This is a genomic window from Campylobacter sp. FOBRC14, assembly GCF_000287855.1.
Lineage (GTDB): Bacteria > Campylobacterota > Campylobacteria > Campylobacterales > Campylobacteraceae > Campylobacter_A > Campylobacter_A curvus.
Genome location: NZ_ALJJ01000006.1, coordinates 1 through 47,583 on the forward strand (window position 1 = coordinate 1; position 47,583 = coordinate 47,583).

The 47,583-nt window shown below is 44.4% G+C and carries 49 protein-coding genes, 1 tRNA gene and 2 pseudogenes; 25 read left to right on the forward strand and 27 right to left on the reverse strand.

The window, feature by feature from the left end; translation table 11 throughout:
• The 3 genes from HMPREF1139_RS00545 to HMPREF1139_RS00555 all read left to right on the forward strand — a co-directional run.
• Positions 1 to 1,967, forward strand: a 1,967-nt coding sequence (locus HMPREF1139_RS00545) for a methyl-accepting chemotaxis protein (protein WP_156795002.1), incomplete at its 5' end; no start/stop codon positions are given.
• 77 nt (positions 1,968 to 2,044) lie between these two features.
• Positions 2,045 to 2,467 (forward strand): EamA family transporter, encoded by a 423-nt coding sequence (locus HMPREF1139_RS00550; protein WP_009649396.1) that lies wholly within the window; start codon positions 2,045 to 2,047, stop codon positions 2,465 to 2,467.
• A gap of 92 nt (positions 2,468 to 2,559) precedes the next feature.
• On the forward strand, positions 2,560 to 3,315 hold the full coding sequence (locus HMPREF1139_RS00555) for a WGR domain-containing protein (protein ID WP_009649401.1): 756 nt from the start codon (positions 2,560 to 2,562) through the stop codon (positions 3,313 to 3,315).
• Positions 3,316 to 3,364: 49 nt separating this feature from the next.
• Here the strand turns inward: HMPREF1139_RS00555 and HMPREF1139_RS00560 are convergent, their stop codons facing one another.
• A complete protein-coding gene (locus HMPREF1139_RS00560) occupies positions 3,365 to 3,829 on the reverse strand; it encodes a methylated-DNA--[protein]-cysteine S-methyltransferase (RefSeq protein WP_009649421.1) in 465 nt (154 codons plus the stop codon).
• Positions 3,830 to 3,928: 99 nt separating this feature from the next.
• Between HMPREF1139_RS00560 and HMPREF1139_RS00565 the strand changes: the two genes are divergently transcribed.
• From HMPREF1139_RS00565 to HMPREF1139_RS00615, 13 genes and pseudogenes are all read left to right on the forward strand, one after another.
• Positions 3,929 to 6,691, forward strand: coding sequence for a bifunctional aconitate hydratase 2/2-methylisocitrate dehydratase (locus tag HMPREF1139_RS00565; RefSeq protein WP_009649406.1), 2,763 nt, complete (start codon positions 3,929 to 3,931; stop codon positions 6,689 to 6,691).
• Positions 6,692 to 7,459: 768 nt separating this feature from the next.
• Positions 7,460 to 8,368, forward strand: coding sequence for an alpha/beta hydrolase (locus HMPREF1139_RS00570; RefSeq protein ID WP_009649420.1), 909 nt, complete (start codon positions 7,460 to 7,462; stop codon positions 8,366 to 8,368).
• Positions 8,369 to 8,577: 209 nt separating this feature from the next.
• Positions 8,578 to 9,804 carry an ankyrin repeat domain-containing protein gene (locus tag HMPREF1139_RS00575; protein WP_009649409.1) on the forward strand — a complete coding sequence of 409 codons (1,227 nt, stop codon included), beginning with the start codon at positions 8,578 to 8,580 and terminating at the stop codon, positions 9,802 to 9,804.
• Positions 9,805 to 9,814: 10 nt separating this feature from the next.
• Positions 9,815 to 10,561: an SDR family NAD(P)-dependent oxidoreductase gene (locus HMPREF1139_RS00580; protein ID WP_009649379.1), complete on the forward strand. Its 747-nt coding sequence runs from the start codon at positions 9,815 to 9,817 to the stop codon at positions 10,559 to 10,561.
• Between the two features lie 27 nt (positions 10,562 to 10,588).
• Positions 10,589 to 12,292: a Na+/H+ antiporter NhaC family protein gene (locus HMPREF1139_RS00585; protein ID WP_009649410.1), complete on the forward strand. Its 1,704-nt coding sequence runs from the start codon at positions 10,589 to 10,591 to the stop codon at positions 12,290 to 12,292.
• The gene (trmA, locus tag HMPREF1139_RS00590) at positions 12,293 to 13,396 is read left to right on the forward strand and encodes a tRNA (uridine(54)-C5)-methyltransferase TrmA (protein ID WP_009649389.1); all 1,104 of its coding nucleotides are present in this window, start codon (positions 12,293 to 12,295) and stop codon (positions 13,394 to 13,396) included.
• A complete protein-coding gene (locus tag HMPREF1139_RS00595; RefSeq protein ID WP_009649388.1) occupies positions 13,383 to 13,787 on the forward strand; it encodes a CoA-binding protein in 405 nt (134 codons plus the stop codon). The genes trmA and HMPREF1139_RS00595 overlap by 14 nt, the downstream gene beginning before the upstream one ends.
• Complete coding sequence (ilvA, locus tag HMPREF1139_RS00600) at positions 13,771 to 14,982, forward strand: threonine ammonia-lyase (RefSeq protein ID WP_009649412.1); 1,212 nt, start codon at positions 13,771 to 13,773, stop codon at positions 14,980 to 14,982. The genes HMPREF1139_RS00595 and ilvA overlap by 17 nt, the downstream gene beginning before the upstream one ends.
• A 269-nt stretch (positions 14,983 to 15,251) precedes the next feature.
• On the forward strand, positions 15,252 to 15,524 hold the full coding sequence (locus tag HMPREF1139_RS11605) for a hypothetical protein (protein WP_009649394.1): 273 nt from the start codon (positions 15,252 to 15,254) through the stop codon (positions 15,522 to 15,524).
• 27 nt (positions 15,525 to 15,551) lie between these two features.
• Positions 15,552 to 15,668: pseudogene (locus tag HMPREF1139_RS12060) on the forward strand (hypothetical protein); the annotation flags it as partial.
• A gap of 4 nt (positions 15,669 to 15,672) precedes the next feature.
• Positions 15,673 to 15,927, forward strand: coding sequence for an Imm26 family immunity protein (locus tag HMPREF1139_RS11615; RefSeq protein WP_009649399.1), 255 nt, complete (start codon positions 15,673 to 15,675; stop codon positions 15,925 to 15,927).
• Between the two features lie 10 nt (positions 15,928 to 15,937).
• Entirely contained in the window at positions 15,938 to 16,198 is a 261-nt protein-coding gene (locus HMPREF1139_RS11620; protein WP_009649407.1) for a hypothetical protein, read from the forward strand.
• Positions 16,199 to 16,339: 141 nt separating this feature from the next.
• Positions 16,340 to 17,032, forward strand: a complete 693-nt coding sequence (locus HMPREF1139_RS00615; protein ID WP_009649384.1) for a DUF4230 domain-containing protein — start codon at positions 16,340 to 16,342, stop codon at positions 17,030 to 17,032.
• A gap of 48 nt (positions 17,033 to 17,080) precedes the next feature.
• Here the strand turns inward: HMPREF1139_RS00615 and truA are convergent, their stop codons facing one another.
• Genes truA through glmU form a run of 7 tightly spaced genes read right to left on the reverse strand, consistent with a single transcriptional unit; the run spans position 17,081 to position 23,449 of the window.
• Positions 17,081 to 17,806: a tRNA pseudouridine(38-40) synthase TruA gene (truA, locus tag HMPREF1139_RS00620; RefSeq protein ID WP_009649419.1), complete on the reverse strand. Its 726-nt coding sequence runs from the start codon at positions 17,804 to 17,806 to the stop codon at positions 17,081 to 17,083.
• Positions 17,806 to 18,834 carry an LptF/LptG family permease gene (locus tag HMPREF1139_RS00625; RefSeq protein ID WP_009649403.1) on the reverse strand — a complete coding sequence of 343 codons (1,029 nt, stop codon included), beginning with the start codon at positions 18,832 to 18,834 and terminating at the stop codon, positions 17,806 to 17,808. The genes truA and HMPREF1139_RS00625 overlap by 1 nt, the downstream gene beginning before the upstream one ends.
• Positions 18,827 to 19,624, reverse strand: a complete 798-nt coding sequence (locus tag HMPREF1139_RS00630) for a prepilin peptidase (protein ID WP_009649415.1) — start codon at positions 19,622 to 19,624, stop codon at positions 18,827 to 18,829. The genes HMPREF1139_RS00625 and HMPREF1139_RS00630 overlap by 8 nt, the downstream gene beginning before the upstream one ends.
• Complete coding sequence (gene uppS, locus HMPREF1139_RS00635) at positions 19,624 to 20,295, reverse strand: polyprenyl diphosphate synthase (RefSeq protein WP_009649386.1); 672 nt, start codon at positions 20,293 to 20,295, stop codon at positions 19,624 to 19,626. Before uppS ends, HMPREF1139_RS00630 begins: the two co-directional genes overlap by 1 nt.
• A 1-nt stretch (position 20,296) precedes the next feature.
• Complete coding sequence (locus tag HMPREF1139_RS00640) at positions 20,297 to 20,983, reverse strand: hypothetical protein (protein ID WP_009649395.1); 687 nt, start codon at positions 20,981 to 20,983, stop codon at positions 20,297 to 20,299.
• Positions 20,980 to 22,155 (reverse strand): bifunctional phosphopantothenoylcysteine decarboxylase/phosphopantothenate--cysteine ligase CoaBC, encoded by a 1,176-nt coding sequence (gene coaBC, locus HMPREF1139_RS00645; RefSeq protein ID WP_009649377.1) that lies wholly within the window; start codon positions 22,153 to 22,155, stop codon positions 20,980 to 20,982. The genes HMPREF1139_RS00640 and coaBC overlap by 4 nt, the downstream gene beginning before the upstream one ends.
• Positions 22,142 to 23,449: a bifunctional UDP-N-acetylglucosamine diphosphorylase/glucosamine-1-phosphate N-acetyltransferase GlmU gene (glmU, locus tag HMPREF1139_RS00650; RefSeq protein WP_009649402.1), complete on the reverse strand. Its 1,308-nt coding sequence runs from the start codon at positions 23,447 to 23,449 to the stop codon at positions 22,142 to 22,144. The genes coaBC and glmU overlap by 14 nt, the downstream gene beginning before the upstream one ends.
• A 132-nt stretch (positions 23,450 to 23,581) precedes the next feature.
• Between glmU and HMPREF1139_RS00655 the strand changes: the two genes are divergently transcribed.
• The 8 genes from HMPREF1139_RS00655 to HMPREF1139_RS00690 are packed head-to-tail and all read left to right on the forward strand — an operon-like array spanning position 23,582 to position 32,990.
• On the forward strand, positions 23,582 to 24,346 hold the full coding sequence (locus HMPREF1139_RS00655) for a motility protein A (protein ID WP_009649392.1): 765 nt from the start codon (positions 23,582 to 23,584) through the stop codon (positions 24,344 to 24,346).
• 8 nt (positions 24,347 to 24,354) lie between these two features.
• Entirely contained in the window at positions 24,355 to 25,143 is a 789-nt protein-coding gene (locus tag HMPREF1139_RS00660; protein WP_009649385.1) for an OmpA/MotB family protein, read from the forward strand.
• A 2-nt stretch (positions 25,144 to 25,145) separates the two neighbouring features.
• Positions 25,146 to 25,883 (forward strand): flagellar type III secretion system pore protein FliP, encoded by a 738-nt coding sequence (gene fliP, locus HMPREF1139_RS00665; RefSeq protein ID WP_034965895.1) that lies wholly within the window; start codon positions 25,146 to 25,148, stop codon positions 25,881 to 25,883.
• Positions 25,883 to 27,148, forward strand: coding sequence for a TolC family protein (locus tag HMPREF1139_RS00670; protein ID WP_009649424.1), 1,266 nt, complete (start codon positions 25,883 to 25,885; stop codon positions 27,146 to 27,148). Before fliP ends, HMPREF1139_RS00670 begins: the two co-directional genes overlap by 1 nt.
• Positions 27,145 to 27,882 (forward strand): efflux RND transporter periplasmic adaptor subunit, encoded by a 738-nt coding sequence (locus tag HMPREF1139_RS00675; protein ID WP_009649404.1) that lies wholly within the window; start codon positions 27,145 to 27,147, stop codon positions 27,880 to 27,882. The genes HMPREF1139_RS00670 and HMPREF1139_RS00675 overlap by 4 nt, the downstream gene beginning before the upstream one ends.
• Complete coding sequence (locus HMPREF1139_RS00680; protein WP_009649391.1) at positions 27,882 to 30,902, forward strand: efflux RND transporter permease subunit; 3,021 nt, start codon at positions 27,882 to 27,884, stop codon at positions 30,900 to 30,902. Before HMPREF1139_RS00675 ends, HMPREF1139_RS00680 begins: the two co-directional genes overlap by 1 nt.
• Positions 30,892 to 32,127: a TolC family protein gene (locus tag HMPREF1139_RS00685; protein ID WP_009649418.1), complete on the forward strand. Its 1,236-nt coding sequence runs from the start codon at positions 30,892 to 30,894 to the stop codon at positions 32,125 to 32,127. The genes HMPREF1139_RS00680 and HMPREF1139_RS00685 overlap by 11 nt, the downstream gene beginning before the upstream one ends.
• Positions 32,124 to 32,990 (forward strand): EamA family transporter, encoded by an 867-nt coding sequence (locus HMPREF1139_RS00690; RefSeq protein WP_009649422.1) that lies wholly within the window; start codon positions 32,124 to 32,126, stop codon positions 32,988 to 32,990. The genes HMPREF1139_RS00685 and HMPREF1139_RS00690 overlap by 4 nt, the downstream gene beginning before the upstream one ends.
• Positions 32,991 to 33,353: 363 nt before the next feature.
• On the opposite strand, the gene HMPREF1139_RS00695 is transcribed toward HMPREF1139_RS00690, so the two are convergent.
• The 15 genes from HMPREF1139_RS00695 to HMPREF1139_RS00765 all read right to left on the reverse strand — a co-directional run bounded on the left by HMPREF1139_RS00695 (position 33,354) and on the right by HMPREF1139_RS00765 (position 45,055).
• Entirely contained in the window at positions 33,354 to 34,832 is a 1,479-nt protein-coding gene (locus HMPREF1139_RS00695; protein WP_009649400.1) for an aldehyde dehydrogenase family protein, read from the reverse strand.
• 91 nt (positions 34,833 to 34,923) lie between these two features.
• Complete coding sequence (locus HMPREF1139_RS00700) at positions 34,924 to 36,090, reverse strand: sensor histidine kinase (protein ID WP_009649382.1); 1,167 nt, start codon at positions 36,088 to 36,090, stop codon at positions 34,924 to 34,926.
• On the reverse strand, positions 36,083 to 36,745 hold the full coding sequence (locus HMPREF1139_RS00705; RefSeq protein WP_009649405.1) for a response regulator transcription factor: 663 nt from the start codon (positions 36,743 to 36,745) through the stop codon (positions 36,083 to 36,085). Before HMPREF1139_RS00705 ends, HMPREF1139_RS00700 begins: the two co-directional genes overlap by 8 nt.
• Positions 36,745 to 36,960 (reverse strand): hypothetical protein, encoded by a 216-nt coding sequence (locus HMPREF1139_RS00710; protein WP_009649380.1) that lies wholly within the window; start codon positions 36,958 to 36,960, stop codon positions 36,745 to 36,747. Before HMPREF1139_RS00710 ends, HMPREF1139_RS00705 begins: the two co-directional genes overlap by 1 nt.
• A 64-nt stretch (positions 36,961 to 37,024) precedes the next feature.
• Positions 37,025 to 37,933, reverse strand: a complete 909-nt coding sequence (locus tag HMPREF1139_RS00715; protein WP_009649387.1) for an AEC family transporter — start codon at positions 37,931 to 37,933, stop codon at positions 37,025 to 37,027.
• A gap of 105 nt (positions 37,934 to 38,038) precedes the next feature.
• Positions 38,039 to 38,125, reverse strand: a tRNA-Leu gene (locus HMPREF1139_RS00720).
• Between the two features lie 75 nt (positions 38,126 to 38,200).
• A complete protein-coding gene (locus HMPREF1139_RS00725) occupies positions 38,201 to 38,503 on the reverse strand; it encodes an HU family DNA-binding protein (protein WP_018135891.1) in 303 nt (100 codons plus the stop codon).
• Between the two features lie 126 nt (positions 38,504 to 38,629).
• Positions 38,630 to 39,376 (reverse strand): YaaA family protein, encoded by a 747-nt coding sequence (locus HMPREF1139_RS00730; RefSeq protein ID WP_009649376.1) that lies wholly within the window; start codon positions 39,374 to 39,376, stop codon positions 38,630 to 38,632.
• 1,201 nt (positions 39,377 to 40,577) lie between these two features.
• Complete coding sequence (locus tag HMPREF1139_RS00735) at positions 40,578 to 41,276, reverse strand: CRISPR-associated endonuclease Cas1 (protein ID WP_009649381.1); 699 nt, start codon at positions 41,274 to 41,276, stop codon at positions 40,578 to 40,580.
• An 8-nt stretch (positions 41,277 to 41,284) separates the two neighbouring features.
• Complete coding sequence (gene cas2, locus HMPREF1139_RS00740) at positions 41,285 to 41,563, reverse strand: CRISPR-associated endonuclease Cas2 (protein ID WP_009649393.1); 279 nt, start codon at positions 41,561 to 41,563, stop codon at positions 41,285 to 41,287.
• Positions 41,563 to 42,060 (reverse strand): CRISPR-associated protein Cas4, encoded by a 498-nt coding sequence (locus HMPREF1139_RS00745; protein ID WP_009649414.1) that lies wholly within the window; start codon positions 42,058 to 42,060, stop codon positions 41,563 to 41,565. The genes cas2 and HMPREF1139_RS00745 overlap by 1 nt, the downstream gene beginning before the upstream one ends.
• Positions 42,060 to 43,265: a helicase-related protein gene (locus tag HMPREF1139_RS00750; RefSeq protein WP_232209581.1), complete on the reverse strand. Its 1,206-nt coding sequence runs from the start codon at positions 43,263 to 43,265 to the stop codon at positions 42,060 to 42,062. The genes HMPREF1139_RS00745 and HMPREF1139_RS00750 overlap by 1 nt, the downstream gene beginning before the upstream one ends.
• A gap of 207 nt (positions 43,266 to 43,472) precedes the next feature.
• Positions 43,473 to 44,345, reverse strand: coding sequence for a tyrosine-type recombinase/integrase (locus HMPREF1139_RS00755; protein WP_009649411.1), 873 nt, complete (start codon positions 44,343 to 44,345; stop codon positions 43,473 to 43,475).
• Complete coding sequence (locus tag HMPREF1139_RS00760; RefSeq protein ID WP_009649423.1) at positions 44,346 to 44,750, reverse strand: hypothetical protein; 405 nt, start codon at positions 44,748 to 44,750, stop codon at positions 44,346 to 44,348.
• Entirely contained in the window at positions 44,747 to 45,055 is a 309-nt protein-coding gene (locus tag HMPREF1139_RS00765) for a hypothetical protein (protein WP_009649390.1), read from the reverse strand. Before HMPREF1139_RS00765 ends, HMPREF1139_RS00760 begins: the two co-directional genes overlap by 4 nt.
• A gap of 250 nt (positions 45,056 to 45,305) precedes the next feature.
• On the opposite strand from HMPREF1139_RS00765, the gene HMPREF1139_RS11160 reads away from it, so the two are divergent.
• Positions 45,306 to 45,692, forward strand: a complete 387-nt coding sequence (locus tag HMPREF1139_RS11160; RefSeq protein ID WP_009649417.1) for a hypothetical protein — start codon at positions 45,306 to 45,308, stop codon at positions 45,690 to 45,692.
• 33 nt (positions 45,693 to 45,725) lie between these two features.
• Here the strand turns inward: HMPREF1139_RS11160 and HMPREF1139_RS00775 are convergent, their stop codons facing one another.
• The 4 genes and pseudogenes from HMPREF1139_RS00775 to HMPREF1139_RS00790 all read right to left on the reverse strand — a co-directional run.
• Entirely contained in the window at positions 45,726 to 46,697 is a 972-nt protein-coding gene (locus HMPREF1139_RS00775) for a phage late control D family protein (RefSeq protein WP_009649378.1), read from the reverse strand.
• Entirely contained in the window at positions 46,691 to 46,879 is a 189-nt protein-coding gene (locus HMPREF1139_RS00780; protein ID WP_009649425.1) for a tail protein X, read from the reverse strand. Before HMPREF1139_RS00780 ends, HMPREF1139_RS00775 begins: the two co-directional genes overlap by 7 nt.
• A complete protein-coding gene (locus HMPREF1139_RS00785) occupies positions 46,869 to 47,243 on the reverse strand; it encodes a phage tail protein (protein ID WP_009649413.1) in 375 nt (124 codons plus the stop codon). The genes HMPREF1139_RS00780 and HMPREF1139_RS00785 overlap by 11 nt, the downstream gene beginning before the upstream one ends.
• A 2-nt stretch (positions 47,244 to 47,245) precedes the next feature.
• A pseudogene (locus HMPREF1139_RS00790) lies at positions 47,246 to 47,583 on the reverse strand (hypothetical protein); the annotation flags it as partial.

Below are 47,583 nucleotides of genomic sequence, written 5' to 3' on the forward strand. Positions count from 1 at the left end.
TGAGATCCATAACCAATAAAATAGCACTCATGCTATTGATTGCGTTGTTTATCGCGTTTGCAGCCATATCGGCTGCTAGTTACTACACGGCTGAGAGTAAAGTCGTTGATCTTGTTGTCCAAAATCAAGATCAAATTTTAAAAGATGTTAAGGCGGTCACGGATACCTTTTTTGAGGAGTATACCGATGCATCAAAGAGGTTTGCAAAAAAGATAGAGAATACTCCTAACGACGAGCAAAGCCTTTTGGCCGAGATCAAATTTCAAAAGGGACAAACCAGTTATTTGGTAGGAGATCTTTATTTTGGTAGAGATAGTGACGGCTATTTTTTCCAATCAGACGGCACAAGTTTAAAGCCTGATGTCGATAACTTCGATCCTAGAAAGCGCTCTTGGTATATCGCTGCTAAAGAAAAGGGCGGCGCCATATACAGTGAGCCTTACATAGAGGCGGTCAATAAAAAGCTAGTCATGAGCTTTGCCGCACCGGTTTATAAAGACGGTAAATTCGCGGGAGTATCGGCTATCGATCTAAAGATAGAGGATCTTAGTAAGAAAATTCTTGATATGGGTAAAACTAAATATAGCTATGTTTATATCATGCATAAAAATGGTGTGGTTTTGATACATAGTAACCCTGAAATAATAGGCAAAGTTGTTGACTTTAGTAAAACGGTTTCAACAAAACTTAAAGATGGTGATTTTGATGAAAATGGCTTGATTTCTTACGTAAATCCTGAAGGTAAGAACGTAATGGCTAAAACTTTGCCGATAAATGATGAGGGCTGGTTGGTCGTAGCGGCAATGGGAACGGATACCTTTTCTAGCAATACTCTCCCCCTCCTAAAAGCTCAACTCGCCCTTGCCGTTATCTTCATCATCGCCCTTTCGGTATTTGTCTATTTCTTACTCAAAAAATCACTAAGCCCTATAAAGACCATACAAGAAAAGCTAAACGAAGTATTCGCCTTCATCACTCATGAAGCAAAAGCTCCTGAGAAACTAGAGATAAATACTAATGATGAATTTGCCCAAATGAGCGACAGCATCAATCAAAATATAGATAAAGTGATAGCTGGCATCAAAAAAGACAGCACCATGATAGATGAGCTAAACAATGTAGCAAATATGATGATAAGAGGAAATTTAGGAGCTAAAATTTCATCTGATCCAAACAACCCTGCATTGATGGAGCTAAAAAACCTACTAAACACATTCTTTGCCTCCATATCTGAAAACCTAAAGAGCATAGTAAGCGTCCTAAGCTCATATACCAAAAATGACTTCACTGCTAAAGTAGAGCTCAAAGAGGGTATAGAAAGCGATATCAAAGATATGATAATGGGCGTCAAGTCTATGGGTGAAGTAGTATGCGAGATGCTAAAAGGAAATTTAGAAGAAGCCCAATCTCTTGAAGAAAAGGCAAACGTATTGGCCCAGTCTATGAAAGAGCTGACAGATGGAGCGAACATACAAGCGAATTCACTCCAAGAAAGTGCAGCTGCAGTAGAGCAGATGTCTAGCTCAATGAACGCCATAAGCCAAAAAGCTCAAGATGTCACAAGACAATCTGAAGAGATCAAAAACATCATAGTGATAATTAGAGACATAGCAGATCAAACAAACCTTCTAGCACTAAATGCTGCCATAGAAGCAGCCAGAGCGGGAGAACATGGTAGAGGCTTTGCAGTAGTTGCCGATGAAGTTAGAAAACTAGCTGAGAGGACTCAAAAGAGCTTAGGAGAGATAGAAGCCAATGCAAATGTCTTAGCTCAAAGTATAAACGAGATGAGTGAATCTATAAGAGAGCAAGCAGAAGGCATAAATATGATAAATCAATCTGTATCTCAAATAGATAACCTAACTCATAAGAACATACAAATCATAGGCAAGACAAACGAAGTGACATCTGAGGTAGATGATATGGCTAAACTCATAGTCACTGATGTGAGGAAGAAGAAATTTTAGAGTAGCAATAAAAAACTAAATGATCTGACAGCTTTGCGGTGCGACAAGGCTGTCAGGTTTTAGGATAGGAGCTGATCATGCAAGAGTGGGCTTTATGGGCATTAGCTTCTGCGGTATTTGCCGCACTGACTGCTATATTTGCAAAGGTCGGCATCGAGGGCATAGACTCGAATTTCGCTACTTTCATCAGGACGCTAGTCATAGTAGTAGCATTGATCCTTTTTCTCACATACGCTAAAAAATGGCAATCCCTTGAAACCTTGAGCGCAAAAAACTGGCTATTTTTGATACTTTCGGGTCTTGCTACCGGGGCATCGTGGCTGGCGTATTTTAAAGCACTTCAAATAGGCAAGGCTTCTCAGGTCGCACCGATAGATAAATTTAGCCTCGTTTTAGTCGTCGTTTTTGCCGTGATATTTCTAGGAGAACGCCCGAATATCAAAGAGTGGCTGGGTATCGGACTCATTGCTAGTGGCGTTTTCGTGCTGGTTTTTAAGTAAATTTTTGTATCTAAATTTTGACGGCAATAGAGTGTAATAAAATTTTGTTTTATTAAAATAGCACCGAATAAAATCAAATTTCAGAGGAAAATATGCTAGAAATTTTACGTTTCACTGACGAAAAGTCGGATAAATTTTGGAAAATCGAGACGCTGGGGTGCGAATTTGTGCTAAACTGGGGCAAATTTGGCACGAGCGGCAGATATGAGATAAAGGATTTTGACAGCGAGCCAGAGTGCGAAAAGCAGGCGCAAAAGCTGCTTGCCTCCAAGCTGAAAAAGGGCTACACGCGTAGCGAGCTTCCTAGCGGACATCTTTACTTTGACACCGATGAATTCGGGCTTCATCCGCTTACAAGCCATCCAAATTTTAGGCGGTATTTTTCGGACGCGATCTATTATGACGAGTGCGACGAGGAAGCTCCTTTTGGCAGCGATGACGGCAATGACGCGTTTAAATCGCTACAAGAGGCGTTTCGCAAGGGCGATGCTAAGGCGCTTAAATTCGTGCAAGATTTGCTAGAGCGCGAGTGGGGCTTCACCTATCTGCCACCGGATAAAAATCAAAGCAACGAGGAGCTAAAAAGCCTCGCAAAGCGTGATTTTAGCGGGCTTTTAGGCGATCAGATCATGTATAGCAACGATCAAGTCATCATCGCGATTGCGTTTGGCGAGATCAAAATTTCTGGCAAGATGAGTGATAAAAATTTAGCCCTCTTGGCACTTGACTCTATGGAGCGCATAGAGCGGCTAAACCGCCTAGTTTGGGGATACGCGGGCGATGAGTCGTTTTATGCTGCGACCATGCGCCGCGACCTGATGAAATTTATGGCGGAGCAGGTAGGGTAAATTTGCATTAAATTTATCAAAATTTTTGCAAACAAGCCGTTCGTAGGGCTTATTTTGCCAAATTTGCCCTCTCATGCTCCAAAAGCCAAATTTTAGTCGCGAGCCCATAGCCGCCAGAGTATCCGCCAAGTCCGTTTGCGGCGATCACTCGGTGGCAGGGGATGATGACGGGGATTTTATTTTTGGCGTTTGCCGAGCCTGCCGCACGGTATGCCCGCTCTACGCCCGTCATCTGCGCGAGCTGGGCGTAAGTGATCGTCTCGCCGTATGGGATTTTGAGCAAATTTTCATAGACGCTTTTTTGAAATGCTGTACCGCTGATGTTTAGCTTTGTGGTGAAAATTTTAAGCTCGCCTTTAAAATATCGCTCCAGTTCGCTTAAACAAAGCTTTAAATTCGCATCCGTCACGTCTGTTTTGATAAATTCTCGCACAAAATTTAGCTCGCAAACTCCGCTCTCATCGCCACAAATCTCTAAAACCCCTATCGGCGAGTCAAAATAAGCCTTTTGCAAAATCGCTCCTTTGAAATTTGATACGCTAAATTTAGCGAAATTTGCTTTATATTTTTATGTGTTTTTGATAAAATAGACACAAAAAATAAGGGGAGAACGATGGGCTTTTCATCAGAATATGAAAAACACGTGCGTGAGCGAGAGGCGCTTGGAGTGCCGCCGTTGCCGCTTAGTGCGGAACAGACGCGTCAAGTTTGCGGGCTTTTGAGGCTTGGCGGACTAAGAGAAAGCGAGTGTCTTGGCCTGGCAAGCGGGCGCGCGCCGAGCTTTGAGCTAAACGATGAAAATTTAGGCAAGGTCTGGGAGGAGTTTAGAGAAAATGAAAAACAGCAAATTTGGCTCGTAGATCTGCTCGCAAACCGCGTCCAGCCAGGCGTCGATGATGCGGCGAAAGTGAAGGCGGAATTTTTAAACGAGATTATAAATCATGACCTTGATATAAAAGGGCTTGATAAATTTGCCGCGCTTAAAATGCTGGGGACGATGCTTGGCGGATACAACGTCATCGTGCTCATCGCCGCGCTTGATAGCCCCGACGAGGCGGTCGCTCGCGCAGCCTGTAACGAGCTAAAAAACATCATTTTCGTGCATGATTATTTTAACGACGTGCTAAATTTAAGTAAGCACAATAAATTCGCCCTCGAAGTCCTGCACTCGTGGGCTAGGGCGGAGTGGTTTTTGTCGCGCGAGAAGCTGCCAGGGCTCATCCGTGCGGTAGTTTTCAAGGTCGCTGGCGAGACCAATACTGACGATCTAAGCCCAGCCAGCGAGGCTTTCACGCGCTCTGACATCCCGCTACACGCAAACGCGATGCTCTCTAAACGCCAGCCGGGCAGCCTAGAAACGATAAAAGAGCTCAAAAAAAGCGGTCGCGAGGTCGTCTATGTGGGCGATGTGGTCGGTACTGGCAGTAGCCGAAAGAGCGGTATAAACTCGATTCAGTGGCATCTAGGGCGCGAGATAGAGGGCGTGCCGAATAAAAAGACGGGCGGCATCGTCATCGGTGGCGTGATCGCTCCGATATTTTTCAACACCGCCGAGGATAGCGGCGCACTGCCGATTGTCGCCGACGTGAGTGCACTCGAAACGGGCGATCTCATCGACATCTACCCGTATCGCGGCGAGATCGTGAGAGTAGGGCGAAATGGCAAAAGTGGCGTAAATTTGAGCGATGAGAGCGACGATAAATTTAAGCAAAGCAAAATTTATAACGATACCGCAAGCGGTTCGCACGCGCAAGCTCCCGAGCTGGTCGCTAAATTTACTCTCTCGCCAAACACCCTGCTAGATGAAATGAGAGCCGGCGGGCGCATACCGCTCATCATCGGGCGCGGACTTTGCGCGAAGGCTAGGGCGGCTCTAAATTTAGGCGCGGAGCAGATTTTCGCCAAGCCAGAGCAGCCAAAGGATGACGCCAAAGGCTACACGCTCGCGCAAAAGATAGTCGGTAGGGCGTGCGGCATGCAGGGCGTGCGAGCTGGTAGCTACGTAGAGCCGCTCACGCTCACGGTCGGCTCGCAGGATACGACCGGGCCGATGACGCGCGACGAGATAAAGGAGCTTGCCAGCCTTGGCTTTTCGTGCGACTTCGTGCTGCAAAGCTTTTGCCACACGGCGGCGTATCCGAAGGCGAGTGATGCGATACTGCATAAAAATTTGCCAAAATTTATCAACTCTCGCGGCGGCGTGAGCTTGAAACCTGGCGATGGCGTCATCCACTCGTGGCTAAATCGCATGGTGCTACCCGACACGGTCGGCACGGGCGGAGACAGCCATACGCGCTTTCCTATCGGTATCAGCTTCCCTGCAGGCAGCGGGCTGGTGGCGTTTGCTGCGGTGCTGGGCGCTATGCCGCTAAATATGCCAGAGTCCGTGCTGGTGCGCTTCACGGGGCAACTGCAAGAGGGCATCACGCTGCGAGACCTCGTCAATGCGATCCCATACTACGCGATAAAGCGCGGGCTGCTAAGCGTCGAAAAAAAGGGCAAGAAAAACGTCTTTGCGGGTAAAATTTTAGAGATCGAGGGGCTGGAAAATTTAAAGGTTGAGCAGGCTTTCGAGCTTAGCGACGCCTCAGCCGAGCGATCCGCCGCTGCGTGCGTGGTAAATTTAGACATTGAGCCGGTAAAAGAATACATCCGCTCGAATGTCGCGCTCATCGAAGCGATGATAAACGCTGGCTACGAGAGCCGCGTAACTTTGGAGCGTCGCCGCGAAAAGATGCTCGCATGGCTAGCAAACCCGAGCCTTCTAAGGGCGGACAAGGACGCGAGATACGCCGAAGTGATCGAGATAAATTTAAATGGCATCACCGAGCCGATACTGGCGTGTCCGAACGACCCCGACGATGTCGCGACGCTGGGTGAAATTTTACGCGACGAAAAACGGGCGAAAAATATCGACGAGGTTTTCGTGGGAAGCTGTATGACAAACATCGGACATTACCGCGCTTTGGGCGAGATTTTAAAGGGCGAGGGGCAGATCCCTACGCGCCTTTGGGTCGTGCCGCCGACGAAAATGGACAAAAACACTCTCACGCAGGAGGGGTATTACAGCGTATTTGGCGGGGCTGGCGCGCGCATAGAAGTGCCCGGCTGCTCGCTTTGCATGGGCAACCAAGCCCGCGTGCGAGACGGTGCGGTGGTATTCTCGACCTCGACGCGAAATTTCGACAACCGCATGGGCATGGGCGCGCAGGTGTATCTTGGCAGTGCCGAGCTGGCGGCGGTCTGCGCGATACTTGGTAGGCTGCCAAGCGTGGATGAATACATGCGAATCGTCCCGCAAAAGCTAGCCGGCAAGCAAGAGCAAATTTATCGGTATTTAAATTTTAACGAGATAGAGAATTTTGAGATCGGTTGAGGGGGTTGCGGGGTAAATTTATCGGCTAAATTTATCTCGTAGTTGGCGTTTAAATTTGGCTCTGTTACAATGTTTCATTGATTTTCAGCTCTTAAAGTAGAAGAATGCAGCATCTCAGTAAAAACCTTGTCAGCGATTATCGCCGCCGATTTTTGCTTTACGCTACGCGTTCGCAACGAGACTTCGCTACGAGGACAGGGGAGTGGTAGTTGACCGCGGTCTGCTTGCAGGGAAAACGCGAACAGCGTTTGAGTAGTGCAACGAAGCAAAAAATCGTGCTATAAGTTCGGCGCTTTGCGGAGCAAGCAGGGTTTTTCTACTTCGCGTTGCTCGTAGCCCAAGGGGACGCTTCACTTCGTTCGCAACTGCAAAGCAGAAGCGAAGCGGGTATCAATGATTTATTATAAAAGAGCCTTAAATTTTAAACCCATTAAAGCATCGCGATATAGCCGATTGAAAATTTGCGGCAGTCAGCTCCCTCGCGTCTAAAAATCATCTGTGCTCGCTACGTAATTCCCCGACTTGCTGATCGTCGCTACCGCCATCAAATCAGCTAAATTTAAGTACTCCAAAATACAAGCATTTCGCGCATAAATCAAGCATAAAATTTATGAAATTCACAGTAAAATAAGCTCAAATTTTAACCCAAAAGGAGAAAAAATGAGAGCAAAATTCACGCTCGCTTTGTTTGCCGTTTTGCTTGGCGGTGCGCTAAATGCGGCGCAGTTTCGCACGTAGGATAAGGTCGCGGAGGAATACAAGCCCTACATGCAAAGCTGGGCGGTCGATTTTTCGGACGCAAATTTAAGAGCCGCCGCGAAAAAGAGGCAAGACGAGCTAGCCGCGAGCACGACGCAGCCCACAGCCAGTCTCATCGCTCCCGCAAACGGCGATCAGCCCGCCGTGCCGCTGTATCTTTACCGTAGCAAAAACGCGCCGCAGCTTTCGCCGCTTATTTATTTCATCCACGGCGGCGGCTATCTCATGGGTAACGCAAAGTCCAAGGGTACGCGCCTCATGCAGCTTGCAAACGAGCTAAACGCCACGGTCGCGAGCGTGGAGTATCGTTTGGCGAGCGTCGCACCCTTTCCTGCCGATCTAAACGACGCTTATAGCGGGCTGAAATACCTTTTTGAAAACGCAAAAAGCCTAGGGCTAGATAAGCGCAAGGTCATCGTGATGGGCGAGAGCGCGGGCGGCGGACTGGCGGCGAGGTTAGCGCTCTATGCGCGCGACAAGGGCGAGCTTAGCCTAGCCGGGCAGGTGCTCGTCTATCCGATGCTAGATCACCGCACGGGCGGAGCGGACTCGATATATGACGATAAAAACACGGGCGAGTTCGTCTGGACGGCGGCGGCAAATGTCGCGGGCTGGACGGCTCTGCGCGGCGGACAAGCGATCAGTGAAGAACAAATGCCGTATTTCTCGCCTGCGCTCGCTAAAAATTTACAGGGCTTGCCGCAGGTTTTTATGGTCACGGGCGAGCTTGATCTTTTCGTGCACGAGGACATCGACTATGCAAATAGACTGCTCGCAAACGGCGTCAGCACCGAGCTTTTGGTGATTCCAAACGTCTTTCACAGCTTAGATAGCGTAAATGAAAACTCGCCGCAGACGAAGCTTTATTTTAGGCTACGAAACGAGGCGATAGAGCGGATGTTTAAGGCGGCAAAGTGAAATTTGGGGGCGAGCGTGCGAGATAGAGAGGGCTACTTGTGTCGCCCCAGATACTTTATAAAGCAAGATGCCAGGAGAAATTTTAACGCGGCTCGGGGTAAATTTCCGGAAAAACGATAAAAATTTTATGATTTTTGGACATAAATCCAGCCAAATAAGCGAGTTTAGCGTTTAATTTTGTTAAAATAGCGTAAATTTTAGGAGGCGGCATGAAAAGGTTGAGTATTTTTTTGCTTTTTTTATCGAGTTTGCTTGCATATGCGCAGGGGCTTAGCTGCGGAGATTTGGGCTCTAAAGAGGTATTTGCCAGCGCTCCTAAAGATTTTGTGTATATGAATGAGAAAATTTTCTCCTGCGACGGATCGGCGCTAAATTTAGCTGTCGTGAAAGATCTCTTTGACGCCGCAAAGATCGTGCGCGGCGAAAATCAAAGCTGCGTGGGAAATATCGTTTATACTGAAAATTTAAATAAATTTAGATGGCTCGTTTTAGAGGCCAGCTTCGCTCCGTCGATCTATGCAAAAACGCTTGAAAAGCCCGAGATCTCCGAGGCTCAAAAAGACGCTCAAATGGACTTTTTTAGGTACTGGGCAAATAAATCGCTATATAATTTCATCAAATACAAAGAATTTTTAAAATTTTATAACGACGCGCAGACTCCACTCGTGAAATTTTACGAAGATAAGGGTATAGACGCTGGCAGTGCGGCGTATTACGCTACTAGCTTGGTCGGAGAATTTCTCACTTTCGCCGTCGGCAAGCAAGATATAAACGCCACGAATAAGCCCGCGCTCTCTGATGAGCAGAAAATTTTGAGCGATAAGACGGCCGGATTTGACTACATCGCTTCGCTGCTTTACTCTAAAAATTTCACCCCGTTTGAGCTCACGAATATGCTAGATACCGCGCTTTTATACGAGCAAGACACCGATGTCATAAACGAAATTTTAAAACGAGGCGCACAGATAAATGCAGGCGATGAGACGCCGATATTTTTCGCTCTTAAAAATTTAAAAAACGTCGAATTCCTGATAAAAAAGGGGGCAGACGTAAATCATAAAAATTTTTTCGGAAAGAGCGCTTTGTTTTATGCCGTGCAGTTTGACGATGCGAGGCTGACGCAGCTTTTGATCGCAAACGGCGCGAACGTCAATGAAAGATACATCGATGAGAACACAAAGATCGCCATGCTAAATTTAGGCGAGGAGTCGTTTTTGGGCAACACTTGCGCGCTCGAGCACACGTCAAGGTCGGTTTTCATGCACGCAGCAGCGCACTCTGGTGCTGAAATTTTAGAGCTTTTAAGGCAAAGCGGCGCTGACATACAAGCAGTCGATGAGGCCGGCTTTAATGCGATGGACTATGCTGTAAAAAACGGCAATGACGCCGCGGTAGGATATCTAAAAACGCTAAATTTAAAGCCAAATATCGAATAAAGGAGCAAAGATGAAAGGAACGGCTTTTATCACCGGTGCGACATCGGGATTTGGAGATGCGATCGCCAGGAGACTTTCACTGGATGGCTACAAGATCATCGCGCTTGGTAGGCGCAAAGAAAGACTGGAAAAACTAGCCGGTGAGCTTGGAAATACGCATATAATAGCCGCTGACATCAGAGATAAAAAGGCCGTTTTTGATGCAGTCAAAAATTTGCCTGAAAATTTCAAAGATATCGAGGTCTTGGTAAATAACGCAGGACTCGCCCTCGGTCAGGAAAAAACGATAGACGCGAGCATCGAGGACTTTGAGACGATGGTAGATACGAACATCAAAGGGCTTTTATACTCGACAAAGGCCGTCTTGCCGATAATGACGCAACGAAAAAGCGGGTATATCTTTAACCTAGGCTCTGTCGCAGGCCACTGGCCGTATCCTGGCGGCAACGTCTATGGCGGCACGAAAGCCTTCGTAAAGCAGTTTAGCTACAACCTGCGAAACGATCTGCTAGGCACAGGCATACGCGTGACCGAGATAGCTCCGGGCCTTTGCAAGACCGAATTTAGCGAGGTTCGCTTTAAGGGAGACAAGGCCAAGGCCGACTCCATCTACGCAAATACGCAGTTCATCACAGCCGATGATATCGCGACTATGGTACTAAACTGCTTAAATCTGCCAAAGAGCGTGAACGTAAATTTGCTCGAAGTCATGGCGACGACGCAGACTTGGGCGGGATTTTATTTTGAAAGAGATTGATTTAAATTTATAAAGGGGAAGATGCGGATGAGAAAATCTTTATTTTTCATTTCGATGCTGTTTTTGCCGATGTTGGCATTTGCTGTCGATGCGGAGGTCGCGAAGAAAAATGCCGAAATTTTTGGTATTTGGACGCTCGTGCCGCCGGTAGTCGCGATCGTTTTGGCGTTTATCACCAAAGACGTCGTTTTGTCGCTATTTTTGGGCGTTTTTAGCGGAACTTTTTTAATAAATGTCGTGAGCTCGAACATTTTTATGACATTTATTAAGGGTTTTACGAGCATCGTGCAAAGGGTGGTCGGCTCGCTGGCTGACAGCTGGAATGCGGGTATCGTGTTGCAGGTGCTTTGTATCGGTGGTGTGGTCGCGCTCATCACCAAAATGGGTGGTACCAAAGCGGTCGCGCTGTGGCTAAGCAAGCGCGCAAAAACGGGCGTCTCGGCTCAAATTTCAACCTGGCTCATGGGGCTTTTTGTATTTTTTGACGACTACGCAAACGCCCTCATCGTAGGTCCTATCATGCGCCCGATAACGGATAAATTTAAGGTTAGTCGCGAGAAACTAGCTTTCATCATCGACGCTACCGCCGCACCTGTCGCGGGGCTTGCCGTGATCTCGACGTGGGTCGGGCTTGAAATCTCGCTCATCAAGCAAGGCTACGAGCTCATCGGCGTGACCGATATAAACGCATTTGGCATCTTCGTCGAGACGATCCCTTATCGTTTTTACAACCTTTTCATGCTGTTTTTTATCGTTTGTATCGCCTTTATGGGGCGTGATTTTGGTAGTATGCTAAAAGCCGAGCGCAGGGCAAAGGCCGGCGAGCTACACTCCGGCAGATCGATGATGAGCGATGTAGAGGACAAGACGCTTGAGCCAAAAGAGGGTATAAAGCTGCAAGCCTCAAATGCCGTGATCCCGCTTTTGGTACTGATTATTGGGGCATTCGTGAGCTTTTACTTCAGCGGGCTTAGTTCGCTTGAGGGCGAGGCACTGGCTGCTGCACAGGCTCATCCGCTCTCTTTTGAAACTTTCCAAGCTACGTTTGGTAAGGCCGATGCGTCTGTCGCGCTGTTTCAGTCTGCGCTTTTAGCCACTATCGTAGCGATCATTATGGCTGTTTATAGGAAAATTTTGACCGTGCGCGAGGCGATCGAGACGTGGGGCAAGGGCTGGAAAACGATGATAACCACGATCATCATCTTGCTTCTTGCGTGGTCGCTTAGCTCAGTCATCAAAGAGCTTGGCACGTCGCGCTACTTAGTCGATCTGCTCTCGCAATCGACTCCAAAGATCATACTCCCGGCGTCGATTTTCATTTTGGGCTCGTTTATCAGCTTTTCAACCGGCACGAGCTACGGCACGATGGGTATCTTGATGCCTCTTGCCATACCGCTAGCAAGCGCTGTTGGCGCAAATAGCGGGCTTACGGGCGATGTACTGCATGCTTATATGATCGTAAATATCTCGGCGGTGCTAACGGGCGCCATTTTTGGTGATCACTGCTCGCCGATCTCGGATACTACGATACTCTCATCAATGGGTGCTGGATGCAACCACATCGACCACGTCCAGACGCAGATGCCTTACGCGCTTAGCGTGTGCGCGATCAGTATCGTCGTGGGCTACCTGCCTGTTGCGCTTGGGCTAAGTATCTGGATCGCGTTGCCGCTTGGACTTTTGGCGACTGCGCTGTTTGTTAGATTTGTCGGGCAGAAGGTGGAAGCGTAGTTGCGATGCGTGCATTTTGGCGAGTGCGGCAGCTGCACGCTCGCCTTGCCCTATGAGGATCAGCTAAATTTCAAGGCGAATTTCATAGCGGATAAATTTAGAGAATTTTTTGACGGTGAGCTTGAGGTTTTTAGCTCTAAGCCGCAAAGATACCGAAGCAGGGCGGAATTTGGTATTTGGCACGAAAATGACAAGATCTACTACACGATGCACGGCTCAAGGTCAAAATTTATCAAAATTTCAGAGTGCTTGAAGGTAGATGAAAGTATAGCCGCCCTTATGCCAAGGCTACTTGAGGAGCTTGGCGCCTCAAACGAGCTGAAAAGTAAAATTTTTGGTGTGGAGTTCATATCCGCAAGCGAGCTTTGCGCTGTTGTCTTGCTCTATCACAAGAGGCTTGACGGCCTTGAGGTCGCTTTTAGCGAGCTTGCAAAAAGGCTTGGCGTAAAGATCATCGCTCGTTCGCGCGGTCAAAAGATAAGTAGCGACGAGCGCGAGCTGTGCGATAGCTTTGAGATAAACGGGCTAAGATACGCTCTAAATTTTGGCGATAGTGCATTTATCCAGCCAAACAAGGGCGTAAATGAAAAGATGATATCCTGGGCTATGAACGCCGTGCAAAACGCTGAAGATATGCTTGAGATGTATTGCGGACACGGCAATTTCACTATCCCGCTGGCGGGCAAATTTAGACGCGTGCTGGCGACTGAGATCAGCAAAAGCTCAATCACAAACGCCCTTAAAAACTGCGAGCAAAACGGCATAGGCAATATCAAATTTTTACGCATGAGTGCCGAGGAGCTGATGAGCGCGTTTGGCGGCGAGCGGGAATTTAGGCGTTTAGAGGGCGTAAATTTAGCTGATTTTGCCTTCTCGCATGTGCTGGTCGATCCGCCGCGTGCGGGACTTGAAACGAGCGTGATAAATTTCATCAAAAACTATGAAAACATCATCTATATATCCTGTAACCCGCAGACGCTTTATGAAAATTTAAAAGAGCTTAGCCTCACGCACAAGGCGACGAAATTTGCGATGTTCGATCAGTTTGCAAATACAAATCACATCGAGTGCGGAGTGGTTTTGAAAAAAGATGAGTGTAGATGAAATTTTAAAAAACGCAAAGAGCGTGGCTATCGTGGGGCTAAGTCCTGATGAGAGCAAGGCTAGCAATATGGTGGCGCGCTATCTTTTGCAAAACGGATTTAAAATTTACCCCGTTTATCCTAAAGAGGATGAAATTTTGGGGCTTAAAGTATATAGGAATTTAAGCCAGATAAGCGAACCCATCGATATCGCAGTGATGTTTAGGAAGGGCGAATTCGCGCAGATTTTGATCGACGAGGTCATACGAAAAAATGTCTTGACACTTTGGCTGCAGCTTGGCATAGTAAATGAAGCCGCAAAGCTCAAAGCCAGCCAAAACGGCGTAAATTTCGTGCAAGATAAATGTATAAAAATAGAATTTGAAAGGTTGAAAAATGGTATCACTAAATAAAATCATCCAAGCCAAGATCACGATAGGGCATTTCGTAAATAAAACCCCTTTTGCGTTTTCGGCTAGGCTTAGTAGCGTAACGGGCGCTGACATCTATCTGAAAGAGGAAAATTTACAGCGAACGGGCGCGTATAAGATCCGCGGTGCTTATAACAAGATCGCAAATTTAACGAGCGATCAGCGAAAGATGGGTGTAGTCGCCGCAAGTGCGGGAAATCACGCTCAAGGCGTCGCCATCTCAGCGCGTGAATTTGGCGTGCGGGCGGTCATCGTCATGCCAGAGTCCACTCCGCTGCTAAAGGTTTCTGGTACGAAAGATCTTGGCGCGGAAGTCATACTAAAGGGTGACAACTTCGACGAAGCGTATGAATTTGCAGTCACTTACGCCAAAGAGCAGGGGATGAATTTCATACATCCTTTTAATGATGAATTCGTCATGGCAGGGCAGGGCACGATAGGCCTTGAGATGCTTGATGATATGAGCGATCTTGATATGGTCGTAGTGCCTGTTGGCGGCGGCGGTCTGGCTAGTGGCGTGGCCAGCTGCGTAAAACAGGTAAATCCTCACATTAAAGTAGTCTGCGTGGGGGCTAAGGGCGCACCTGCAATGTGGCAGAGCTTTAACGCCAAAAAGAGTATAAATTCAAAATCAGTCCGTACGATCGCCGATGGTATCGCTGTCCGTGATGCCAGCGAGATAACTCTGGCAAATATCATTGAATGTGTCGATGAATTCGTGCAGGTAGATGACGAAGAGATCGCGACTGCGATACTGTTTTTGCTAGAGAGTCAAAAGATCGTCGTAGAGGGCGCCGGCGCAGCAGGGGTGGCGGCACTTATGCACGGTAAGATAAAGCACAAAAAGGGCGCAAAGATCGGTATCGTACTAAGTGGCGGCAATATCGACGTGCAGATGCTTTCTATCATCATCGAAAAGGGTCTTATAAAGTCTGCGCGCAAGATGACGATACAAGTTACCTTGATAGACAAGCCGGGCGCGTTGCTGGCGCTTACCGACGCGCTAAAAGATGCGAATGCAAATATCGTAAAGATAGACTACGATCGCTTTTCTACCGAGCTTGAATACGGCGATGCGAGCATCACCATCACGCTTGAGACCAAGGGCGCAGAACATCAAGAACGCATAAAAAAGGTGCTTAAAGAGCATGGATTTGAATTTACGCAGGTGTTTTGATCTGACAGATAGATAGTGTAAATTTAGGCTTTAGCGGGCTAAATTTATAAGGATCAAAAAATGAAACGAGAAATTTCATCTTTTATATTAACCAACGAAGAGCGTAAGTTCCTAGGCTTAGAGCCCTTGCCAGCGTACTGGGAGGCTGTGAGGATAGGGGAGACGGACTATTTTTTGACGGTGACGTCATACGAAAGATTATAACATCTACGAGTGAGCGATACTACGAGACGCAGCTTTGTGAGCGCACGAGCCAAAATCGCACCATCGTGCTACCAAAGACCGCGCGGGGCAAACCAAAGAAGCTAAATTTCACCGCTACGCAGTCATTTAAGGGGCTTGGCGTGTATTTTAGCTTCACCGCTCACTCCGTCATCATCGCAAATTTCACTACGCAAACGACGTTTTACTACGAGAATTTTGGAGGTGACAAAGAGGATAAAGACATCGCCGTCAAATTTAAAAACTGGCTAGACAAATGGATAGCAGATACTTCAAAAGCCGATCTGGCGGAGATCGAAGCCTTTAAAAACGCCCCGTGAGAGCACTATAAATTTAAGGAAGGCGATTTCTTTACGTTTAAATTTGGTAGGCGCAAGTGGGGCTTTGGACGCATACTGATCGATGTCGCCAAGCGTCGCAAGAGCCCTGAATTTGCTCGTCTAAGACACGCCGGACTAAATTAACCTAATGGGCAAGGCGCTCATCGTAAAGGTCTATCTCACTGCAAGCGATACTCCAAATACCGATCTAGACGCACTCGCCGCGATGCCAGCCTTACCGGCACAGGCTATAATGGATAACTGCTTTTACTACGGCAAATATAAGATCATCGGACACAGACCACTAAATTTAAGCGATCTAGACGGCGCACCGATATCGTTTAGTAAGAGCATTAGCCACGCCGATCCTGACTATCTATCTGCAATATGGGCTCATTTATAAAGAAACCTCAGTGACTAAATTTAATAAATTTATCCGCAGTGGCGAGTTTGAGTCCGATCCTTACCGAAACGAAGCTATCGGCTGGTCTTTGTTTATAGGGGACTTAAAAGAAGGTCCCGTGAAACAAGGCATCGAAATTTACGACAAAAACGATCTGCGAAACCCTGAAAATATCGAGGTAAAAAGAGAGATATTCAAATTTTTTGGCTTGGATGCGGACGCCGGATATGAGGAAAATTTGAGGCTTTTTGAAAAAGAGCCAGAGATATGAATTGGCTCGTGCGAGGGTATATCGGCGGATATAGGCTTGTTTGGATAAATTTAAAGGCATACAAAAAAGACTGAATTTGACCTGTGATTTAACAAATCTTTTATCAAGATTTGCTACAATCTGTCGCATAAAGGAGCGAAAATGACCGAATACACCAGCCTTATTTTAGCGATTTTGTTGCTCGCGTGTGTGGTAGCGATATTTAAATTTAATAAAGCCCTAAAAGAGGCGCAAAAGCCGGTCGCTACGAGCATAACGACCGATATAGAACAGATAAAATCTATCGGCGAGCTCTCTGTGTTTCAAGTCTATAGCAAAGAGATCGTTACAAAGACCGATCACGCGTTTGGAAATTTTGGCAAAGAGTATCTTAGATGGCTCGTGAGCGAGAAAAAGCTCTCGATGATATTTGAGTTTGAGATAAATTTCATCTACGATCTAACTAGCCCGAAGCTCGAGATAACGCAGATCGCAAACTCCAAATACAAGGTCAAAATGCCGCCTTGTAAGTATAAATTTTCTATCGCTAATATGAAATTTTACGACGAGAAAAATGGTAAATTTATCCCGTTTTTGTTGCCCGACTCGCTAAATGGCTTTTTTGGAAGTAGCTTTAGAGAAGAGGATAAGAACCGCCTGATAGAGGAGGCGCGAAGCGAGGTAGAAAAGATGAGCATCAGACTCATCTCGCAGCTACAAAGCAAGATACATAAGTCCGCTCGCGATACGCTAGAGGCCATCGCCAAAAGCTTTGGGGCGAATTGCGTCATTTTTGAATTTGATGACAATGAAGAGCAGATAGGCTCGCAGCTAAAGCTTGAAAATATCGCTTAGATAGCTTTTGAAAACAAGTGCTTCGCTTATATACGAGCCAAAAGAAAACTATCTATAAAACACTCGGCTTAGATATAGCCCTTGAGCTGCGGCGGGTATCCTGGTGAGCGGCTTTTTGTGATTTATGGCTAAATTTAGCAGCTCATCGCCGTCTTTTAATTTTAGAGCTTTTAGCAGACTCGCGACCATCAGCCTTACCTGCGCTCTTAAAAAGCCGTTTGCCTTAAAGACGATGACGGTTTTGTTTTTGTATTCGTAGCAGTATGCTTTGTAAATTTCGCGAATAGGGCTTTTCGTGCCGCTTCCTGTTTTCATAAACGCGCTAAAATCATGCTTCCCGATAAAAATTTTAAGTATATGATTTGCACGAGCGGTATCAAATTTAGGCGCGAAAAGGCAGTAATCCGCGCGAAAAACATCGTATCTACCGTGATCTATGATATAGCGATATAGTCTCGCCTTTGCATCGTATCTGGCCTGAAAATTTGCATTTACACGCTTTATATTTTTTATATGTATGAAAGGATGCGCGTGGCGGTTTATGAGGTTTTTAAGACGATCAAGGTCTTTAAAATGCTCCCCGCACTCCACCGCAGCGCTCTGAGCTGTCGCATGCACGCCCTTGTCGGTGCGCGAGCTTAAAACGAGCTTGCCAAAGATGCCCACATGAGCCAGTGCGCGAGCTAGAGCGTCTTGGACGCTGTTTTCATGCGGCTGGGTTTGAGAGCCTTGAAATTTTGAGCCGTCGTAGCTAAAGATGAGCTGAATTTTCATCAATACCTTCGCATGATCTTAAATTTATAAAACCAAACCCCGGCGGCAAAAAACGCGGCGAATACTCCAGGTATAGCGATGATCGGACGCGGGCTAAGCAGCATTATGAGCGTAAAATACCCAAACAATATTCCAAACGTGCCAAGATATACTGCGCCCTTTTCGTATCGGTATGTCACGATGCCAAAGCTTATGGCAAAGAGCGTCGTCGCGAGTGGGAAAAGTGCGACTAAAACATAGGTGCTAAGATCCTTTTTGCGCTTGGTGCTGGTCTTTGCCTCGAGCCAGTACTCTTTTATGCTGTCTACGTCGTTTATTTTCTCGTTTTGTGCGGTGCGGATAGTCATGGATTTAAAGTTGCTTTGATGATAGACCTTGTCTCTCATATCGTAAATTTTACCGTTGTTTAGGGATAGCTCTATGTTTGATTTGGTGTTTATCATCTTAGCGTTTTGTGCGACGATGAGGCGTTGCGAGTCTTTGATAAAGGGATTAAACATCACGATATTTTTATAGATCGTGCCGTTTTCGTCGCTTCCTTCGCTGCCTACATAGACCATCCAGTCTGAAAATTTTTGTCCAAATTGTGTCGGCTTTAAATTCAGCTTCGCGACGGTCTTTTTGTAGTCTATAAAATTTGAGTTGAGCTCCGAGGCTATCGGTATCATTACGATCGCAACGATCAGTAAAAGTGCGCTTAAAACGGCAGAAAACGCCAGGAAAAATTTAGCGATGGAATTTGGCGAGCTTCCTAATGTGAAAATGACGATGCTTTCGTTTTCTTTGGATAGGCGAAAGAGCGTCATCGCAAGCGCTACGAAAAATGCGATAGGAACGACAAAGAGCAAGACACGCGGCAGCATGAACATATAAAGCTTCAAAAGCTCGCCAAACGTTATCTCGATATACGACGTCACGCGGGCGATCTGGATGAAAAAGACTATCGACATTATCAAAAAAAGCGTGCTAAAGAGCGACGCGAACGTGCCTAGAAAGTTGTATAGAAGATATTTGTTGACCCTACTCATAAAGCATCTTTATAAAATTTAAAATTTCTGTATCGAAGACATAGGTCGTGACCAGCCCCGCACTCAAAAACGGCACGAATGCCAACTCGTAGCCGCTCTTTCGCACCAGCGCATACACCGGCAGTGTCAAGATCGCAGCAAGATAGACGGCAAAAAGAGCGAGCTTTAGTGGCAGGACCGCACCGATGATAGCGGCTATAAAGATGTCTGCGCTGCCCATCGCCTCCTTTTTCATAGCCGCGCTCACGATGAGCCTAAGCAGCCAAAATCCAAACGCGAAGCCAAAGGCGTTTATAAACGCCGAAAAATCGCCAAACCATAAAATTTCACGCGCTGCATAAATAAGCGCGAAGCCAAGTGCGGTAAAGAGCAAAACGTCCGGCACGGCTTTAAATTTTATGTCTATGAGGCTAAGAGCCAGTAGCATGATAAAGCAAAGCCCCAGGAAAACGGCGCTTATTAGTGTTTGGACATTTAGCATGTCGTTGCACTCTTTATAAAAGCAAAGCAGCATCAAAGCCCCCGAAGCCGCCTCGACTAGCGGATAGATCGGGCTGATCTTGGCTTTACAAAAGGCGCATCTACCGCGCAAAAATAGCCACGATAGAAGCGGGATGTTGTGATAAAATTTCAATGTCTTGCCGCATTTAGTGCAGTGAGATGGTGGGAAATTCACGCTCTGCGCGCGTGGCAGGCGATATATCAAAACGTTTGAAAACGAGCCTATGCAAATGCCAAATATCAGGAAAAATAGCCCCCAGATCACATATAAACCATCGTAAATATCCATCAAACTCCACCAAACCTTCTATTTTTTTGCCTGTAGTCTTTGACTATCGCTTCAAGCTCTTTTTTGCTAAATTCCGGCCAGAGCGTCTTTGTAAATGCAAGCTCGGCGTAACTAGCCTGCCAAAGCATGAAATTTGACAGCCTTTGCTCGCCACCCGTCCTGATGAGCAGGTCGATATCCTCGCTCTCATCTAGCTTGGCGCTTATACTAGCTTCGTTTATTTGCTCGCCGCTTTTTGCCAGCGCCTTAAACGCTCGCACCAGCTCGTCGCGTGCACCGTAGTTTATGGCTAAATTCAGCTTTAGCTTTTTATTGTCCTTTGTCAGCTCTTTAAGCAGCGAAATTTCAGCCTTTAGCTCCCGACTAAATGGCTCTATATCGCCGATGGTCGTAAATTTTATGCCATTATTTATAAAATTTTCTCGCTTTGAAACGAGAAATTTTTTAAGCAGATCCATTAAAAATTCAACCTCTTTTTGCGGACGTTTCCAGTTTTCGGTGCTAAATGCGTAAAGGCTGAGAATTGTAACGCCCTCGTCGATGCAAAATTCACACATCGCTTCAACGACGCTAGCCCCGACCTCGTGCCCTTTCGTGCGTAAAAAGCCGCGCCTTTTCGCCCAGCGTCCGTTGCCGTCCATGATGATACCAAGATGTTTTAACTCGTTCAAATTATCCCTTAAAATCGACTATCTTATCGTCTTTGCTCCAAAATGGCAAGACATTTTGCACGCTGATATCGCATGCAAATTCCTTTTTTAAAAGCGCCGCGACGTTTTTAAATGGCGTCATAACGTGTGAAATTTCACCTTTTTCGAGCTCAAAAACGATCGGCGCGAAATTTGAAAACACGAGATAAATCCAGCTTTTGCTTCTGTCCTTTTTTAGCTGAAGGAGGCCAAGGACGCCGTTATAGACAAAGGGGATGTGGATGATACTTTCTTGCAAGGCTGTTATCATTTTAGTGTAAATTTTAAATTCTTCTTTGTTTTGCGTGGTGCTTAAGGCCTCAAAAATATGCTCGTAAAGCCAGCTTAAATTTGGCTGCGAGATCAGATTTTCAATGAGCCAAAGCCCGTTTTCAAACGCGGGAAATTCCAAAATTTTAGGCTTTTCAAACATATTTCTTATGAGGATATTTTCGCTGGCGCTCTCTATCTCGCCCCAGTACTCGCTGCCGACATTTAGCGGCTTTAGGCTTTTTGTATTCAGGCTTTTGTCTGCAAATTTCAAAATATACCTATTAAAGCCTATCTTTTCGCTGACCTTTAGGCTTATTGGCAGCGACGTGTTCAAGGGTATGGGCGAGCTGTTTTGAGCTGCGGCTATCCTTTGAACACGTGAAATTTTTTCTATCATAGTTTGCTTGTAAGGCCTAGGATTTGCTTGGCGATCTCGCTTTTTTGCGCCATTTTTAGCTGTGTTTCGCCGTTTTTGGTTATAAATGTCACCTCGTTTACTTCGCTGCCAAAGGCGTTTTGATCGGTGATCACGTTTAGGCAAACGGCGTCAAGGCCTTTGTTTGAAAGCATTTTCTGCGCGCTTTGCTTGGCGTTTGCAGGGTCAAATTCCATCTTAAATCCGATCTTTTTGCAGCTAAATTTTGCGAGCTCGTTTAGGATGTCTAAATTTTGCACCAGCTTTAGGCTCCACTGCTTGCCAAGCTCCTCTTTTTTGAGCTTGCCGCTAAATTTCTCCTCGCTCACGTAATCGCTCACTGCAGCGCACATCACGAGCAAGTCGGCATTTTTGCACTCGTCTTGGCAAATTTTCAAAAGCTCGCCGCTTGAGCGAAATTTCACGACCTTATACGGCAAATCTCGCGTCTTAAAGCTCGCTGCCAGCGTCACATTCGCACCTGCGAAATAAAACGCGTCTGCAAGCGCTCTTGCCATTTTGCCGCTTGAAAGGTTCGTTATCGCGCGCACATCGTCTATCTTTTCTGTCGTCGCGCCGCCAGTTACGAGGACGTTTTTGCCTTTGAAATTTTGCTCGCTAAGCTTGCGGATAGCTTCGTAGACGATAATCTCAGGCTCGCTAAGTCCTCCTTTGCCCTCATCGCCGCAGGCTAAAATTTTATTTACGGGCCCCACTATGCTAGCTCCGTTTCGTTTTAAAATTTCGAGGCTGTTTTGGGTGGCGAAGTGGTTTATCATCTTGTCGTTTGCCGCCGGTGCGATCACGAAAGGCACGGCCGAAGCGGCTATGAGCGTTTGCATGAAGACATTATCGCAAACACCGCTTACTAGCTTGTTTATGGTATTTACGGAGGCCGGTGCTATCAGCACGAGATCCATTTTTGCGTAGGCGATATGATTTACGCCAGCTTGCCAGTCCTCGCTCTGGCTACTTAAAACGCGGTGTGCGCTAAGGGCTTCAAAACCTGCGATAGAGCAAAATTTGAGCGCTCCGTCGCTTAATGCGACATACACGTCAGCGCCTTGCTTTTTTAATAGTGACAAGATTTCATAAGCCTTGTAAAACGCGATACTGCCGCAGACCGCGAGCAAAATTTTTTTATTTTTTAGCATTGTTTTTGCCAAAAAATTTATAGAAAAATCCGGCTTTGTTTTCTTGCTTGCCTCTGCTTATGGCGAGCGCTCCGCTTGGCACGTCGTTTGTTATCGTGCTTCCTGCAGCGATGATGACGTCATCGGCGATATTCACGGGTGCTACTAGCTGCGTGTCCGAGCCGATGAAGACGTTCTTGCCGATCGTTGTTTTATATTTTGCCTTACCGTCGTAGTTGCACGTTATCGTGCCACATCCTACGTTCGTGCCGCTAGCTATCTCGCAGTCGCCAAGATAGCTTAGATGTCCGGCTTTTACGCCGTCAAGCACTCCTTTTTTGACTTCGACGAAATTTCCTATATGCGTATTTTTTATCTCGCTTTTTGGGCGTATGTGTGCGAGCGGTCCGATATCAGAGCCTTCTATCACGCTATCTTCTATGACGCTGCAGCTTTTTATTATGCTTTCTTTGATATGGCAAGCGCCCATGATGCTGACATTTTCTTCAAGCACGCATTCGCCTTCAAATTTAGCCCTGCTGTCGATGAAAATGCTTTCTGGAAGGCGCATCAAAACGCCCGCTTTCATCAAGTCTTGCTTTATCTCATCTTGCATGATCTTTTCGGCTACGCTAAGCTGAAATTTATCGTTTATACCCATGAAATTTTGTTCGCTGACATTTACAGCCACGCATTTAAAGCCGCGTTCGTTGGCGATCTTTATCGTGTCCGTGAGGTAGAATTCTTTTTGGGCGTTTTTGTTTTTTATGAGAGGTAAAATTTCTTCTAAAATTTCACGCTTGAAGCAGTAGCAGCCTGCATTTACGCTCTTTATGGCTAGCTCGGCCTCGCTGGCGTCTTTTTGCTCGACGATCGCCTCCACCTTGCCGCCTTTTATGATGACGCGTCCGTATCCAAAGGGGTTTGCAGCCTCAAAGCAGCTCATCGCTATATCAGCGTCCGCGTTTGCCAGCCTCATTAGATCAGTGGATCTTACAAGAGGCATGTCTCCGCATGTGACGATGACCTTTTTGCCACTTAATGCAGCACTTTTTAATGCGCCTGCCGTCCCGGGGAAATTTTCTACATCTTGGGTGTAGATTTTGGTCTGAGGGAAAATTTCTTTTATCTTTTGGCTGATCAGCTCTTTTTCATAGTGGAGCACGACGCCTACGTCATTTGTAATGGCATAAGCTTGCTTTAAGATATGTATGATCATAGGCTCGCCGCAAAGCTCAAACAGCACTTTTGGGCGTTTTGACTTCATTCTTGTGCCTAGGCCTGCGGCTAGGATTATTATGCTCGTATCGTTCATTTTTAAGCCTTTTTCGGGTAAAAATTTCTAAGATTGTATCAAAAAAACGCAAATAATTTTTTAAATTTAACGATTGTTTCAACAAAAACTTAATAGAATAAGCACTTATAACAAAGGAAAAAGTGAGGTAGGATGGATCTAGGAACCGTTGTCGGCTGGGTTTTGACGTTGGTTTTGTTATTTGGATCGATGGCGATCGGGGTTGGCATCGGGCCTTATATCGATGTTCCTTCGGTAATGATCGTTTTTGGCGGTACGATCGGTGTCATGATGGTCGGCTTTAAGATGGAGACGCTAAAGAGCGTGTTCAAATTTTACGGCATCGCGGTCAAGCCTACTCAGATAAATTTAGCCGCAACTATAAAAAAGATTGTGGATTATTCTACCAAAGCCCGTAAAGACGGGATATTAGCACTTGAAAACGATGTGAATAACGAAGTCAATCAATTTTTAAAAAAGGGCCTGTCTATGGCAGTGGACGGCAACGAGCCAGACGCCATACGCGCACTTTTAGAGATAGATATGGATCAATCAAGTGCAAGACATACGAACAATATCAAAATTTTCGAGCAAGTCGGCGGCTTCGCCGGTGCGATGGGTATGATAGGCACGCTGATAGGCCTTGTCGCGATGCTTTTAAACATGTCTGATCCAAGCGCGATAGGTCCGTCGATGGCAGTCGCCTTGCTAACGACGCTTTATGGTGCGATGATAGGCAACATCATTGGCGCTCCGGTCGGAAATATCCTATCCATACGCGATGCGGATGAAGCTCTTGAAAAACAAGTCGTTTTAGAGGGCATAATGTCTATACAAGCGGGCGATAATCCGCGAACTCTCGAGGCCAAGCTACTTGCGTTCTTGCCGCCAAAAGATAGAAAAAGTCAGTTCGAGTAAAATTTAAGATGCCAAAGCTGATAAACCCAAATGATTGCCCAAAGTGCATGCCCGAGTGGCTCGCGACATTTGGGGACTTGATGTCGCTTTTGCTTTGCTTTTTCGTTTTGCTGCTCTCTATGGCTACGATGGACGCTAAAAAGGTCGAAGCTGCAGTAGGCTCGCTCGCAGGCGCTCTTAGCGTGCTTGAGGGCGGCGCCAGACCGGACAATCAAGATGATCAAGAAAGCGAGCTCGAAAAACAGATAAAAAAAACCAAAGGTCAATCCACCAGCTCTCAAGGCGAATTTAGCGAGCTCTCCGCCACGATAAAAAAGATAAACGAGCTTTTAAGCGCTAGCGGAGCGCCTGAGATAAGCATCGATGAGAGCGAGGACGGCTTTATCATACGTTTGCCGTCGGCTTTGCTTTTCGAGCCCGGCAAAGCGCAGATAGAAAACGACGATGCAAGGCTATTTTTAAAAAGGATCGCGATGGTCATCGCTAAACTGACTCCTGACGTAAATATCGATATCGTGGGGCATACTGACGATCAAAGGCCCGATATGAATTCCATCTTTAAAGACAACTGGCAGCTTTCGACCGCGCGAGCGATAAGCGTAGTCGAGGAGATGGCGGCAAACGGTGTGGATGCTAGAAAACTCATAGCCTCGGGTAGGGCGTCTTACGATCCTTTCGCTAGCAATCAAACCCCTGAGGGCAGGGCGAAAAACAACCGCGTGGAGATACACTTCGTATCGCTTGATAGAAAAAACAAAGAGGCTACTAAAAAAAGTATCCTTGACGTAGGAAAATGACGATGAGAGCGCTGTTTATCCTAGCCGCTTTGTTTTGTATAAGCTTTGGAGCGCCGGCAGATCCTGTCGTGCCTACCATAAATTTAAGCCTGAGCGCGCCAAGCAGTCCGCAACAGCTCGTAAATTCTCTCAATGTCCTTATCTTTTTAACGATCCTTACTCTCGCTCCGTCGCTTGTTTTCATGATGACGAGCTTTTTACGCCTCATCATCGTATTTTCGTTTTTACGCCAAGCCATGGGAACACAGCAAGTACCGCCATCTACCGTGCTCATCTCGCTTGCGATGGTGCTGACGTTTTTCATAATGGAGCCTATCGGCAGGCAAAGCTACGACGAGGGCGTGAAGCCCTATTTGGCCGAGCAGATAGGATACGAGGAGATGTTCGAGCGTAGCGTGAAGCCGTTTAAAAATTTTATGGTCAAAAACACTCGGGAAAAGGATCTAGCGCTATTTTTTAGGATAAGAAATCTGCAAAACCCCTCAAACATAGATGATATCCCGCTTAGCATAGCGATGTCCGCGTTTATGATAAGCGAGCTCAAGACGGCGTTTGAGATAGCATTTTTGTTATATTTACCTTTTTTGGTTATAGATATGGTAGTAAGTTCGGTCCTTATGGCGATGGGTATGATGATGCTACCGCCCGTGATGATCTCGCTGCCGTTTAAGCTGCTTATATTCGTTCTCGTAGACGGATGGAATTTACTCGTAGGAAATCTAGTAAAAAGCTTTCACTGATGTTTAAAATTTTACTTTTTTTGCTTCCGATCGTATTGTCGGCGGCAAATTTAAAATTTATTATTGAAAATTCCCAAAATTCCGAGCCCGCGAGGATAAAAGCCTATGAGGCGAGTAGGGCGAAGCTAGAGCGCGAAAGCGTAGCGAGCTCCTATCTGCCGAGCCTTAGCTTGGAGGGAGGCATGCACCGCACTTACGGCGATCGCTCGATGCTCACGCCAAAAAGCTCCTCTAGCATCCTGGCAAAGGTCGAATTTTTACTATACGACGGTGGAGCGCGCGAGGCTAGAGACGAGATCCTAAGCCATTTGCAAAACAAAGCCGTCTTAGAGGACGAGGAGTTTAGAAATTATCTGGCGTATCAAAGCGCAAATCTTTACTTCAACGCCGTTGCGCTAGAAAAGATCATCGCTGCCAAGCACGCTCAAAGCCAGTATCTAAATTCAGCTCTAAAGCGCCTTGGTAAGATGCAAAGTGCGGGGCTGGCGGCCACTGACGAGCTGGAGAGCATAAGAGCTAAATATCATCTGTCTTTGAGCGAGGCGCTGGAATTTAAGCAAAAGCAAAACGAAATTCTAAGCTCCATCGAGCTCATCAGCGCCCAAGCCATCATCCCGCAAAGCGGAGACTATCTGCAAATGCCAAATTTTAGTAAGACCTCTGAAAATATAAATTTAAAAGCGCTGAACGAGCAGCTTCTAGCCAGCGAACACAGAGTCCAGGAGGTCGGCTCAAAGCAGCTGCCTCAGATATTCATCTACGACACCTACGGCTTTTACAGGAACGATTATGATTTTGCGCTGGGCGAGTTTGAGAGATATAGGCCTTACGTGAATGAATTTTTTGAGAAAAATTCGCAGAGCAATCAGCTTGGCGTAGGCTTTAAATGGAAAATTTTCGATTTTAAAGCCACTAGCAAAGAAGAACAAAGTGCGCGTATAGCCTCCTTGCAAGCGAGGCTAAATTTAGACTACAAGCGCCGAGAAAACGAGCTCAAGCTTAAAAATTTAAAAAACGATATCGAGGTCTTGACGAGTAAAATTTCAGCCCTCGAGCAATACGTGAAAGCAGCCGATGCGAGTCTTGAGGCGAGCGTCAAAAAATATGAATCGGGGCTGCTTGGCTATACGGAATTTTTAGCGGCTTTGGCGGCGAAATTTGACGCTGCGAGTGCGCTTGAGATGAGCGTAGACGAGCTTGAGATAAAAAAGGCCGAGTATTTTTATGAGAGCGGCGTAGACATCGCGCAAAAGGTGGTGCAATGAGAAAAATTTTGATGCTTTTGGCCTCGCTTTGCTTTTGCTTTGGCGAGGAGAAAATTTATGCGACATTTGAGGTTTTGGCTAAAAACAGCTCCAAGCTGGCCTTTGAGAGCTCCGGCATAGTCTCAAGCGTGAATGTCGATGTGAGCGATACTTTAAAAAAGGGCGACGTCCTTGCGAGGCTTGAAAACAGTAGCGAGCTCATAGCGCTTCAAAAGGCCAAAAATGACCTGGCTTTGGCCGTCACGGCTAAAAATTTCGCCCTAAATACCCTCAAAAAATTCGAGAAAGTAAAGGACGTGACCTCAAAGCAAAATTTTGACGAGGCGAAATTTAGCTACGACAAGGCGGCATTAGACGAGCAAAGCGCAAAGATCGCCATAAAAAATATAGAGAATATCCTCGATAAAAAACAGCTTAAAGCGCCGTTTGATGCGGTAGTGGTGCAAAAAAACGTTGAAGTAGGCGAGGGCGTGGGCGCTGTGATGCAAAGCGCTTTTATCATAAATTCTAGCGATTCAAAGCTACTTATCGCGATCGATGAAAAATTTGCAAATGCCGTGAAAGCGGGCGATAGATTTATCTTTAAGCTTGACGGCGAGGCAAACGAGCAAAGCGCTGAAATTTCGCTCGTTTATCCTATCATAGAGCCTAAAAATCGTAAATTTTACTCCGAGGCTTACGTCAAAGGCATCAAGCCGGGTCTCTTTGGCGAAGGATACGTGGTAGCAAAATAATGTATAAATTCGCGATCAACCGCCCGATAACGACGCTGATGTTTTTTGTCTCGCTCCTATTTTTCGGGATATTTTCACTACGAACGATGAGTGTGAATCTCTACCCCGAGGTCGATATCCCTATAATCATGGTCACGACCTACGCAGACGGCGACATGAGCTTTATAAAAAGCAAAGTCACTCAAAAGATCGAGGACGAGATCGCCAGCATCGAAGGCATAAAGAAAATTTACTCGAACAGCTTTGACAACCTAAGCCTGGTGACGATAGAATTTGATCTAAAAAAGAACATCGAAGCCGCTGCAAACGATGTGCGCGACCGTATGGCAAAGGCGCGTATAAACGGCAGCTACAAGATAGAAAAGCTAAGTGGCGGCGGTAGCGCGATATTTAGCCTTTTTATCAGTGCAAAAGACGGCAATGCCACAAAGCTGATGAAAAAGATAGACGATGAGGCAAAGCCCTTTTTGCAGCGTATACCAGGCGTTGGCAGGGTAAAAGAGGTCGGCTTTTTGCAGCCTCAAATAAGAATTTTCCTAGACCCGTTTTTACTCGATAAATTTTCACTCACGGCGCGCGACATCGCAAATATCATAAACGTGCAAAATTTGCGTATGCCTCTTGGCAAGATAGAAAATAATGCGACTCAGATCTCTATAAAATCGAATTTCGACGCCAGAAAGATAAGCGAGCTTGAAAATTTGCGCCTTGCAAACGGAATTTTCCTAAAGGACGTGGCAAGGGTGGAATTTTCTCACGAGGATGAGGACTCTATCGCGCTGATGAAAGATATAAAAGGCGTGATGCTGCAGCTTGAGAAAGTAAGCGGCGCAAACGCTCTAAAAACGATACAAAACGCAAAAGCCAAGCTTGATGAATTCAGGCGGCTTTTAGGCGACGGGTATAGCGTCACGGTCGCTTTTGACAAGAGCCTTACGATGATGAAAAACATACGCCAAGTGGGCTTTGACATGGTGCTTGGCGTGATGCTTACGATGGTCATCGTTTTTGTATTTTTGAGAAATTTCTCGTCCACCCTCATCTCCGTCATCGCGATACCAACCAGTATCATCGGCACGTTTTTTATAATGGACGTGCTAGGATACGATATAAATCGCCTCACTCTGATAGCTCTAACGCTTGGTATCGGTATCTTCGTAGATGACGCGATAGTAGTCATCGAAAATATCACCAAAAAGATGCAAGATATAGCCGATCCTTTGAAGGCTAGCTTTGAAGGCATAAAAGAGATCGCATTCAGCGTGCTTGGTATCTCTAGCGTGCTGCTTTGCGTGTTTATCCCGATCGCGTTCATGAGCGGCATCATCGGAAAATACTTCAACTCCTTTGCGATGAGCGTCTCGGCCGGCATCGTGGTGTCGTTTTTAGTCAGCGTAATGCTGATCCCCTCTATCGCTGCACGTTTCATAAGCGCGAATGAGAGCGCCTTTTGGCACAAAACGGAGCCGTTTTTTGAATTTATAGAAAATTCTTATGAGCGCCTTTTGGGTGTCATATTAAAATTTAAGATCACCTTTATCGTGCTCTCTTTGCTGGCTTTGTTCGCCTCCATGTCGCTTGCCAGATTTATCGGAGGCGACTTCATGCCGACTGAGGATAACAGCGAATTCGATATATTTTTCAAGGCCGATCCATCTATCACGCCAGAGGCCATGAGAGCAAAGCTGGAGGGCATAATGTCAAAAATAAACGCCGACGAGCGCGTGGAGTATGCTTATTTACTCATAGGCTACACCGACGCCAGGCAGGCATATTTGGCGCGAGGATACGTGAGGCTAAAGGAGCTTGGCAAAAGGAAAGATCGTCAAAGCGCGATAATGGAGCAGTATAGAAACGAATTTAAGCGCGAGGGGCTTAGCCTCACGGTGGCGGACCTTCCTGTCGTGGAGGGCGGAGATACGCAGCCCGTACAGCTCATCATCACAGGCAGCGATAATAAAATTTTAGACGAGCTCACTCCAAAGGTGCGTGCGATGCTGGAAAACATCGGCGGCGTGGTGGATATCAGCTCTCCGAATGAAGACAAGCGCGAGCAGATCGAGATCTCAATCGATAAGGACAAAGCAAAACGCCTACAAATCACCGAACAAGACATCGCATCTACGATCTACCGCTCTTTTAGCTCGAATTTAGTCTCGACCTTTGACGATTCGCACCAGCAGTATGACATCTATATGCGCTTTGACGATAAATTTAGAGGTGACATAAACTCTCTTAAGCGCCTAAAGATAAAAAACGCGCTAGGCGAGCAGATAGCGCTAAGCGATATAGCTAAATTTAGCGAAGTGAAGTCGCAGCCTAGCCTAGATAGGTTCAACCGTGAAAATCAGCTGAAATTTCTAGCAAATATCTATGACATAGCGCTAAATAAGGTCTCAAACGACGTTTCGGCGCATATAGGCGAGTTTTTGCCGCAAGGATACAAGTATAGGTTTCTTGGATTTATCGAGCTGATGAACGACACGAACGCCGCATTTATCTTTACGATAAGCCTTAGCGCAGTGCTTATTTATATGATCCTGGCCGCGCTTTACGAGAGCTTCATGCTGCCTTTTATCATCATGATCTCCATGCCTCTTGCCTTTGGCGGCGTCGTTTTGGGGCTGTTTTTGAGTGGGAATTCGTTCAGTCTTTTTGTGATGGTAGGAGCCATACTGCTTTTTGGAATGGTCGGCAAAAACGCGATTTTAGTAGTCGATTTTGCCAATAAATTTGCAAACGAGGGCATGAGTATCGACGAGGCCGTGATAAAGGCGGGCAAAAGGCGTTTAAGAGCGATCTTGATGACGACCTTTGCGATGATATTTGCTATGCTGCCGCTGGCATTTTCAAGGGGTGCTGGATACGAGGGCAACTCGCCGATGGCGATCTCTATCATCTCCGGGCTCGTAAGCTCGACCGTATTGACGTTGCTTATCGTGCCGGCACTCTTTGAGGTCGTTTATAAGCTTGATAAAAAACTTAGAAAATTTTACGAAAGGGCGAAATTTGAAGATTAAAATTTTGATACCGTTGTGCCTTGCCTGCGCCGTTTATGGCGGGAATTTAGCCGAGATCATAGCCTTGGCTCAAAGTGCAAAGCAAGAGAGCTTGAGCAAATTTAACAAAAACACGTCGTTTGACGAGCAGCAAAACAAACGGCTGAATATCTCTTTTGATGGGCGATATACCTTTGTGCCCGGTATAGAGGGTGGCTACATGACAAAGGCGGGCAGCATCACGGCAAAGATCGAGTATCTGCTCTTTGATGGCGGTGCGAGCGAGGCTGCAAATAAAATTTTAGCCCACTCGGATACTATCGATATCTACAAAAACGAGGATCTAGCGAATTTGACCGCTTTTCAGATCGGTAAAATTTACTTTAACGCCGTAGCGCTGGACTCGCTCATAGCGCTTGAGGAGGGATATATCGCCACGCTAGCTTCCTTGCTTGAGGAGGCGCAGTTTTTTTACGAGTATAACGAGATCGGCAAGGATGAATTCGATGCGCTGAATTTCGTCCTCGCAAAGCATAAAAGCGAGCTTGAGGAGCTAAATTTAAAACGTACCGAGCTAAGATCGCGTATAAATTTGCTCTCAAACGGCGATCTTGACTTTGTCGCGGGCTCAAAGGTGCAAATGCCTGATTTTAGCAAAGAAATTTTAAGCGCAAAGCTCGCCGCCGCACGCCAAGATCAGATCATTAAAGAACAGCAAAGTCAGCAAGAAAAGAGCAAACTCACACCAAAGGTCTATCTAAAAGACTCGCAAGGCTTTAGCAACGACAGCTTTAAAAAGGGCGATAAAAGCGGCTCGCAAATGCTAGGCAGCTACGCCGATGCGAACAGACCGATGCTTGAGTTTCAATGGAGTCTGCCGGACAGTCTGGCGGCCAGTCGTCAGAGCCAGATAAAGCGCATAGAAGAGCAAAAGGCCGCACTTGAGCTAAGCGACGAAGAGAGCATGCTGGCTGCGAGACTTGGCGGGCTGGAAAGCAAGATAAAGCGCCTGACATCGCAGGTGCAGATCGCCCAGCTAAAGCAAGACGCCTTGAAGCAAAATTTGCAAAATTTTACCCGCCGTTACCAAAGCGGAGCGATCAAATACGGAGAATTTTTGTTTTTACTCGATAAAAATTTCAGCGACAGGCTAAATTTCATACTAGACAGCGACGAGCTCGAGATCACGAAGCTTGAATATTTTTACGAGCGCGCAGAGGATGTTGCGACTAGGATAAAAGGATGAAAAAGCTCATTTTCGTGACGATACTTTGGGCGTTTAGCTTTAGTCTGATAGGCGAATTTTTAGCCGGGCGGCTGGATAGCTATTTTGCCGTTTTTGCACGTGTGGCGCTTGCTTGCGCGGTATTTTTGCCATTTACGAAATTTAGGCGCGTGCCGCTACGCCTAGCACTTGGCGTGATGGCGATCGGCGCGGTACAAATCGGCGTGATGTATCTTTTTTATTACAACTCGTTTTTGTATCTTAGCGTCGCTGAGGTCGCGCTATTTACGATATTTACGCCATTTTATGTGACGATAGTCTATGACGCGTTCGCACTTAGGTTTAGAGCGCTTTATCTGCTCAGCGTCGGCATCGCGGTCTTTGGCGCGCTCGTGATAAAATACGGCTCGATAAACGAGGGCGTTTTAAAGGGCTTTTTGCTCGTGCAGGGGGCAAATCTATGCTTTGGGGCGGGACAAAGCGCCTATAAAATTTTGCTTGAAAAATATAACGTGAGCCAAAAAAGCGTGTTTGGATATTTTCATTTCGGTGCGTTTTTCGTGACCCTGGCAGCGCTCTTGGCGTTTGGGAATTTTGAGCGGATGAACCCGAGTGCCACGCAGATTTTGGTCTTGCTTTGGCTTGGTATCGTGGCTAGCGGACTTGGGTATTATCTATGGAACAAAGGCGCTTGCGAGGTTGATAGCGGCGTGCTTGCCATCATGAACAACGCGCTCATCCCGGCCGCCATCATCGTAAATTTAGTGATCTGGCATAAAGACGCGGATCTTTTGAGGCTGCTTATTGGCGGAGCGATAATGTATGTTTCGCTGATGGTGCATAAAAAAATCGTGAAAATTTATGAGGATAGGGCGGTAGCGTAGGCTAAAATTTATGATTTTTATTGAAATTTACCGGACAGAGCAAAAGTATGGCCTTTAGTGTCAAGGGAACGTATATTGCAGGCTTCGCGGGTATGTAGTTTAAAATTCCAAACGGAATAAATTTTAATCTGATGCTCTCAACCTCTCCATTTCGTGCGAGCACGTTTCAAATTTCAACGAAATGACCTTTAATAGCGTATAAAGATAAAAATATAGGCCTATTAAAAGTCAAGGCCTATGTTTTTGCTCCTTAAATCAGCTAATGTTTAAAATATTTGACGATTAGAACAGAGCCAATACGTGTTATCAAAAGCTTAAAAAGCGCTTCGATCGTCTGAAATTTAGGGGGCGTATCCCCCTAAATCATTGTTTATAAAAGCCGCTTGGTTTGCCGGTCAGATCTATCATGATATTTTTCATCTGAGTGTAGTGCTCTAGGATGATCTTATGCGTCTCGCGGCCGATACCTGAGTTTTTATACCCGCCAAACGGGCTGCCTGCAGGGATTTGGTTGTATGTATTTATCCAAACGCGCCCGGTCTCCATCGAGCGAGCCACGCGTAGGGCTTTCGTGATATCTTGAGTGAAAATTCCGCCACCTAGGCCGTATTCGCTGTCGTTTACCATCTTTAAAAGCTCTTCTTCGTTTTTAAATTTGATGACGACGCCGACAGGGCCAAATATCTCCTCTTGCGCCACGCGCATGTCATTAGTCACGTCAGTTAGCAAGGTAGGCTTTACGAATGCGCCTTTATCGCATCCGTTTGCAGTATACGCCTCGCCGCCGACTGCGACTTTAGCGCCTTCTTTTTTACCGATCTCGACATAATTTAAAATTTGCTCGGCTTGCTTTTTATTGATCTGAGAGCCCATTTGGGTGCTAGGATCGAGCGGATCGCCGACTTTTATGTTCTCAAATTTCTTGATCGCAGCCGCCATAAATTTATCGTAAAATGCCTCTTCTACGAAAATCCTGGAGCCCGCGCAGCAAACTTGCCCTTGGTTGAATAAAATTCCAAGCTGTATGCCGTCAAGCGCCTTTTCTATGTCCGCATCGCCAAAGAAGATATTCGCACTCTTTCCGCCAAGCTCGAGCGTGGCAGGGATGATGCGCTGTGCGGCGGCTATGGCTATGTCACGGCCGATCTCTGTTGAGCCTGTAAATGCGAGCTTATCGATGCCGGGATGATTTTTCAGCCATTCACCGGCCTTGCTACCCTTGCCGGTCACGATATTTACGAGTCCTTTTGGCAAGATGTCTGCTATTAGGCGAAACAGCTCCAGCACGCTAAGGCTAGTCTCGCTTGAAGGCTTGAATACGCTCGCATCACCGGCCGCGATGACCGGAGCTAGCTTCCAAGCCGCCATCAAAAACGGAAAATTCCAAGGCACAATCTGACCGACGACGCCGATAGGCTCGCGAAGCACGATAGAAAGCTGCTTCTCATCAAGCACGTTCGCGCTACCTTCCTCGCCTGCGATCACGCCGGCAAAATACCTAAAATGCTCGGCTGCAAACGGGATATCGACGTTTAGCGTCTCGCGGATAGGTTTGCCGTTATCCATCGTCTCGACACGCGCCAGATGCTCTTTATTAGCCTCGATGGCGTCGGCTATCTTGTTTAAAAGACGGCTACGCTCGGCAACGGTCGAGTGTCTAAATTTATTAAATGCCGCACGTGCCGCTTTGACGGCGTCATTTACGTCCTCTTCGGTCGCATCGGCTATCTCTGCTAGGAATTTCCCGTTTGCGGGATCGTATGTTTTTAGAGTCGCACCGTTTTTGGCGTCGCGCCACTCGCCGTTTATGAAAAGACCGTATTTGCTTAAAAGTTCTGCCATCTTTGTCTCCTTGTTTTGAAGTGATATCCAAATTATAATACCATTAAAATTTAAGTAAAATTAAAGAGGACGGGCTTCGTTTTTTGGGATTTTAAATTTGCCACTCAAGCAAAAATGTCGTATCTTTGCCGGGCTCGCTTTGACATTTTATGGATATATCGTTGTTTTGACAGGATTGTTTGACTAGGCTTAAGCCTATGCCAAAGCCGCCCTGGTCGCTGTTAAAGCGAGTGTAGCGCTCGTAAATTTTGCTTTGCTGCTCTTTGCTGATGCCCTCGCCGCTGTTTGTGATGCTAAAGGAGTTCGGGGCTAAATTTATGGCTACGTTGCCGCCAAGGTTTGTGTATTTTGCGGCGTTGCTAAGAAGGTTGTCTAAAATTTTAGTCATCTCGTAGCGATTTGCGTTTATGCTAGAGGCGCTTAGATGCGTCGTTATTTTTAAATTTCGCTTTGCAAAAAACGGCGCGAAATAATCAAGCCTCTCTAAAAGCAGCTCGTGTAAGTCGATGAGCTCTTTTTTTGCGCTTTTACCCGAGCTAAACGTGAGATGAACGAGGTCGTCGTAGATGTTGCTTAGGATCTTTGCTGCCAGCTCGATATTATTCATGCGTTTTAGATTTCTAGGATTTAGCGAGCTTTTATCGGCCGTTTCGATACTCATCATGATGATACTAAGCGGAGTGTTTATCTCGTGTGTGGAGTCTTTGATGAAGCGATTTAGCGTGTTTATTTTTATATAAAGAGGCTTTAGAGCGAGCTTTGCCAGATAAAACGCCACAAAAAGTAGTGCTGCCAATGCAAGGATCAAATTTAGCGACGTTTTTATCTGAAGGGCTAAAATTTCACCTTGTATATCTTTGCCAAAGAGTAAAATTTTAGCCTTTGAAAGCTCGTCCGTGGTGTTGCTTTCCATATTTTGGATAGCCTCGAATATTGCTACCTTGCCGCCTTCGATCGATACGTTTTTTGGCCTAGCCTCGCTGCAGTTTTCATCGGCGTAAATTTTCTCTCCGTTTTGGGTAAATATGCAAGCTCTCACGCCCTTTTCACGTGTGAGAGCGCCGATAGAGCTCACGCCGTCCATGCGCGCTTTCATATAGATACCCATCTTTATCTCTTTTAAATTTTTGACCTCGTTTGATATGAGCGCTTCTTTTTTCATCTCGTAGTCGTTTATGAAAAAATATCCTAAAAATAGGGCGCTCGTGACTAGGTATAAGGATAGGATCTTAAATAAAATTTTGGCTTTTTCAGACATAGATGTAGCCGTCACCTCTTTTGTTTATGATGCTGTCTTTGCCTAAAATTTGGCGTAAATTTTTGATATAAACGCGAAGGCTTTGCTCGCTAGGCTCTTCATCAAAGCCCCAAACCCTTTCAAAGATGGTTTGCTTGCTTAAGAGCTTGTTTTTGTTTTGCAAAAATAGTGTCAGAAGCTCGCTCTCTTTACCAGAGATGCTTACATTTGCGTCGTCTTTGGTCAAATTTTTGCTTTGAGGGTAAAATTTATAGCCGTTACCAAGCTCGATAAATTCGCTATTTGTATGAGAGAAATTTCGCTTGAGCAGGCTTTGGATACGTATCAAAAGCTCTTTTAGCTCGTATGGCTTCTTGAGATAATCATCGCAGCCGCTAGCATAGCCCGTTTCGAGGTCGTTTAGCGTATTTAGCGAGGTGGTAAAGATGCTCGGCGTAGTAACACCGAGCTTTCTTAATGAGGAAAGGAGGGAGAAACCGTCCCCTTTGGGGATCTTGACATCAAGTATGAGCAGATCGAATGTTTGCTCGTAGGCTAGATCCGCCGCATCTTGGGCGTTCGTGCATGAGACGACCTCGTATCCGTTTTCGTTTAGATACTCGCTTATCATCTCAAGCAGCGTTTCATCGTCCTCTACGAGCAAAATTCTTACCATTACATACCTTTTTTCATATCGCCTTTCATGTCATCTTTCATATCTTTTTTCATCTCGTCCTTCATCATGCCGTCTTTTTTGCTCATGCCATCTTTCATCATTTGCTCTTTTTTCATGTCGTCTTTTTTATCCATGTTAGAGCTCATGTTGTCTGCTGCTAGAGCACCTCCGACCATAAATAAAGCACCAAGTGCAACTAAAACTAACTTTTTCATCTTTGCTCCTTTGAAAGAAATTATGAAAGAAGTATAGCCGCCAAGTGTAAAATCAGTGTGAAATTTAGATACCAAATATATAAAATAGTGCCGGAAGCGTGACGAAGCTAAATGCAACGCCGAGTGCGACCGAGGAGATGGCTAGCGAGCTGTCTAGACCGGCCTTGATGACCATCGCGCTAGCTAGCACCATAGGAGGCATACAGCATTGAAATAGGCCTACCAGCCAGGTTTTGTTCATCGAGACGCCTAAAATTTTCATTATTATGAAAAAGATTAGTGCCGGAAGCACCATCTTGCAGATCAAAACTATACTTGCACTCTTATATGAGCTTGTTATACTGCCAAAGCTAAGTCCCACGCCTATGGCAAAAAGTGCGACTGGTGTCACGCTGCCTTCAAGCATCCTAAACGGAGCGAATATAAATTCCGGTACATAGATGCCTTTAACTGCAAAGGCGATGATGAGCGCTATAAAAGGCGGGAATTTTAAAATTTTCATCGCATTTTGAAAGAGCGAGACCTTTTCCGGAGCGCCAAAAGATAGGATGAGTGGCCCAAGGATAGAAAGTGGGATCGAAGTAGCTAGCTGATCGTAAAATATGACCTCATTTAGCATCTCGTCGCCAAAAAAGCCCTGAGCTACCGGCATACCGACAAATAGTGTGTTTCCAAAGAGGCTTAGCATTATCATACTGACGGTAGTCGCTTTTGAAAATTTAAGCAAAACGCCAAGTCCAAATGCGATGACCGCACTGATGACGCTGGAGCTAAAGCCGGCAAGTATGGTATTTATCAGCGAGGTATCGACATTTACGTGATAAATTTTATCAAATATCAACGCAGGGATAGCGAAGCAAAGCACGAAATCTACGAATACGATAGAGTGTTTTTGTTCAAGAAGACCGATCTTTTTAGCAAAAAAGCCGGTAGCGATAACGACAAATATAGAAAATAACGGCACGAAATTCATTTAAAGCTCTTTAAAATTTGTAAAAAGGGATTATAATTCGGTAAAGTTTAAATTTTAATTAACCTTGCAGATTATATAACGACTTAAAATTTCATTTAGTAAATATGGTGCCCGAGGTCGGACTCGAACCGACACAAGGTTGCCCTTACCAGATTTTGAGTCTAGCGCGTCTACCAGTTTCACCACTCGGGCTAAAAAATAATAAAATTTATGTGGGTAAAAATTTGAGTAAAAATAGAGACCTGCTAGAGGTCTCTATAAAAGAAATTATTTCTTTTTGCCTTTTTTGTGAGCGCCGGCAGCTACTGCTTCTTTAAGTTTTTTGCCAACTTTGAACTTAACTGCTTTACTTGCAGGAACGTCGATAACTTTTTTAGTTCCTGGAACTCTTGCTTTTCTGGCAGCTCTGTCAGCAGTACTGAAAGTACCGAAGCCGATGAAGCTTATAGAATCGCTTTTCTCAAGAACAGCTTGGATTGTCTCTAAAGTAGCGTCAACAACTTTAAGAGAATCTTTTTTTGAAAGACCAGCCTTGTCGGCAACAGCTTGAATAAATTCAGCTTTTTTCATGAATCATCCTTTTAAGAAGTGTGATGCGGCAATTCTACAATCTTTTTCAAAAAAAAACAATAGTTTTTAACGAAATTTAGCCATATTTTTTAAAATTTTTAACAAAGAAAGGCAAAAACGGCCATTTTACTCTTCTATCTCGAGCGCAAACTCTGTTTTAAGACCGATTTTTTTCATATCTATCAGGCGTAAACCTTCAAAATTTAAAGTCATGAGCTGTGTTTTATCATTCACGCTGTTTTTTGATATCTCTTTTAAAATTTTACCTCGGTAGGCTTTGGTATGATGACTAATGACCTTGCCATTTTTTAGAAATTTAAAGCTTATATATTCTTTTTTGATACTATAAAATTTCTCGTAAAATCCTGCCCTTAGATCCAAAACATCATCGTCTTGTAAAAACTCATCGATAGCTGCGCTAAAATTTTCATTATAAAATTTCTCGATATCAAGGCCATTTATCTTTTCACCTTGCTTTAGTTTGTACTCGGGGATAAGATCGCCGGCCATTATAGGACCGAATAAATTTGAAAATATAAGAACGTTTTCATCTATATAGCCTTGAGCCTTGGTGTCTAGCGACCGGTAATTTAAATGTTTATATGCGACGCCATCATATCGCAAGATGGCCTTTATGCAGCCTTTTGCGAAGATATCGTCTCTTAAAGTATCGTCGGTATCTAAATTTTTAAAACCAAAAAGCTTGCAAAGCTCCTTATCGCTTGCCGTTTTTACGAATGAAGCGTATTTTTTTAAAATTTCAAGCCTTAGATGAAAGAGCTTAGCAAAGGTGAAATTTTCTTTTCGTATGTAGCTATCCCCTGCAAATGTGCTCTTGCTTTCGCTCGGAGAAAAAAGTATTTTTAGTGCCATCTTATAAAACTCGTGTGTTTTGTTGTATTAAGCATGGACTACTTGCTCCTTATATTTTTGAATATCATTATTTGATCTACGCTCACCATATGGCATTAGTAGTAATTTTAGATATATTAACTAAAACATAAAGTACATTGACTGGTTTTTGGCTAGTCTTTAACTTTTAAGTATTTTGATGAAATTTATTTTTTGAGGTGCTTGCTATTGAACTTTAAAAGTTTTACATAAATGTCATCTTCTAAGGGGCATAAAATATTTGTTTTGAATTATACTTATAATATGCTCTCGATACTTTAAAATTTCATCAGTTTAAAATTTATAACCAAATAAATATCTCGTAATTATACTACAAAAAAGTATAGACTAAAGAAATTTGGTATTTGTTGGTTAGAAATAGAGGCTATTTATTTTTTATACAGTTTTCAAGGTATTAAATTTTTGGAATAATTAGGTATTGGCCATATTATAAAAATTCCAACGGAATAAATTTTAACTGATGGTGTATGTATTAGTATCAGCTAGGATATAGGTTTCAAATTCCAACGGAATAAATTTTAACAGCACCAAAATATCAAATTTCAGGGCCATTAAAATTAAAAGTCTATATTTTTATATCTTAAAAATAGTTAAAATTTAAAATTGTTAGCAAGCAAAAACCTAGAAAATAGGGCATTATCAAAATCTTAGAACAAGCTTTATTATCGTTTTATCAAACTCTTTGTTATAAAACGCCCTAATAATTAAAGCATTAAACTAGCATTCAAACCTGTGCATAAGATAATCAAGCAGGTTTTTTGTAAAAAATATGCTCTGCTATAATCAAATCTTAATACTCGCTTCAAGGTGCGGCGCGTATGCAAATGGCATTTAAAAGAAATCTTTTTGCTTTACTTGCGTGTACGGTTGCGAGCGTAGTGTGAAGCATCTTAAAAAGAGAAAAATGCGAACAGCGTTTGAGTAAGATAAAGTAAAAACAGAAAAATCGACAACGATAGGCTCGTGCAATGCTTTTGCTAGAATGATGTTCGCATTCCTATGCTTTGAAATTTAAAAATCAATACTTTGTTGCAATAAAGCCAAAAATATCAATATCTAAAACCAGCATCCACGCTCCGCCAAAGCTCACACAAAGAAAAACATCAATATCTTATCTTTAAAAAGCTATCAATCTTTAAATTTAATCCCAAAATACCAAACCTCATCCCCACACAAACCCCACGTAAGGCATATCCTCACAGATACATTTTTTGAGCTGGTTTGCCTCGCGTCTGATGACTTGCCGCCACGTGAGGTTTTGCCCGTTTAGCGCGATCGTTTCGCTTAGGCGAGAGATCATCTTCATCTCGATCTTTTGGATGGCGTCATTGCTAAATTTTATCCGTCCGGCGTCCGTTTGAAAGTCCTTTGCCGTGATCTCCTTTTTATTTAGCATCGCAAATATCAGCGTATCGCCCAAAATCGGCTTAAATATCTCTGCTAGATCAAGGTGCAGGCTAAGCGCGCGGTAGTTTGCCGCGTCGTTTAGCATGTGCGCGCGGGTGATCTCACGAGCGATATAGACGCGCTTTACGGGGTCGTCAAACGCCCGCAGTTGAGACAGCAGCACGAAGCCGCTTTTATTGACCGAGTTTGAGGTGCTCGGGTAAAAATTCCCCCGAAAGCTCTGAAACGGGCTAAAAACGTGCAAAAGTATGTTATTATCCGCCAAAAACGCGAGCGTGTAGGTATCAAGCTCCACGCGGGCAAGGATGTAAATTTCATCTATGGCGTTGATCGGCAAAATTTTACTCGCCGTCACGCCGCCCGTCTCGTCAAATTTATCAAAATAGATGTTGTTATCCTGCCGCCTAAGCCGCCCGCTGCTTAATATAAAGTGCGTCCTGTCGCTTTTTTGCATGCTCTCTCCTAACTAAATAGCGCGCCGTTTTTGTCCTGTCCGATGACGATGCGTTCGGAGTATTTTAACGAGTTAAACGTGTAGATGACGATGGAGTCAAGCTCCTGGACGCACTCTTTTTGCAACAAATTCGTGAGCTTTTTAAAGTCGCTCGCTCTGATCTCGCTCTCAAAAACGGAAAACTGCACGCGAGGCAGAAATTTTTCTACGGCTTTTCTGATACGATTTGCGTTGTTTTTCTCTTTTTGCTCTGCGCCGGCGATGTCGTAAAATAAAATCGCATACATTACGCGCAGTATCCGTTGTAAGCGCAGTTTTTGCAAATTTTTTGAGGCGTGAATTTAGGCGGTTTGGCTAAATTCACCAAAGCCTCTATCTCGCGCAAGATCGCTTCAAGCGCGCTAAAATTCTCCTCGCTATCATCCACGGTGATCACCTTTTTGCCGCTGATGAGCCGTCCTTTGACCTCTTTTAAATTTAATCCGGTTTTTAAAATATAAATGTAAAAAAGTAGCTGCATCCTGCCCGCAAACTCGTTTTTTAGACTCTTTTTGTATTCGGTTATGCAATAATGCCCGCGCTGTTTTGATAGTTTGTCAAATTTTAAATTTGAAAATGCGAAGTCTTGCAAGTCTTTTTCTTTTATGTCGGCTAGTGCCTTGCCCATGAGCACGTTTTCATCGTCTTGATCGGCGTGGATATGATGAGCGTATAGCCATGCTTCGCGCTTACAGGTCATAAAATAATTTACGAGCGTGCCGGTGATCTCATCTTGTGAAAACATCAGTCGAAAGCCTCATTTAAAGCATTAAAATCCATATCTTTTTTAAGCCCGAATTTTTCATTATACGCCGTATCTCCGAAAGGCAGATAATAAACCTCTTTTAGCGCCCTTACGGCTCTTAAATTTAACTCATCGGCATCAATTTTTGAAACATTTATGCTAAATTTTGAAATTTGTTTGATCGTATCTTTAAAAATATCAAGTCTTGCGAATTTATCTAAATTTTCATCTGCGTTAATAGCAAAAATTTTAGCTTCAAATTCTTTTATAAATTCGCTCCGAGGCTCGATAATGACGGTCATTTTATATTCGTCGTTCATAGCTTTATCTATTTTTTCATTTATATCGTAAAATGCAAGCTCTTTCATCTCTTGCTCAACAAACGCTCTTTCAAGATGCTCTTTTAAGCTTTTAAAATACTTCGTTACGATACTTAAAATATCTTTTTCTTCTACATCGTTTTGCAAAAGTGTATCTTTTAAAATTGCATCGCTTATTGTTTTTAAATCGCCGTAAATCGGATCTGAATACCCGCAAATATCCTCAAATACATAAAGCACGCCTTGATCGCCAAAATTTCGGTTGATCCTGCCGGCAGTTTGTATAATGGAGCTTATCGGAGCGGTCTCGCGAAAACCGATGTCAAAGTCAAGATCCACACCCGCTTCGATAGACTGCGTAGAGATGAGTAAAATAGGCTTGCCACAGCCATTTTTATTTAAATTTATCGCTTCTTTCACGCCTTTTATAACTTCTCGCTTATGCGTATCGTGCATATATCCGTTTAGACTGTAACACTCGAATTTACCGGCAAATTTTAAAAATAGCTGCTGGGCTTTTTTGATCGTATTTACTACGACAAGAGTATTTTTATTTTTCGCAGTTTGAGTGATTTTTTCTATTAAATTTTCTTCATTTTTATTTATATCAAGCCATTTTAAAACGTATCTATTTTGCTCTTTAAAATAGTTCAAATTTGAAATTTCTTTAAATTTATCCCCCATAATCGGCATAGTCGCAGACATAAATATAAAAATAGTGTCAAGCTTTTGGGAAATTATCTCGCAAAGCCTCATAAAATCGACTCTAAATTCATAAGGTATCGCCTGCGCTTCATCTATGATGACGACACTATTTTTTAGTTGGTTAAATTTAACATTATCTTTATTTTTATTTCCAAAAATCGTAAAAATAAACTGATACAAAGTTGTAACGTTAAAATTCCCGCTAAACGAGTCCATTAAAAATTTAACTTTTGAATAGCGATCTTCGGGCGTATCTTCATCTACTGCGGTTTTATGGTGGGCTTTATAGACTAAAATTCCTTTGTTATTTTAACCCGTCTCACGATTCTCGTAAAAAAATTTCTCATTTTTCACCTTAATGTAAAAAATGAGAATATTAAATGACTTTTAAAAAATCTCAATATCTCTATCTAAATTCAAATGTTCATTTTGGATAAAGCGAGTATAGACCTTGAGAGTCATATCGATATTTGCATGTCCTAGTATCTGAGCTACCCATTTGATAGGCTTCTTGTTCTGGATGGCGAACTCGACCATGTAGCTTGCAAACGTATGTCTCGTATGTCTTGCAGTGCGGTAGGCTATGCCACAATCTGCTAACAAGGCTTTCCATCTTCCATTGCCCAACAATGAAGTAGAACCGAACAGATGGCGTTTGTTTTGAGAAAAGACCCACTCGCAGTTTCTTTGCTTTTCGAGTTCCTTGATATATGGTAACAAACCCGAAAATATTGGCACTATTCTATCGTTTCCAGTCTTCGTTCGGTTTTTGAGCGTTCCATTCGCGAGGCTTTTTGAGATAGAGATCGTCATACTATCTGTATCGATGTCGTTCCACTTGAGAGCTAGTATCTCACAGCTCCTAGCCCCCGTATAAAAAGCGAAGGCCAAATAAAATTTGAGTTGCCCGGTAGCTCTTTCAAGTAAAACTTTGGTTTCATCTCTGCTAAAGGGCTCTATCTTTGGCACCGATATTTTTGGATGCTTGGCTTTGAGAAAAGGGTTTTTGAAGATCCATCCCTTTTCTATCCCAAACTCACAAGCTTTACGCCAACATCCGATGATATATTTGACAGTGCCGGGTGCAAATTTCTTTTGCAATTTTGCTAGCCATCTTTGAATATCCATACTAGTGATAGTGTCGATGTTTTGCGGTAGAGTTCGCTTATGCGATAGGTAGCCTTTTGCTCGCTTTTGCTTTGTGATACTTATCCGCCCTAACTCATCAAGATATAGAGCGGATAGTTTGTTGAGGGTCATTTATGCTTCTTTTAGATCTGAGAGCGATCTTATACTTTTTAGCTCAAGCTCACCTGTATCGTTTCTCATAACGATATAGTAGTCTTTGCTATCATTTTTCCAGCTACCATCACTCAAACGACCCTCAAATTTATCGCCCTCTTTGGCAACAAAAGTCCAAGAGGTAGAGTATAGTTTATGCTTGCCGTCCCATTGTTTGCCGTTGCAGTCAATGAACTCACGCTCGATTTTGCCATCTTTGAAATTTAGCTTTGCCAAATATGCGTGCCCATGCTTTCTAGGATCAAACTCGCCGTATGTCTCGAGGATGAATTTCTTGCCATCTTTTCTACTTTCTAGCACCGCAGTTGCATCACAGATGAGCTGCTTTAGCTCATCATCTGCCAAAAGGTTTAGATCTTTCATATCTCTTCCTTTTCTTCGCCGCGGATCACATCATCTAGCTTGTTTATATCAACATCAATTTCAAGAAGTCTGGCGTATCCCTTTGTATCACCTATCTTCTTATCGATCCAATATTGAAAAGACCACTTATCAAAGTCACTGAGCCTCACAGCTTCTCTATCCTCTGCCGAAAGTTCGGTGTTGATAAATTTCTCGATCCTATCGAGAGTCGTATTTGATACCGTGTCTCTGTTTGAGTAGGCCCAGCTTCTTATGCCGGCTAGTATGATGTTGGCCTCACCCTTGTTGTAGTAGTTCTTTTGCATCTTATATCCTTTATTATGGTAAAATAAAGGCTCCCGAAAGGGAGCAACTTCGCGGCGAGATTTTCATCTTGGTGGGTGTCGTCTCGTCGCGCCCTTTTATTTACTAATCTAGTAAATTTATACTGCAATTATATACTAATTTAATAAAGATGTCAAGAGTTTTTTACTAATTTAATAAAATATTTCAATTATTTTTACTTTTTTAATAAATATGGTATAATCTCGAAAAATTTCAAAGGAGATATGAAAGATGACTAAAAAAGAATTTGACGATACCCTAAAGAGGTTGTCGCTCAGCAGACAAGAGTTTTGTAAGATCACTGGGCTTGCGTATAGCACGGTATCTAACTGGAACGATGAAAAATTGCCACTGCCATCTTGGGTGGATAGTTGGCTGGTGAATTATGAGCGATCGAGTAGCTACGATGAAATAAAAAGGCAAATTCTAAAGATAGAGTGTCCTAAAAATTCAATAATCCTAAGTATGGCTGACACTAACGAGCACATAATAGTAGAAAAGAAAGAGCCAAAAGTCGGAGATAAGGTGGTCGTGATGAACGATGCACAAATGAGCGTAAAAGAATACCCAGCAAAAGGCGAGATAATCGGCGTTGTCGTTCAAATACTTAAAAAGTAAATTTAAAGGCTTTAAATGGCCTTTAAATACCTTTTACCCCTCAAACTCCACTTCACACGTATAATCTTGGCTCGTCAGTCTATGCTCTACGCTTTTTATCGTGAATTCATTGCTCTCTAGCCCAGCAATACCTTTAAATTTAAGCTTTCCGCCTGCTATTATGTTTGCTCCTGGTAGCGAGCATCTACCATTTATACCGCCGCGTTGCAATTCATTTAGCTTGCTTTCACCTTGTTTGAATGCTTCGTTGTCTGTTTTTGGTTGCGGGATCTGCATTTTATAGACCTGCTCGCCCGCTCCAACCTTGATGCTTTTCGTCTTGCCCTCATTCACGTCTTGCCATTCAAGTATCACTGCTGTATAGCTGTTTCTATTTGCTTCGGTGATTTCAAGAGAGAAAAGCTCGTTGAGACTGAGTTCAAATTTAGGCAGGTTTTCATTTCTCGGAGTGTTTGAGGTCTGGCCCTCATCTCCTTTTGCATCCATAGGAGTGATGACGATAGTATTGTTCTTGACGAGTGCTTTGTAACCTGTCTCAAAGCAAAGCCCGTAAAGAAATTCAAGATCGCTCACATTGTCTTGTAGTCTTGAAGCTATCGGCTGATCATCTCCACTCGTTTTAGAGGAGAGGTTATTTTGCTCGGCTATTTTACGAGCAATCGCAAATATAGTGGTATTCTCCCAGCTCCTGCGTTTCTTTTCTTTCACCGGGCTTGCAAAATTGACTGCCGTTGCTCTAACTTCGGTCGTATTTGCTTTGTAGTCACGGGTTGCAGTCTGCACCGAAAATGATCCGCAAAGATATAGATCCTCACCGTATCCAAGATAAAGCTCTAGCTTGTCTCCGAACACCGGCTTTGCAAATATTCCATTTACTTTTATGCTTATCTCATCGCTTTTGCTACTTTCTTTGTCATCAAAGCCTATTTCGATCAAATTTCGTCTGATAGTCTCGGTGATGTCATTGCCTTTAGCTATGAGCTTAAAATTTGGCTTTCTTACCATAGCTTTGCTTGTTCCTTGGATTTTACTTCTTTGAATTCAGGCAGTATCACATCATTGCCGGCTTTGAGTATCGGTTTTAGCTTTGGATTTACGGCCAGCACCTGCTCGAAAAATCTCAAATGTCCGTAATACTTGAATACTACAGTGTCTAGCCTCTCGTTGTCTTTTGCCTTATAAATCATAATCCCTCTTTAATTCCATCGTAAAAGTCTGAGTGAAAAATAGTCCATCTGCTGTGAATACTGCTTGTTTTTCGCTGATTTTTGTGATGACAAACCGTCCGAAATACTTGCCCGCACCGTTCGTGAGCGGATAGCTGCTGGCTAAATTTGCCAGCTCATAAAGCCTTTTTAGGGCAGTTTGTTTGTCGCCTCTATATGGCAGAGTTTGTCCTTCGATATTGATAGTTTGATTGCCTAAATTTGCCCTAAATATAGCCTCATAATTTGCTATGCGCTCATTTGAGCTGATGCCAAACTCGGTTTCTATCCCGACACTGCCCACTTGTTTCCAGTTAAATTTAAAGCCACCTAGATTTAAGACCATCTCTACTCCCTGATCTCGGTATTTGCTTGATTGAATTGATCTCTTTGTATAGCACGTTTGACGCTTTGAGTCAAAGCTCTTTCAAACTCGCTTAGATCAAATCTACCTTCGCTTGTAGCGATATTAAAGCCGCCGTTTAAATTTATGGTTATGTTGCCGCTCGTGGTAGCTAATGCTTTTGCGGTTTGTTTTATTTGTGGTGTGTCTTTTTCGCCAAACATCGAGCTAAAAAAGCCCTCATTGCTTTGTTTGCTCTCTTGTTTTGATTCTTCTTCATCACCAAAGCCAAAAAATTCTTTTGTGCCTTTCCATGCACTGCCCAAAGCATCGCCTACCGTTC

What these genes read in the sequence shown, in the direction of transcription:
- HMPREF1139_RS00550 (WP_009649396.1), top strand. Translation starts at nt 2,045, where the DNA reads ATGCAAGAGTGGGCTTTATGGGCATTAGCTTCTGCGGTATTTGCCGCA.
- HMPREF1139_RS00555 (WP_009649401.1), top strand. Translation starts at nt 2,560, where the DNA reads ATGCTAGAAATTTTACGTTTCACTGACGAAAAGTCGGATAAATTTTGG.
- HMPREF1139_RS00565 (WP_009649406.1), top strand. Translation starts at nt 3,929, where the DNA reads ATGGGCTTTTCATCAGAATATGAAAAACACGTGCGTGAGCGAGAGGCG.
- HMPREF1139_RS00570 (WP_009649420.1), top strand. Translation starts at nt 7,460, where the DNA reads ATGCAAAGCTGGGCGGTCGATTTTTCGGACGCAAATTTAAGAGCCGCC.
- HMPREF1139_RS00575 (WP_009649409.1), top strand. Translation starts at nt 8,578, where the DNA reads ATGAAAAGGTTGAGTATTTTTTTGCTTTTTTTATCGAGTTTGCTTGCA.
- HMPREF1139_RS00580 (WP_009649379.1), top strand. Translation starts at nt 9,815, where the DNA reads ATGAAAGGAACGGCTTTTATCACCGGTGCGACATCGGGATTTGGAGAT.
- HMPREF1139_RS00585 (WP_009649410.1), top strand. Translation starts at nt 10,589, where the DNA reads ATGAGAAAATCTTTATTTTTCATTTCGATGCTGTTTTTGCCGATGTTG.
- HMPREF1139_RS00595 (WP_009649388.1), top strand. Translation starts at nt 13,383, where the DNA reads ATGAGTGTAGATGAAATTTTAAAAAACGCAAAGAGCGTGGCTATCGTG.
- ilvA (WP_009649412.1), top strand. Translation starts at nt 13,771, where the DNA reads ATGGTATCACTAAATAAAATCATCCAAGCCAAGATCACGATAGGGCAT.
- HMPREF1139_RS11615 (WP_009649399.1), top strand. Translation starts at nt 15,673, where the DNA reads ATGGGCAAGGCGCTCATCGTAAAGGTCTATCTCACTGCAAGCGATACT.
- HMPREF1139_RS00615 (WP_009649384.1), top strand. Translation starts at nt 16,340, where the DNA reads ATGACCGAATACACCAGCCTTATTTTAGCGATTTTGTTGCTCGCGTGT.
- truA (WP_009649419.1), bottom strand. Translation starts at nt 17,806, where the DNA reads ATGAAAATTCAGCTCATCTTTAGCTACGACGGCTCAAAATTTCAAGGC.
- HMPREF1139_RS00625 (WP_009649403.1), bottom strand. Translation starts at nt 18,834, where the DNA reads ATGAGTAGGGTCAACAAATATCTTCTATACAACTTTCTAGGCACGTTC.
- HMPREF1139_RS00630 (WP_009649415.1), bottom strand. Translation starts at nt 19,624, where the DNA reads ATGGATATTTACGATGGTTTATATGTGATCTGGGGGCTATTTTTCCTG.
- HMPREF1139_RS00640 (WP_009649395.1), bottom strand. Translation starts at nt 20,983, where the DNA reads ATGATAGAAAAAATTTCACGTGTTCAAAGGATAGCCGCAGCTCAAAAC.
- coaBC (WP_009649377.1), bottom strand. Translation starts at nt 22,155, where the DNA reads ATGCTAAAAAATAAAAAAATTTTGCTCGCGGTCTGCGGCAGTATCGCG.
- glmU (WP_009649402.1), bottom strand. Translation starts at nt 23,449, where the DNA reads ATGAACGATACGAGCATAATAATCCTAGCCGCAGGCCTAGGCACAAGA.
- HMPREF1139_RS00655 (WP_009649392.1), top strand. Translation starts at nt 23,582, where the DNA reads ATGGATCTAGGAACCGTTGTCGGCTGGGTTTTGACGTTGGTTTTGTTA.
- HMPREF1139_RS00660 (WP_009649385.1), top strand. Translation starts at nt 24,355, where the DNA reads ATGCCAAAGCTGATAAACCCAAATGATTGCCCAAAGTGCATGCCCGAG.
- fliP (WP_034965895.1), top strand. Translation starts at nt 25,146, where the DNA reads ATGAGAGCGCTGTTTATCCTAGCCGCTTTGTTTTGTATAAGCTTTGGA.
- HMPREF1139_RS00670 (WP_009649424.1), top strand. Translation starts at nt 25,883, where the DNA reads ATGTTTAAAATTTTACTTTTTTTGCTTCCGATCGTATTGTCGGCGGCA.
- HMPREF1139_RS00675 (WP_009649404.1), top strand. Translation starts at nt 27,145, where the DNA reads ATGAGAAAAATTTTGATGCTTTTGGCCTCGCTTTGCTTTTGCTTTGGC.
- HMPREF1139_RS00680 (WP_009649391.1), top strand. Translation starts at nt 27,882, where the DNA reads ATGTATAAATTCGCGATCAACCGCCCGATAACGACGCTGATGTTTTTT.
- HMPREF1139_RS00690 (WP_009649422.1), top strand. Translation starts at nt 32,124, where the DNA reads ATGAAAAAGCTCATTTTCGTGACGATACTTTGGGCGTTTAGCTTTAGT.
- HMPREF1139_RS00695 (WP_009649400.1), bottom strand. Translation starts at nt 34,832, where the DNA reads ATGGCAGAACTTTTAAGCAAATACGGTCTTTTCATAAACGGCGAGTGG.
- HMPREF1139_RS00700 (WP_009649382.1), bottom strand. Translation starts at nt 36,090, where the DNA reads ATGTCTGAAAAAGCCAAAATTTTATTTAAGATCCTATCCTTATACCTA.
- HMPREF1139_RS00705 (WP_009649405.1), bottom strand. Translation starts at nt 36,745, where the DNA reads ATGGTAAGAATTTTGCTCGTAGAGGACGATGAAACGCTGCTTGAGATG.
- HMPREF1139_RS00710 (WP_009649380.1), bottom strand. Translation starts at nt 36,960, where the DNA reads ATGAAAAAGTTAGTTTTAGTTGCACTTGGTGCTTTATTTATGGTCGGA.
- HMPREF1139_RS00715 (WP_009649387.1), bottom strand. Translation starts at nt 37,933, where the DNA reads ATGAATTTCGTGCCGTTATTTTCTATATTTGTCGTTATCGCTACCGGC.
- HMPREF1139_RS00725 (WP_018135891.1), bottom strand. Translation starts at nt 38,503, where the DNA reads ATGAAAAAAGCTGAATTTATTCAAGCTGTTGCCGACAAGGCTGGTCTT.
- HMPREF1139_RS00730 (WP_009649376.1), bottom strand. Translation starts at nt 39,376, where the DNA reads ATGGCACTAAAAATACTTTTTTCTCCGAGCGAAAGCAAGAGCACATTT.
- HMPREF1139_RS00735 (WP_009649381.1), bottom strand. Translation starts at nt 41,276, where the DNA reads ATGCAAAAAAGCGACAGGACGCACTTTATATTAAGCAGCGGGCGGCTT.
- cas2 (WP_009649393.1), bottom strand. Translation starts at nt 41,563, where the DNA reads ATGTATGCGATTTTATTTTACGACATCGCCGGCGCAGAGCAAAAAGAG.
- HMPREF1139_RS00745 (WP_009649414.1), bottom strand. Translation starts at nt 42,060, where the DNA reads ATGTTTTCACAAGATGAGATCACCGGCACGCTCGTAAATTATTTTATG.
- HMPREF1139_RS00755 (WP_009649411.1), bottom strand. Translation starts at nt 44,345, where the DNA reads ATGACCCTCAACAAACTATCCGCTCTATATCTTGATGAGTTAGGGCGG.
- HMPREF1139_RS00760 (WP_009649423.1), bottom strand. Translation starts at nt 44,750, where the DNA reads ATGAAAGATCTAAACCTTTTGGCAGATGATGAGCTAAAGCAGCTCATC.
- HMPREF1139_RS00765 (WP_009649390.1), bottom strand. Translation starts at nt 45,055, where the DNA reads ATGCAAAAGAACTACTACAACAAGGGTGAGGCCAACATCATACTAGCC.
- HMPREF1139_RS11160 (WP_009649417.1), top strand. Translation starts at nt 45,306, where the DNA reads ATGACTAAAAAAGAATTTGACGATACCCTAAAGAGGTTGTCGCTCAGC.
- HMPREF1139_RS00775 (WP_009649378.1), bottom strand. Translation starts at nt 46,697, where the DNA reads ATGGTAAGAAAGCCAAATTTTAAGCTCATAGCTAAAGGCAATGACATC.
- HMPREF1139_RS00780 (WP_009649425.1), bottom strand. Translation starts at nt 46,879, where the DNA reads ATGATTTATAAGGCAAAAGACAACGAGAGGCTAGACACTGTAGTATTC.
- HMPREF1139_RS00785 (WP_009649413.1), bottom strand. Translation starts at nt 47,243, where the DNA reads ATGGTCTTAAATCTAGGTGGCTTTAAATTTAACTGGAAACAAGTGGGC.